We start from the raw sequence: 55,297 nt of genomic DNA, 5'->3' as shown, positions 1-55,297 counted from the left end.
TGCCGATATGCATGTCGATGCCGGTGACTTCGATGCCCGGCAGTTTGGCGGCATGGGCATAGATGGCGCGGGCACGCTCCCAGGAGATGCCGAACTTGTTTTCTTTCTTGCCGGTCGAGATCTTCGAATGGGTCTTCGCATCGACATCGGGATTGATGCGGAAGGAGACCGGCGCTTTCGCGCCGGCCTTGACGGCGCGCTGGTTGAGGATTTCAAGCTCGGGCTCGGATTCGACGTTGAAGCAGTAAATGCCTGCCTCGAGAGCGAAATCCATCTCTTGCGGCGTCTTACCGACACCTGAAAACATGATGCGGCTGGCCGGAATGCCGGCGGCGAGCGCGCGGCGCAGCTCGCCTTCGGAGACGACGTCGATGCCGGCGCCGAGGCGGCCGAGCGTCTTCAGCACCGCCTGGTTCGAATTCGCCTTCATCGCGTAGCAGACCATGGAGTCCATCTCGGCGAAGGCTTCGGAGAAGACCCGGTAATGGCGCTCCAGCGTCGCAGTGGAATAGACGTAGAAGGGCGTTCCGACCGCCCTGGCGATCTCGGGAACGGGGACGTTTTCGGCATGCAGGACGCCGTCGCGGTACTCGAAATGGTTCACGGGCTTATGCCTTAAAGAAGGGGATCGAGAAGGAAGGGCTTGTCGACGGTTCCCGGCTGTTTCGTCGGCTTGGAAACGTCACCTTCCTTGGATGCCGCAGCACTCGGCGGATCGAGTTCGCCTTTGCGCCCGCATCCGGCAACGGCAAGGCCGATGACGGCGAGAACCGCCGTCAGGCGGATGAGGTGCGGCAAGCTCTTCTGCATGGATATCCTCTTCGGCGGCATTTTGATGGACTTTGTCATAGCGAAGTTTATCCGCCTTGTGCACCCTGATTGTTGGACGGTCTTTGCCGCCTATGCGGCAAGGCCCCGGCGGCTTGTGCCGCCTGATATCTCTCAGTTGCGGGCACGCCAGAAGGCGATCTGCCTGCGGACTTCGGAGGGCGCCGTGCCGCCGAAGCTCTTGCGGCTGGCGACCGAGGCTTCGACGGTGAGCACGTCATAGACCTTGTCGGTGATATCAGGATGGATCGCCTGCAGATCGGCGAGCGGCAGTTCGGCAAGATCGCAGCCTTTGCTTTCGGCAAGCGCCACGGCCCGGCCGGTGACGTGATGGGCATCGCGGAAGGGCAGGCCCGCTTCGCGCACCAGCCAGTCGGCAAGATCGGTCGCCGTCGAAAAGCCGGAGCCGGCCGCCGCCTTCATGCGCGCGGTGTTGACGGTCAGGTCGCGCACCATGCCGGTCATGGCGGCGATTGCCAGTTCCAGGCTCTCGGCCGCGTCGAAGACCTGTTCCTTGTCTTCCTGCATGTCCTTGGAATAGGCGAGCGGCAGGCCCTTCATGATCGTCAGAAGGGCGACCAGCGAGCCGTTGATGCGGCCGGTCTTGGCGCGCACCAGTTCGGCGGCGTCCGGGTTCTTCTTCTGCGGCATGATCGACGAGCCTGTGGAGAAGGCGTCGGAGAGACGCACGAAACCGAATTGCGGGGTCGACCAGATGACGATCTCTTCGGCCAGGCGCGACAGGTGCATGCCTGCGATCGCGGCGATCGACAGGAATTCGATGGCGAAGTCGCGGTCGGAGACGGTGTCGATGGAGTTGCGGGTCGGCTCGCGGAAACCGAGCGCCTTGGCGGTCATATGGCGGTCGATCGGATAACCGGTGCCGGCAAGGGCCGCCGCACCGATCGGGCTTTCGTCCAGATGCTCGATGGCGTGGCGCACGCGCGAGCGGTCGCGGCCGAACATTTCGACATAGGCCATGCAATGATGGCCGAAGGTCACGGGTTGAGCGGTCTGCAGATGGGTGAAGCCCGGCATGACGCTTTCGGCATGCTCTTCGGCGCGGTCCAGGAAGGCGGCGATCAGGCCGGTCAGCATCTTCTCGGTCTTCTCAAGCTCTTCCTTCACCCAGAGGCGGAAGTCGAGCGCCACCTGGTCGTTGCGTGAGCGGGCGGTGTGCAGCCGGCCGGCGGCCGGTCCGATCAGCGTCGCCAGGCGCGCTTCGATATTCATATGGATATCTTCGAGCCGGCGCGAGAATTCGAAATTGCCGCTTTCGATTTCTGACAGGATCGTGTTTAGCCCGTGAACGATCTTGTCCTTATCGTCGGCCGATATGATCCCCTGATGGGCGAGCATGGTCGCGTGGGCGATCGAACCGCGGATATCCTGCGCGAAAAGCTTCTTGTCGAAACCGATCGAGGCATTTATCTCCTCCATGATCGCGTCCGGGCCGGAGGCGAAACGTCCGCCCCACATCTGGTTTGAAGATTTGGTATCCGTAGTGTCGGCCATGAAGGTGCCCGCCTTGAATGCATGTCCTGGAGAATGAAATGACGACAAAGAAATCCCTCGGGCTGCCATCCGTGAAATGGATCGCGATAGCCGCCGTTGCGGGCGTCGTTGCCGGTGCGGCAGCGGTATACGTGAAGGAGACGGGGATTGGCAATGGCGGCGGCGAAACGGCTTCGGCCGAATGCAAGCTTACCCGGGATCGCATCGCCAGCGTCACGCCGCTGATGAAGGGGCAGGTGGCCGCCATGGTCGCCGCCTATGAACCACGCAAGCTGACCGCGGTCTCCTTCAACGGGCCGGACGGCAAACCGCTGACGCTCGATCATTTCGCCGGCAAGACCGTGCTCCTCAATCTCTGGGCGACATGGTGCGTGCCCTGCCGCGAGGAGATGCCGGCGCTGAACGCGCTGGAAAAGGAGATGGGCAGCGACAAGTTCCAGGTCGTGCCGGTCAATATCGACAGCGGCGACGACGAGAAGCCGAAGACCTTCCTCGCCGAGACCGGCGTCGATGCGCTGCAGCTCTATCGCGACAATACGATTGCGGTGTTCAACAGCCTGAAGAAGGAGGGCCTCGCCATGGGGCTGCCGGTGACGCTGTTGCTCGACGACAAGGGATGCCTGATTTCGGCAATGAACGGCCCGGCTGCCTGGGACAGCGACGATGCCAAGGCGCTGATCAAGGGTGCGATCGGATCGTAAGGCTATCGGTCAGGAGTCGCCATCGCCTTTTATGAGAAAGACGCCCGCAAGCCCGATAAGCACGCAGCATTGCAGCAGGAACATTGGTGTTTCAGTCGACATGGCGTTTCCTCCCATTCACGGCAAGGAAAGCATTTCGCGGGCGTTCGGTCCATTCGCCCTTTCTGATGATGTCTGATTACCGCGTCGGAACCGGCACTTCACCGCGATAGTCGTAGAAGCCGCGGCCGGATTTGCGTCCGAGCCAGCCGGCTTCGACATATTTCACCAGCAGCGGGCAGGGGCGATATTTCGAGTCCGCCAGGCCGTCATGCAGCACCTGCATGATCGAGAGGCATGTGTCGAGGCCGATGAAATCGGCAAGCTGCAGCGGCCCCATCGGGTGGTTGGCGCCAAGCTTCATCGCCGTGTCGATGGCGTCGACCGTGCCGACGCCTTCATAGAGCGTGTAGATCGCCTCGTTGATCATCGGCAGCAGAATGCGGTTGACGATGAAGGCAGGGAAGTCTTCGGCGACGGTAATGGTCTTTTCCAGCGTGCCGACGAATTCCTTGGCGGCGGAGAAGGTCTTCTCATCGGTGGCGATGCCGCGCACCAGTTCGACCAGCTTCATCACCGGCACCGGATTCATGAAATGAATGCCCATGAAGCGTTCGGGGCGGTCGGTGGCGGCAGCAAGCCGGGTGATGGAAAGAGAAGAGGTGTTGGTGGCAAGCAGCGCTTCCGGCTTCAGGACCGGACAGACCTGCGCATAGATCTTGCGCTTGACCGTCTCATCCTCGGTGGCGGCCTCGATGACGAGATCGGACGGGGCGAGATCATTGACATCGGACGAGCCTGTGATGAGCGACAAGGTCGACTTGCGTTCCTCTTCGGTCATCTTGCCGTTCGTCACCAGACGGGCCAGGTTGCCGTTGATGGTGGCAAGGCCGGACTCGATGCGATCCTGCGAGAGATCGTAGATGTGAACCCTGTAACCTGCGGCGGCCGAAACATGCGCGATGCCGCAGCCCATCTGGCCGGCACCGATAATCCCAATATTCTTCAACACCGCATTCATCTCCAAACCCCCGCACGGCATTCGCCCCCGCGCTGCCGCATTTTTTAGCATACTGCCGGACGAAAGGATCGCCCGGCAGCAGTAGTAGACCGATAAAAGATAATTTTCCAGTCATTCGCAAGTGCGAAAGAAAGGCATTTGACGCGTTTGAAGCGCGCCGCGATCTTTTAGATTCGCTTCTCGCGCTTTCGGTCTTTGCGCGAGGTGCTTAGAGCGCCTTTTCCAGTTCCGGCAGAGCCTCGAACAGATCGGCGACCAGACCGTAGTCGGCAACCTGGAAGATCGGCGCCTCCTCGTCCTTGTTGATGGCGACGATCACCTTGCTGTCCTTCATGCCGGCCAGATGCTGGATCGCCCCGGAGATGCCGGCGGCGATATAAAGCTGCGGCGCCACCACCTTGCCGGTCTGGCCGACCTGCCAGTCGTTCGGCGCATAACCGGCATCGACGGCCGCACGCGAGGCGCCGACGGCAGCGCCGAGCTTGTCGGCAAGCGGCAGGATGACTTCCCTGAACTTCTCGGCAGAGCCGAGCGCCCGGCCGCCGGAGAGGATGATCTTCGCAGACGTCAGTTCCGGACGGTCGGAGGCCGACAGCGCATCGCCGACGAAACGCGACAGACCGGGATTTTGTATTGCCGGGATCGCCTCCACCGTTGCCGAGCCGCCTTCAGATGCCGAGGCAAACGAGGCGGTGCGCACGGTGATGACCTTCCTGGCATCGCTTGCCTGCACCGTCTGGATGGCATTGCCGGCATAGATCGGCCGCTTGAAGGTGTCGGATGAGATCACCTCGATGATTTCCGAGACCTGGGCGACATCGAGCAGGGCGGCGACGCGCGGCAGCACGTTCTTGCCGGTCGAGGTGGCGGCCGAGAGGATGGTGTCATAGGAACCGGCCAGTGAGACGATCAGGTCGGCAAGCGGTTCGGCGAGATTGTTGGCGAGTTCGTCGCTTTCGGCCAGCAGCACCTTCGCCACACCGGCGAGCTTGGCCGCGGCATCGGCCGCAGCCTTGGCGCCCTTGCCGGCGACGAGGATGTGAACGTCGCTTGCCTGTCCCTTGGCGATCTGGGTCGCTGCCGTCAGCGCCTTGGCGGTCTGGTCGGAAAGGCTGACATTGTCGTGGTCGGCCAGAAGAAGAATGGTCATGATGGTGTTCTCTCTTTCCTGCCTTAAAGCACGCCGGCTTCGTTCTTGAGCTTGTCGACCAGTTCGGCCACCGACTTGACCTTGACGCCGGCCTTGCGGCCACTCGGCTCCTCGGTCTTCAGCACCTTCAGCCGCGGCGTGGTGGAGACGCCGAAATCGGCCGGGCTCTTCTTGTCGAGCGGCTTCTTCTTCGCCTTCATGATGTTCGGCAGCGAGGCATAACGCGGTTCGTTCAGTCTGAGGTCCGAGGTGATCACCGCCGGCAGCTTGATCTCGATCGTCTGCAGCCCGCCATCGACCTCGCGGGTCACTTGAGCCTTGCCGTCACCAATCTCGATCTTCGAGGCGAAGGTCGCCTGGGCGGAGCCCAGCAATGCCGCCAGCATCTGGCCGGTCTGGTTGCTGTCGTCGTCGATCGCCTGTTTGCCGACGATGATCAGGCCCGGCTGTTCGGCATCGGCCACCGCTTTCAGAATCTTGGCCACAGTGAGCGGCTCGACCGCATCATCGGTCTCGACCAGGATCGCCCGGTCGGCACCCATGGCGAGCGCGGTGCGCAGCGTCTCCTCGGCCTTGGCAGGGCCGATCGAGACCACCACCACTTCCTCACACCTACCGGCTTCCTTCAGCCTGAGCGCCTCTTCCACCGAGATCTCGTCGAACGGGTTCATCGACATCTTCACATTGGCAAGCTCGACACCCGTTCCATCCGGCTTCACCCGGATCTTCACGTTGTAGTCGACGACGCGCTTGACGGGCACGAGAATCTTCATGGTGGTCCTTCCTTCAGGAGAAACTGGCTTCAGCGAAAATGCGCGTTCGCGCGCCATTTCATTTGTCGAATGGCGACATGGATACGCGCTTTTCCTCCAAATTCAACGCTTCCCTGTCGCCGGCGGGCGATTTGCCGGCAATATATTGACGTTTACGTTCACGTCAATATTCCTCTCGCCGCCGACCCCAGGGAAGGCGTTGAATCCTCCGCCCGGCGGCATCGACAGTGATGGCCGGACCGGCGCCGGGATCGTCTTTCACAGCCCGGGGCGTGACGATCTCCCGGTCGAAGAGCGGCACACCTTGTCGGCGCAGCACCAGGATCAGAAGAGCCCCGGCAAGGATGCCGCCGACATGAGCGCCCCAGGACACGTCGCCGTCGGGTGCGATCGCCAGCATGAAGAATTGCTGGCCGATCCACAAAAGCAGCGGCACGAAGGCCGGCAGGGGCAGCGGCAGACGGAAGAATACCAGAACCCAGACCCTGACGCGCGGATGCAACATGACATAGGCGGCAACCACACCGGAGATCGCCCCCGAGGCGCCGACAAGCGGCGCTTGCGACGTCATCGTCAGCAGGCCGTGGCAGAGCGCGCCGGCGGCCGCGCAGAGCAGATAGAAAATCAGGAAGCGCATGTGTCCCATCGCGTCCTCGACATTATCGCCGAAGACCCAGAGGAAGATCATGTTGGAAGCCAGGTGCCAGAAGCCGGAATGGACGAAGGCATAGGTGAGGTAAGTCAGCGGCTCCGGCACGATTTCCAGCCCCGGTGCCAGCACCGCATCGCCAAAGGCGATCGCCGGGATATAGCCGAGGCCGACGGTCGTGGCCTGGGCTGCCTGCTCGCTCTCCAGGCTGGTCAAGAGCCAGACCGCGACATTCAATGCGATCAGCGAGAGCGTCACCCACTGGACCTTGATATGTTTCAGCGTATTGGCGTCGTGAAATGGTATGAACATCAAGCCCCCCGGCGATCGTGATCGGGGCAAGCCTATCTGTTTTTTCCCGGAACCCAAAGCACATCCGCATGGCCTCGGTCATTTGCATGACGTGCGGCGACGAAGAGGAAATCGGAGAGCCGATTGACATATTTTCTCGCCGGCTCGCTGACGATCTCGCCATCGGTGCGGGCAAGCGCCACCATCAAACGTTCGGCGCGCCGGGCAATCGTGCGGGCCAGATGCAGCTGCGCGGCGGCCGGGCTGCCGCCCGGCAGGATGAAGGATTTCAGCGGCTCCAGGCCGGCGTTCAGCTGGTCGATATCGCGCTCCACCCGGTCGACCTGCGTCTCGACGATCCGCAGCGGTTCATAGGCCGGCGGCTCGCCGGTATCGGGGGTGGCAAGATCGGCGCCGAGATCGAAGAGATCGTTCTGGATCGACATCAGCATGGCATCGAGTTCGGGCAGGCCTGATGTGTGCAGTCGTGCCAGGCCGATCGCGGAATTGGCCTCGTCGATCGTGCCATAAGCCTCGACGCGCAGATCGTCCTTTGTCCGGCGCGGGCCGGCAACCAGCCCGGTCGTGCCGTCGTCGCCGGTTTTGGTGTAGATCTTGTTGAGTTTCACCATGCTGCACCGCCTGATAGAGGGAGGGCGGTCGAGGAGATCGGCGAGGCCGGCCCCTCATCCGGCTGCCGCCACCTTCTCCCCGTTTTGACGGGGAGAAGGGAATATGCCGCACCCTCTCCGCTCCTCACCCACGTCTCGCAGGGCACGTCCCCTCTCCCCGTCAGAACGGGGAGAGGGTTAGGGTGAGGGGCAGCCGTTGGCGTGAACCGGACAGCCTCGGGCTTGACCCGAGCATCCACACCGCATTCACCAGCGGCTACGGGGATGGATCCTCGGGTCAAGCCCGAGGATGACGGAGGTTGGGGTTGGCCTTTTCGCCAAACTCGCCCCGGCATACTGATGCACACCGTTTCGAGGTGCTTCCTCAAACCGGCGCTCGCCTCTCCTCCGTTATTTCTGTCCGTGTCCGTCATTAAAAAATGCCCCTCTCATGGCCTTCTCACGTCGGCCGACCGCCGCCGGTGATCCAGAGTGTCAGCATGATCAGGATGACGGCGATGGCCTGCAACAGGACGCGAAGCTGCATCAGCTTGTTGGAACGGTTGGCGTCGCCGCCCTTCATCATGTTGAAGAGGCCGCGGATCAGCACGAGGGCGACGAGGCCCATGACAATGATCGCAAGAATATAGGTGACCGTGGACATGGCATTCAGCTTTCTCAGTCCGTCCAGCGCATCAGGCGGTAGAAGAGGTCTGCCGGAAGCAGCCGCTTCAGGAACATGCCCTGTTTAGCCGGTGTCGTTACAGGATAATGTGGCCTTGGATTTTTCGAGTTCAATGCGTGTTTCAATACGGAATAAACCGCTTCCGGGCCAAGCTTGTGGCGGCTGACCGGGCCGGATCCATCGAGTCTTGCCAGTTGCCTGACATAGTCGGCCGCGTGCGGTGAATTCTCAAGGTCGATATGCTCCTTGATCTTTGCGAGCGCGTTGGCGGTGAAACGTGTGGCGATCGGTCCCGGCTCGATCAGGCTCACATGGATGTCGCTGCCCTGCAGCTCCATGCGCAAGGTGATGCTGAGGCCCTCGAGCGCGAATTTGGAAGCGGTGTAGGCGCCGCGATAGCGATAGGGCACGACGCCGAGAATCGACGAACATTGCACGATCCGGCCCCGGCCGTGCCTGCGCATCGCCGGGATCACCTGCCGCGTCAATTCATGCCAGCCAAAGAAATTCGCCTCGAACTGGGCGCGCAGCGCGGTCGTCGAAAGATCCTCGACGGCGCCCGGCTGGCCATAGGCGCCATTGTTGAAGAGCGCATCGATGCGGCCGCCGCTGCGTTCCAGCACCGCGCCGACCATGTCGGAAATCGTCTCGCTCCTGGCATAATCCATCAGGAAGGCTTCGATGCCGTCCGCTTCCAAGCCCGGCAGGTCTTCCGGTTTGCGCACCGTTGCGAAGACGCGCCAGCCATCGGCTTTCAGCGCCCGCGCGCAATGAGCGCCGATACCGGACGAGCATCCGGTCACGACGATGCTGCGCTCTCCTGCCATGGAATGATTCCTGTACAAAATGGGACTCGTTTCCCATATTCGGCCAGATGATACAATCTGGAAAGCCGGGGACGGATGCCGAAGGCACTGCGCACGATCTACGACGTGGTCTATGACGCGATCTGTCACATGGTCGAGGATGACGGCTTTGCCATGGCGAGCCATGTGGCGCTGTCGAGCCTGCTTGCGGTTTTCCCCTTCCTGATCTTCGGCACGGCGCTCGCAAGCTTCCTCGGCGCCGATCAGTTTTCCTCGACCGCCATCCATCTGATCTTCGACACCTGGCCCGAGGCGATCGCCAAGCCGCTTGCCGACCAGGTGCTGCAGGTGCTGACCATTCAGCGCGGCGGACTGCTGACGATCTCGGTGCTGGCGGCCGCCTATTTCGCCTCGAACGGCGTCGAGGCGCTGCGCATCTCGCTCAACCGCGCCTACCGGGTGCAGGAAACGCGGCCGTGGTATTTCACCCGCCTCGCCAGCCTCGGCTATGTGCTGATCGCGGTGATCATCTTTGCGGCGATCAGCATCCTGCTGGTCGCCGTGCCGCTGGCGCTCGACTATGCCAGGAAGTGGCTTCCGCTGTTTGCCGATACGCTCGACGTCGTCTTCAGCTGGCGCATCTACGGCACGCTTGTGGTGCTGACCGTCGGTCTGCTGGTCATGCATTTGTGGCTGCCGGCCGGCAAGCGGCGGGTCTTCGACGTCATTCCGGGCGTGCTGCTGACGCTGCTGCTTTGGCTGGCCGGGGCGCTGATCTTTGCCTATTATCTGGCGACCTTCGCCAATTATACCGCAACCTATGCCGGTCTCGCCTCGGTCATGATCGTGCTGATCTTCCTCTATATGGTCGGCGTCATCTTCATCATCGGCGCCGAGATCAACGCGGCGCTGATCAAATTTCGCGTCTTCCGGATGTTTTCCCACACGCTTTCGATTGTCGGCAGAGAGCGTGCCGAACGGGCATCAGAGCCCGACAAGGCGGCGAATATCGGCCCCTGACATGCCGCGGGCGCGCAGGTCGCCAAGCCCGCTGTCGCCGTCGCTTTTCGAAAGCTTGCGGCCGGACACGTCGAGAATGAGACGGTGATGGTGATAGACCGGCTGCGGCAGCCCGAGCAGCACCTGCAGCAGCCGGTGTACCGATGTCGCGTGGAACAGGTCGAGCCCGCGCACCACGTGGCTGACGCCCTGGAGCGCATCGTCGACGACAACCGAAAGATGATAGCTGGACGGGGCGTCCGAACGCGACAGGATGACGTCGCCCCAGACTTCGGGCTCGGCGGCGATCTCGCCCGATCTGCCGTCGCCGGTTTCCGTCCAGAACAGCAGCTCGCCGATCAGGTCGAGCGCCTTGCGCATATCGAGCCGCCAGGCATGTTTTTTCCCCGAGGCCAGCATCTCTCGCCATTCGTCTTCCGGCCGCTCGCGATCGTTTGCTGGATAATGCGGCGTGCCGTCGGGATCGCGTGGCCAGGATTTGCCGGCCGCCTCATAGGTGGTGACGCGCGTCTTCACCTCGCCGCGCGTCAGGAAGGCCGGATAGACCAGCCCGCGCTCGATCAGCGCGTGCAGTGCCGCCTGATATTCGGGGAAATGTTCCGACTGGCGCCGCGCCGGGCTTTCCCAGCCAATCCCCAGCCAGTCGAGATCGCTGAGGATGCCGGCTTCGAATTCCGGCGTGCAGCGGGCCTGGTCGATATCCTCGATGCGCAGCAGCAGGCGGCCATGTTCGGCCTCCGCCATGTCGCGGTTCAAAAGGGCCGAGAGGGCATGGCCGAGATGCAGCTCACCGTTGGGGCTCGGCGCAAAACGAAAGACAGGTTTTTGACGCTCGCTCGTGGTCATGCTTTCTTCTGCCATGGATTTGGGTTTCGAACCACTGCGAGGCGATGTGCAGATCATCCGCAACGAAGACGACGTCAGGTTGGGGCTCGAAGCGCTGCTCCGTCTCGATCCGCGCCTTGTGCCGATCGCGGCGCAGGCCGGCCCTGTTCCGCTGCGGCTGCGCGAACCGGGTTTTGCCGGCCTTGCCCACATCATCGTTTCGCAGATGGTGTCGCGCGCCAGCGCCGAGGCGATCTGGCGGCGCATGCTGCCGGCCGACGGGCTGTTGACCGCCGAAGGCTACGCGCTGCTTCACGCCGAAGCCTGGCGCGACTTCGGTCTGTCGCGCGCCAAGGCCGAGACCCTGTCGCGGATCGCCGAAACCGTTGTCTCCGGCCACCTCGATCTTGCCGGGCTCTGCCTGAGGCCGCCTGAAGAAGCGCTTGGTGAGCTCACGGCGCTGAAGGGCGTCGGTCCGTGGACGGCGGAGGTCTATCTGATGTTCTGCGGCGGCCATGCCGATGTCTTCCCGGCCGGCGACGTCGCGCTGCAGAGTGCCGTCGGTGCGGCATTCGGTCTTGCTGCACGGCCTGAAGCAAAGGCGCTGACTGCGCTCGCGGAAGCCTGGTCGCCATGGCGCTCGGTGGCGGCACGGCTTTTCTGGGCCTATTACGCTACGAAAACGCGCCGCGACATGGTGCCGACCGGTTGATCGGCAATACTCTTCAAATTGCCTTTATCCTCTGAATTTATTGGACTTCACAATCCTGTAACAACCGGCCTAATATACAGGTGCAGATGCCGAATCGATCAGGAGAGTCCCTTGACGATTGCAGTCTCCCCACAGGCCCTGCCAGCGCTCGTTCTGAACGCTGACTACCGGCCGCTGAGTTATTACCCCTTGTCGCTGTGGTCCTGGCAGGACGCGATCAAGGCGGTATTTCTCGACCGTGTGAACATCATCGCAGAGTATGAACATTCGGTTTCCTCGCCGAGTTTTTCGATGCGGCTTCCGAGTGTCGTGTGCCTCAAGACCTACGTTCAGCCGTCCCGCAATCCCGCATTCACCCGGTTCAACGTCTTCCTGCGCGACCGGTTCGAATGCCAGTATTGCGGCGCCCATGACGATCTGACCTTCGATCACGTCATTCCGCGCGCCCATGGCGGCGAGACGACCTGGGAGAATGTCGTGGCAGCCTGTTCGCCCTGCAATCTGCGCAAGGGCAGCAAGCTTCCCAAGCAGGCCAGCATGTTCCCGGCGCAGAAGCCCTATCAGCCGACGGTGCAGGATCTGCACAATAACGGCCGGCTGTTTCCGCCGAACTATCTGCACGACAGCTGGCTCGACTATCTCTACTGGGATACCGAACTGCAGCCGTAATCGAACGGCCTTAGGCGGCCTTGCGAACGCCAACGAAAGCGAAGGCGGCAAGCAGGATTCCGGCAATCACGTTCCAGCCCGCAAAAGACAGGCCGAGCACCCGCAGCGCCGCATCGGTGCAGGACGGCCCCTTGATGGTGTTGAGCTCGCCGAGCAGGTCGCCGGCATTGGTCGTCATGCTGCTTGCCGTCGTCGAGCAGGTGGCCGGGCCGGCCCAGAAATGCCATTCGACGCCGGCGTGATAGACGCCCATGCCGGCTGTCACCAGCATCAGGATTCCGGCCGCCAGAATGAGCGCCCGGGTGATCCAGTTCGGCAGGCCGACAAGTTCAGAAATTGCCGCCAGGATGGCGATCGGGATGGCATAGTAATAGGGCTGGCGCTGCAGCAGGCAAAGCGCGCAGGGAATATAGCCGCCGATATATTGGAAACCAAGCGCCGTGCCGACCGCCGCCGCCATGCCGATGGCGAGCAATATGGAATAGACGAAGCCGGGGCGGGCGAGCGGCGAGGCGGTGGCAGTCATGGCGGAACTCCGCGAGAGTTTGGTTTAGAGCAATTCCAGCAAAAGTGCGAAGCGGTTTTGCGTCCGGAATTGCGTAAAATTAAAGAGACAGAGCATTTCGTTATTCGAAGAAAAACGAAATGCTTTAGTGAGCGAAAGAGCGGTAGCCGACATAGAGCACGATCACCGCACCGGCACCGATGCCGACGATCTGGCCGAGGCGCTTCTCGATGAAATCCCGGATCGGCTCGCCGTAGCGGCGCAGCAGCCAGGCGAGAAAGAGGAAACGCGCGCCGCGTGCAATAATCGCCGAAACGATGAAAAGCCCCAGATTGACGTGAATGACGCCGGAGAGGATCGTGACGATCTTGATCGGCGGCAGATGCGCGAGACCTGATGTGACAAGCAGCAGCAGGATCCACTCATAGGTGACGTAGGCCTTCATCTCTTCGAAGGCATCGAGCTTGCCGTAGAATTCGAGAACCGGCCGCGCCACCGTCTCAAAGGCGTAAAAGCCGAGCGCCCAGCCGGCGATGCCGCCAAGCACGGAAGCAGCTGTGGCAATCAGCGCGTAGCGATAGGCGCGTTCCGGCTTGGCAAGCGCCATCGGCAGGAACAGCACATCGGCGGGGACGAGAAAGATGGAGCTTTCGACGAAGGCGATGACGGCGAGCCAGACTTCGGCCGATTTGCGCGCGGCCAGAGACATGGTCCAGTCGTAAAGTCTGCGGAGCATTCCGTTCCCTTCCTGTTGCGGTGCAAAAAGCTTTAGGGGCCGTGGGCGGCGCTGTAAATGCTCGCCCGTGTCCTTCGTGCCACCCGCCGCCTAAAAATTTCGTGATGCGGGGTCCCGCCGCCTTTCCCAAGATTTCACGGGATGGCGAATCGGCCATTCTGCCGCAAGCTGTGTCAGAGCATGATGCCGAAAATGTGGGCGGACGACATCATGCTCCAGCTGATGTGAGGTGGCATGGGAATGTTCAAAGTGATCGAAGGCGGCCGCGGGCAAGCCGCGCAGATGATCGAGCGGCCCGAAGAGGGCGGCAGGCCGAGCCGGGACGATGTACGCCGCGAGGCGGCGCGGCGGCTGAACGAAAGCGGCTATCATCCGTCACGCATCCGGGAATTTGCGACCGGCGTGCCGATGCTGGCCTCGCTTAAATATCTGTCGCTGCAGATCGATTTCGCAGCCGAGAGCCTGTCGCGGCTCGATCCGATCCCGGAGGATTTCCGCGCCGACGGCTATTGGCCGGCGGGCTGAGGCGATCGCGCTAAAGCGCGTCGCGTCAAACTTGATTCATGCGACGCGCTTTAGGTCTTTGTTTTCAAGCATGTCGTTGCGACAAAAGCGCTTCGCGCTTTGCCTGGGAAAACCGCGGCACACTTTTGCGCGACATGCTTTATCGCAATTCCGAGCCATGCATCGGTGTTGCGTCAGGAGAGGTCCATCGACTTTTCCCACTGCTGGCGCAGGACGTTCATCTCAGTGCGCTTCTGCGCCATCTCGCTGACGGCGGCGCGCAGATTGGGATGACGCGACATGAACATGTTGAAGTCGCGCCGTTCGAGCACTTCGAACTGGCAGAAGTCGACGGCGATGACGTCGGCGGTGCGCCGTCCGCCGCTTAAGAGCGCCATCTCGCCGAAGAAGGCGCCGGGCTCCAGGCGGATCGCGCCGTTGGCGAGCCGGACTTCCACCGCCCCCGAAGAAATAAAATACATGCCGTCGCCGCGGTCGCCGCGGCGGATAACGCGTTCGCCGGGCGGCGCGGGTTTTGCCTTGAAGAGCAGCAGCAGTTCCTCCTGCGCGTCTTCGTTGACCTCGGAAAACAACGGAAAAGTCTCGATCAGCTGCTGCATTTTCAGCTGATGCTCGCGTTCGCGCTCTTCGCCGAGCGCCCTGATCTTCTCCAGTTCCTTGCCGAGCGTCTTCTGCCTCTTCCTGCCGTAGCTTTCCCAAAGGGAGGGCCAATTTGCATGGGCAAATTTCTTCAACCCGTCGGTCGCCAGGATCACGATGGGGTTGAGCGTGATCGACAGGATTGCGGCAGCAAGGATCAGATCCTGGCCCTCATGCGGCAGCAGTCCGAGCGAGACGCCGAGGCCGGCGAGGATGAAGGAGAATTCGCCGATCTGGGCAAGGCCGCCGGCCAATGTCAGCCCCAGGCCGATCGGATAGCGCAGCAATATGACGATGAGGAAGGTGATGATGGCCTTGCCGAGGATGACAAGCGCCAGCGCGCCGATCACCGCCAGCGGCTGGCGCACCAGGATCGAGGGGTCGAAGAGCATGCCGACGGAGACGAAGAACAGCACGGAGAAGGCGTTCTGCAGCGGCAGCGAGTCGGCCGCCGCCCTGTGGCTGAGCTGGGATTCGCTCATGACGACGCCAGCAAAAAAGGCGCCGAGCGCAAAGGAGACGCCGAAGATCGCCGCCGAGCCGAAGGCGATGCCGAGCGCGATCGCCAGCACCGTCAGCGTGAACAATTCGCGTGAGCCGGTGCGGGCGATCATCGTCAGCAGCCAAGGCACGATGCGCGGGCCGAGGAAGATCGCCATGGCGGCGAAACCCACCACCTTCAGCAGCGTCAGGCCGATCGTCAGCGCCAGGGAAAGTTCGCCGAGGCCATGATTGGTGGTCGCGGCGGCATTGCCGCCGAGAAGCTCGGCGAGCGCCGGCAGCAGCACCAGCGCCAGCACCATCACCAGATCCTCGACGATCAGCCAGCCGACGGCGACGCGCCCGCTCGGCGCGTTGACGAGATTGCGCTCCTCCAGCGCCTTCAGCAGAACGACGGTGCTGGCCACCGACAGGCTGAGGCCGAGGACGATGCCGGCGCCGAGGCTCCAGCCCCAGAGTTTGCAAAGGCCGATGCCCAGCAGCGTGGCGAGGAGGATGCGCCCGATCGCGCCCGGGACGGCGATCCCGCGTACGGCGAGCAGGTCGGACGCGGAAAAATGCAGGCCGACGCCGAACATCAGCAGGATGACGCCCATTTCGGCAAGCTGGCCGGCAAGGGCAGTATCGGCGACGAAGCCAGGCGTGAACGGCCCCATCAGGATGCCGGCCATCAAGTAACCGACGAGCGGCGGCAGCCGCAGCCGGTCGGCGCCATAACCCAGGATCGCCGCGAAAACGAAACTGACGGCAACCGTCGCGATGAGCCCTACTTCCTGATGCACGTCCGACCCTTCCTGTGATAGCGGCGGCCACTCTGTACGAAGTGCAAGCAAAATTAAACAGTCGATTTGGCGGATGGCGCTGCCTTGTTCTCAATCCTGGCGATGAGGCGCAGAACTCGTCTGCTGTCGTCTGCTGCACGGCCGGGCGGCCGGCGATGTTGGAACCAGTTGCGTCTTGTCTCGTTGCCCTTTCATCCAGAAAGGAGAAACGACATGCGGAAGATCATCCTGAATTGTACTGTGGCGGCCCTTGCCGCCTGCTCGTTTGCAGCGCCTGTTCTCGCCGACAGCGTCTATGTCAGGGAACGTTCCTATGACGACGGTTATCGTCATGAGCGGGTCAGACCCGGCATTACCATCAGCGAGCGTGGCGTCACTTTTGGTGCGGTGCGCGAACGCGAACACCGCCGCTATCGCGACAATGGCTGCGAAACCAGAAGCGTCACCCGCCAGACCGACGAGGGCGAAGTGACCAAAACGATCCGGCGTTGCAACTAACCAAAAGTCCGAACAAAGACGAAGCCCGGTTCAAAGAGCCGGGTTTTCGCCTTTCATCGCGCCTATACTCTCAATGCAGTGGTGAAACGCGTCCGTCGGTGTTATGAGCACGCCTTTGGTAGAAGCGCATTCCCAGCGCAAACACCGCCCGCACAGGATTTTCGAGTATGATTGAACTTACGCCGTCCCAGATCGCCGCACTGAAACTCGCCAGGGATGGAGACCTTTACCCTCAGCCAGCCAATAAATGGACGCATCAGAACGCGACGGTGACCTACGCGAAAAACGACCGTTGGAAAGAGCGGCCTCAGAAAATCAAATCGGTCACCGCCAAGACGCTGGGCGAGCTGAAGGAACCTGGTTTTCTCGAGCGGCGGCACCTCGATGACGATGTCACGAAAGACGTCTACGGGATCACCATGGCCGGCAAGATGTGGCTGCTGAAGAACAAGTAGTTTGAGTTGGATACGAATTCGTTGCGTGCTTCCGCGTCGGTTTGTTGATGCGGAGGCGCAGCACGATGTCGAGATGATGGTGTTGCTAACTGGAGCAGATCGAACCAGTCCGCCTTCGTTCCTGACGGAACTGCGGCCCGCCGAGCCGAAGCTCACAGAGCGTAGGCTGGTGCCCCATGCCGGAGTCGAACCAGCACTTCTTTCGAAACTCGATTTTGAGTCGAGCGCGTCTACCAATTCCGCCAATGGGGCAACGGATACGAACGGGCGGCTGTCTAACATGCGAGCGCCCGCACGCGCAAGACGGGCAAGCGAAGTTATCCAACTGATCCGGTAGAGAGATCCGGCCTCGTTTCGAGGCCGGAGGCTTTTGATATCAATGGGCGGCGGCCGTTGCCGGAGCGGTGAGACCGGACTTCTTCAGCGTGATCGCCAGGATCGAGGCCAGCAGGCAGAAGGCGCCGGCGACGAAGAAGGCGGGCAGATAGCTCGACAGCTCCGTGCGCGACAGGCCGGCGCCATAGGCGGCGGTGGCAGCACCCAGCTGATGGCCGGCGAAGACCCAGCCGAAGACGAGGCCGGCCTTTTCGCGGCCGAAGCGGTCGGCGGCGATCTTGACGGTCGGCGGCACGGTGGCGATCCAGTCGAGGCCGTAGAAGACGGCGAAGATGGAGAGGCCGTAAAAGCTGAAATCGCTGAAAGGCAGGTAGAGCAGCGAGAGGCCGCGAAAGCCGTAGTAGAAGAACAGCAGCCAGCGATTGTCGAAGCGGTCGGAGAGCCAGCCGGAGCCGATGGTGCCGAAGAAATCGAAGATGCCCATGACGGCGAGCACACTGGCGGCTGCCACCGGCACGATGCCGAAATCGCCGCAGAGGGTGACGAAATGGGTCTGGATCAGACCATTGGTGCTGAGCCCGCAGATGAAGAAGGTGGCAAACAGGATCCAGAAGGTCGAGGTCTTGGAGATTTCCCTGAGCACGGTGATCGGCGTCATCAGCGCGACGCCGAGAGAGGTGCCGGCCGGCGGCGGCGTTACCTGCGTTTCGCCGAGGGCCGGCAGGTTGAGGTCGGCGGGCCGGTCGCGCATGAAGGCCAGCACGGCGAGGGCTGCGACCATGATCATGGCGCAGACGAAAAACACCGTGGAGCGCCAGCCGTAGCGTTGCGTCAGCTCCGCCATCAGCGGCAGAAAGACGAGCTGGCCGGTGGCCGAACTCGCCGAAAGCATGCCGACGACGAGGCCGCGATGCCTGGTGAACCAGCGGGTGGAGATCGTCGCGGCGAGCACCATGGCCGTCAGACCCGTGCCGAAGCCGACGACGATGCCCCAGAGCAGCAGCAACTGCCACAGCGTGGTCATGAACAGCGAACCGATAAAGCCGGCGCCGATCAGCGCCAAGGCGAAGACGATGACCTTGCGCACGCCGAAATAATTCATGAAGGCGGCGGCGAACGGGCCCATGAAACCGAAAAGGATCAGGCGGATCGCAAGGGCCGAGGAAATCTGCGAGGTCTCCCAGCCGAACTCGTCCTGCAGCGGCTTGATGAGAACGCCGGGTGCGCCCATGGCGCCGGCTGTGACCAGCATGGTGAGGAAGGTTGCCGCAACGACGACCCAGCCATAGTGGATGTTGCGCCGGGCAAGAGTGGAGGCAAGCGCTGTGGAAACCATGGGCAAGATTCCGTTCGGATTCGGCTTGGGGAAGATGGAGGCGGATTTACATGATGGTCATCATATTTCTTGCGTATTCATGATGGACGTCATATATTTTGTCAAGCGACTATTTCTGGAGATGAAAATGCGGGTCAGCCGCGAGAAATTTGCCGAAAACCGAGAGAAAATCCTGAGCGTTGCCGGCGTGCTTTTTCGCGAGAACGGTTTCGACGGGGTTGGAGTCGCCGACATCATGAAGGCGGCGGGGCTGACGCATGGCGGTTTTTACGGGCATTTCGCATCGAAGGACGACCTGGCGTTGGAGGTCAGCCGCAAGCTGATCGACAAGGTCGAAACGCGCTGGAAGGAGCATATCGCCAATTCTCCCGACCGGCCGCTGGAATCGCTTCTCGACCATTATATCCACTGGCGCACGGTCGACGACCCTGGCGGCAGCTGCGTCTTCGCGACGCTGATCCAGGAGGTGAGCCGTAGCCGCGGTGCGGTGCGCGCGGTCTTCAGCGACGGGCTCGCCGTGCTGGTCGACACGCTCGCCGAGATCGTTCCCGGCGCAAGCCAAGAGGAACGCCGCGCCAATGCCGCCACCACGCTGTCATCGATGATGGGCGCCGTCATCCTGGCCCGCGCGGTCGAGGACCGGGCGCTTGCCGAGCAGTTTCTGGTGACGATGCGTCGGCAGCTCGATCCCGGCAGCCGGGTATAATTTCGGGAAGTTGCGGTTTCGATATCCCTCTCCGTGTCGACGGAGGGAACTGATTTGGCAAATGCCGGAACCCGCCGGCGGCTATTTGAAACCGGCGACGGCGTGCGGGATATAGGGTGCTTCCAGTGCGGCCACTTCTTCGGTGGTGAGCTTGACCGAGAGCGCGGCAACCGCGTCGCTGAGGTGGTTCGGTTTGGAAGCGCCGATGATCGGGGCGGTCACGGCACTCTTCTGCAGGATCCAGGCGGTTGCGACCTGGGCGCGGGAGACGCCGCGGGCCCTGGCGATCTCGGCCACCGCCTCGACGATCCTGCGGTCGGCGTCGACGGACTGCGTGTAAAGCGTCTTGCCGAATTCATCGGTTTCGCTGCGCGCCGTCGCCTCGTCCCAGTCGCGGGTCAGGCGGCCGCGGGCAAGCGGGCTCCAGGGGATGACGGCGATCTTCTGATCCTCGCAGAGCGGCAGCATTTCACGCTCCTCCTCACGGTAAAGCAGGTTCAGATGGTCCTGCATGCTGACGAATTCGGTCCAGCCGTTCAGCCGGGAGACGTAGAGCGCCTTGGCAAATTGCCAGGCATACATGGAGGAGGCGCCGATATAACGCGCCTTGCCCGATTTGACGACATCGTGCAGCGCCTCCAGCGTTTCCTCGATCGGCGTCGTATGATCGAAGCGGTGGATCTGGTAGAGGTCGACATAGTCGGTGCCGAGGCGGCGCAGGCTGTTGTCGATTTCGTCGAAGATCGCCTTGCGCGACAGGCCGGCGCCATTCGGGCCCGGCCGCATGCGGTTGAACACTTTGGTCGCCAGCACGATGTCTTCGCGCTTGGCGAAATCTTTGATGGCGCGGCCGACGATCTCCTCGGAGGAGCCGTTGGAATAGGTGTTGGCGGTGTCGAGGAAATTGATGCCGAGGTCGATCGCCTGGCGGATCATCACCCGGCTTTCTTCTTCGCGCAGGCTCCAGGCATGATTGCCGCGGCCGGGATCGCCGAAGGTCATGCAGCCCAGGCAGATTTTCGAGACTTCGAGGCCGGTCTTACCAAATTTTGCATAGTCCATGAAACGGCTCCGTGATGAATCTGATGACCCAATTCGATGCCCCCAATTCGATACCCCAGGGGCGGCTTTCCATGATCTAGCGCGGAAACCGGCAAAGTCGCAGGGCGCCCAGCGAAGAATCGGTCCTGCGATGCGCACAACAATGCGTGATGGGCTTTGAAGCCGGGTCTGTCATCGCCTTCAGGACCGGTCGCTTGCGCATTTGCAGCACAAGGTGTTAGCTGGTGCAGCATTTCATTGGATTTCGACTATGATACTGCCGTCCCATGATCGCTACGACGATCTCTATCGCGATTTCTCCTGGCGGATTCCCGAGGATTTTAATATCGGCCGCGCCGTCAGCGACGACTGGGCGGCGAGGGCGCCCGAGCAGGTCTGCCTCGAACATTTCAGCCCGGACGGCGATCACCGCAGTCTGACCTATCGCGCGCTCGCCGACCGGTCCTCGGCCTTTGCCAATGCGCTGGTTTCGCTGGGGATAAAACGCGGCGATCGGGTCGCGCTGCTCTTGCCGCAATCCTTCGAGACGGTGATTGCGCATGTGGCGATCTACAAGACCGGCGCGATCGCGCTGCCGCTGGCGCTGCTCTTCGGCGTCGAGGCGCTGGAATACCGGCTGAAGGCGGCAGGGGTGGCTGTTGTCGTCACCAATGGCTTCGGTCTCGAACGCATCCGCCGGATCCGTGAGCGCCTGCCGATGCTGAAACATATCGTCAGCATTGATGGGGCGAGCACCGATGCGGCCGGCTTCGGCGAACTGGTGGACGACCATTCCCCCACCTTCGACACCGTCGAGACCGGCCCGGACGATCCGGCGCTGATGATTTTCACCTCGGGAACGACGGGGCCGCCGAAAGGCGCGCTGCACGGCCACCGCGTGCTGCCCGGCCATATTCCCGGCATGCAGTTTGCCCATGAGGGCTTTCCGAAAGCGGGCGACAAGGTCTGGACGCCGTCCGACTGGGCCTGGGCGGGCGGGCTGCTCAACGCGCTGCTGCCGGCTCTTCTGCTCGGCGTTCCCGTCGTCTCGTCGCCGGCGCAGAAATTCGATGCCGACATGGCCTACCGCATCATGGCGGAGATGAAGGTGCGCAACGCTTTCATTCCCCCGACGGCATTGAGGCTGATGCGATCGGTCGCCGATCCGCGCTCGAAATACGATCTGGTGCTGCGCACCATCGGCTCGGCCGGAGAGGCGCTCGGCCGCGAGACCTATGAATGGGCACAGCGCACACTCGGCATCACCGTCAATGAATTCTACGGCCAGACGGAGTGCAATTTCGTGCTCTCGTCGAGCGCTGCCTATGGCGTGACCAGGGCCGGCGCCATCGGACGGGCGGTGCCGGGGCATCGTGTTGCGATCGTCAATGAGGCCGGTGTCGAATTGCCCGTCGGCGAACCGGGCCAGATCGCCATCGCCAGTCCCGATCCCGTCATGTTCCTCGGCTATTGGGATGATGCGGCGGCGACGGCGCGAAAATTCGTCAAAGGCTGGCTGCTCACCGGCGATATCGGCCGGCAGGATGCCGATGGTTACGTCACCTTCGAAGGCCGCGACGACGACGTCATCACCTCGTCGGGATATCGCATCGGCCCGGCCGAAATCGAGGATTGCCTGATCGGCCATCCCGCCGTGCAGCTTGCCGCCGCCGTCGGCAAACCCGATGCCGTGCGCACCGAGATCGTCAAGGCCTATATCGTGCTGTCGCCGGGCCATCATCCAAGCGAGGCGCTGGCCGCCGATATCAGGGAATGGGTGAAGACGCGGCTTTCCATGCACGAATATCCGCGCGAGGTGGAATTCATCGATGCCTTGCCGCTGACGACCACCGGCAAGGTGATCCGCCGGCTGCTGCGCGAAAGGGCGGCTGGCGAAGTCTAGTGCTATCGCTCTATGGATAAAACAAAGGGCGTCAGCTTCTGCCGGCGAGCGACATGATTTTCTCGCGCAGCATCTTCGCCATGTTGCGGGTGCTGCGGTACATGTGGAGCTGGGCTGAGACTTGGCGCATGTCGCGGTCGCTGTTCTGCGTCAGGCCGATCACCAGCGTTCCCATCTCCTCGCGCTCCTGCCAGAAGCGGCTCATGATCGGATGGTCCGAGACGGCGCAGGAATCGGAGCGGACGATATTGGCGTCGTCGAGATGCCATTCGGTGAGTTCGCTCATCAGCAGCTTGCCCGGCGAATAGCGGGCATAGTTCTCGTCATACGCGGTCTTCCAGGTATAGGCCTCGCCACCCATCATCAGCACGACGATGGCGGCGATCGCCTTGCCGTTGAGATCGATCGTGTGGATGCGCACGGCGTCGACGGCGGCAAGGTTGGACACCGCCTCGCGGGCGAAGGCGGTATGATAGCGATCGGTGACGAGGGCGCTGCGCCGCTTGCCCTTCCATCCGCCGGCTTCCATCGCCAGGAATTCCTCGAAGCGGATATGGATTTCGCGTGGCTGGCGGGCGACGGCATAAACCGCCGTTCCCTGTTCCTCCAGCAGACGCCACTGGCGGCGCATTTCGCGCATGTGCGAGGAAGAGATGGTGCGGCCGAGATAGGCCGGCGCCTCATCGTCGCTCTGCAGCATCGGCCGCAAATAGGGATTGGCGACCGTGACGGGGAGATTGCGGCTGAGCGCCACCGCCTTGACCATGCGCACGAAAATACCGTTCAGCCGGAGATCCGGCAGAACCACGATGCCGGGCAGATTGAGATCGCGCGCCGTCAGGCCCTCGAAAAGATTGTCGAGGGTCTCGGCGGCATCCTCGCTGTCGACCAGCGGCGTGCCGAGCGGGCCGAAGCTGTTCGACCAGCCGCGGATGATCGACGGGCCGACGGCAAAACCCGGCTTGTCCACCGAAAACGGCAGCAGAAAACGCATGCGGCTGCGGCCGGCATTGTGGTCGCGGATCAGGGCGAAGTTCACCTGCCGGTCTTCGAGCCGCGGCATGGCGGGCGCGAGGAAGCGGCCGGAGAAAAAGACGTTCGGCTCCATCGCCCGGTTGGAGAGGAAGTCGAGCTCTTCCTGAAGATCATAGCCGAGCTTGCCGGGATAGACGCAGAGTTCGCGTCCCGGCCGGCCGATCTCGGCGCGCGCCTCGGCCCGCGGCGCTTCGAAATGCAGCGCGGCGAGATCATGCACCATGCGGTTGGCAATGCTGTCGGTGCTTTCGGTAAGGGGAGGAATACGCACCATCTATCGAACTCTCATTTCTGGCGTTGCGGCGGAGGGGCTGGCGAAGGCGAAAAGGACGATGCCGAGCGTGCGGCGCACGGCAAGGTGCAGCAGGATCGCCTCGACCGCCATGGCCGAAGCCGTGGCGATCGCAGTGCCTTCGATGCCGTAATGCGGGATCAAAGCAAGGTTGAGGCCGACATTGGCTGCCAGCGCGCCGGCATAAAGCGCGACGCAGAGGTTCTGCTTGCCGGCCATCATCAGCAGCGTTTCGGCCGGGCCGACCAAAGACTTGGCGAGGATGCCGGCGAGCAGGATCGCCATGACCAGATAACCCGATGTAAAGGCGCCGCCGAAGAGCGACAGCAGAAGATGGCCGGCGGCAAGCACCACAAGGCCGACGCCGAGTGCGGGCCAGAAGGTCCAGCGGGCGGCGTCGATCGCGGCAGTCGCCAGCTGTGCATGGTCGCCTTCGGCGATGATCGAGGAAAAGCGCGGGCCGGAGGCGGCCTTGACCGAGAAATTGATGAAATGCACCAGCGCCATCGTCTTGGCGGCGGCGAAGTAGATGGCGACGTCGTGCGGCTCGAGGAAAATGCCGACGACGACGACATCGGAATTGGTGAGCAGGAAGCTGACGCCTTCGATCAGGAAAATCGGAAAGGCGACGCTGAACCAGGCGAGGAAATCGACCTTATGCGGGCCTTTGTCATAATGCCGGCGAAGGCGATAGAGCGTAGCGGCATACTGGCCGAGCGCGGTGACGAAGGTCGCGACGAGCGCTGCCTGCATGGCGGTGACGGCCGTATGCTCGGCGCCGATGGCGATGGCGATCAGCATGAAGAGGATGATCAGGATCGGCCGGACGATATAGACCGGGCCAAGCGCCATGACCGGCCAGTGGTTTGCCCGTGACGTGCCTTCGAGAATGTCGCCGAGCGCGATCATCGGCATGGCGAGCAGGCCGAGGAAGATCGGGACGAGATAATAGACCTGGATCATATGACCGAAGAAATGCAGCCCCAGCATGCCGGCGGCGAGCACCACCGTGCCCGAAAGCAGCGCGAAGATGCGCGCCGTGCCGGTGAGGCCGCGGATCTCCTCGAAGGCGCCGGCTGCCCTGTATTGCGGCAGGAAGCGGATGATCGCCGTGTGGAAACCAAGGCATGAGAGATCGCCGAAGACAACGACCAGCACCCAGACGAAAACGAAGATGCCGTATTCATATTCGCCCATCAGCCGGGCAAGGACGATCTGGGAGATGAAGGCGAGGGCTGCGCTGAGGATGCGGATCGAAAAGGCCGTCAGCGCCATGCGCTGAGCGGCCGCCTTCTCACCACGCTCGGTGAGCACGGCCGCAAGCATGCGCAGCGCGCGGCCGCCGATCGGGCGCAGGCCCGCTGGCAGCATCTTTTCCGCTGTTTCTATGACCGCCATGATGAACACGCAAAACTCTGAAGGTCAGGCAAATCGTCCCGAAGTCTTGACAGAACAGGGTTAAGAAACGGTTCCGGATCGGGCTTGTCAGCGGCGCTGAAATTACGGTTTTCCACCGCTGCCGCGGAAAAGAAAATGCCGCCCGAAGGCGGCATTTTCACAATCTTTGCGGCTTGCCTCAGACCTGCTCGAAGGCGCCGTGGCAATGCTTGTATTTCTTGCCGGAACCGCAGGGGCAGGTCTCGTTGCGGCCGACTTTGCCCCAGGTGGCCGGGTCATCCGGATTACGGTTCTCAGGCGAAACGATGACTTCCGATGCCTGGTAGATCGCCGGGGCGAAATCGTCCTCGCCGGTGGTCGGATCGAGGTGATGGGCCTGCATCAGCGGCGGTTCCGGTTCGGCAGGGGCCTGCTGCACCAGTTCGACGCGCATCAGCTGGGCGGTGACGGCCTCGCGCAGATTGTTGAGGAGGCCCGTGAACAGCTCGAAGGCTTCCGACTTGTATTCCTGCAGCGGATCACGCTGGGCATAGCCGCGGAAGCCGATGACGGAGCGCAGATGGTCGAGATTGACGATGTGCTCGCGCCAGAGATGATCGAGCGTCTGCATGACGATCGAGCGTTCGACATAATGCATGATGTCGTCGCCGAAACGCTCGGCCTTTTCCGTGAAGGCGGCGTTGGTGGCTTGTGTCAGGCGTTCGCGGATATCGTCTTCGCCGATGCCTTCTTCTTTCACCCAGTCCTCGATCGGCAGATCGAGATTGAGGATGTTCAAGGCACCGGTCTTCAGGCCGGCGGCATCCCATTGCTCGGCGTAGGCGCGCTCCGGGATGTGCTTGTCGACCATGTCCTCGATCACCTCACGGCGCATGTCGGAAACGGTCTCGGAAATATTGGTCGATTCCATCAGTTCAAGGCGCTGCTCGAAGATCACCTTGCGCTGATCATTGAGAACGTCGTCATACTTCAGGAGGTTCTTGCGGATATCGAAGTTGCGGGCTTCGACCTTCTTCTGGGCGCGCTCCAGGGCCTTGTTGATCCAGGGATGGACGATCGCCTCGCCCTCCTTGAGACCGAGCTTCGTCAGCATGCTGTCCATGCGGTCGGAGCCGAAGATGCGCATCAGGTCGTCCTGAAGCGAGAGGTAGAATTTCGAGCGGCCGGGGTCGCCCTGACGGCCGGAGCGGCCGCGCAGCTGGTTGTCGATGCGGCGGCTTTCATGGCGTTCGGTGGCGATGACGTAGAGACCGCCGGCGGCGAGCGCCTTCTGCTTGAGTTCCTTGATCTCCTCGACGATCGCCTGGATTCGGGCTTCCCGTTCCGGACCGGCTTCGACTTCGCCGAGTTCGCGCTCGATGCGCATGTCGAGGTTGCCGCCGAGCTGGATGTCGGTACCGCGGCCGGCCATATTGGTGGCGATCGTGATGGCCCCCGGCACACCGGCCTGGGCGACGATATAGGCTTCCTGCTCGTGATAGCGGGCGTTCAGCACCTGGAAGTCGTCGAAGCCCTGCTTGCGTAGACGCTCGGCGAGCAGTTCCGATTTCTCGATCGAGGTGGTGCCGACCAGTACCGGCTGGCCGCGTTTATGGGCGTCGAGGATCTCCTCGATGATCGCCTTGAACTTTTCGTCGAAGGTCCGGTAAACCTCGTCGTCCTCGTCGAGGCGCTTGATCGGCAGGTTGGTCGGGACCTCGATGACGTCGAGATTGTAGATGTTGGCGAATTCTTCCGCTTCCGTCTGCGCCGTGCCGGTCATGCCGGCGAGTTTGGCGTACATGCGGAAATAGTTCTGGAAGGTGATCGACGCCAGCGTCTGGTTTTCCGGCTGGATCTGCACCCTTTCCTTGGCTTCGAGCGCCTGGTGCTGACCTTCGGAATAACGGCGGCCCGGCATCATGCGGCCGGTAAACTCGTCGATGATAACGACTTCGTCGTTGCGGACGATATAGTCCTTATCGCGCTGGAACAGCTTGTGGGCCTTCAGCGCGTTGTTGACGTGATGGACGATCGCGACGTTCTCGATGTCGTAGAGTGCGTTGCCCTTCAGGAGGCCAGCCTGGCGGAGCAGATCTTCCAGCTTCTCGGTGCCCTCTTCGGAGAAATTGGCCGAGCGCTGTTTTTCGTCGATCTCGTAATCGCTGGGTACGAGCATCGGAATGAAGGCGTCGATCGTATTGTAGAGTTCGGAGCGGTCGTCGAGCGGACCGGAGATGATCAGCGGTGTGCGCGCCTCGTCGACGAGGATCGAGTCCACTTCGTCGACGATCGCGAAGTTGTGGCCGCGCTGGACCATCTGGTTCTTCTCGTACTTCATGTTATCGCGTAGATAATCGAAGCCGAGTTCGTTGTTGGTGGCATAAGTGATGTCGCAGGCATAGGCCGCGTGGCGTTCCTCGTCGGAGAGGCCGTGGACGATCACGCCGGTGGTCATGCCGAGAAAGCCGTAGATGCGGCCCATGGTCGCGGCATCGCGCTGGGCGAGGTAATCGTTGACGGTGACGACGTGCACGCCCTTACCAGACAGCGCGTTCAGATAGACCGGCAGGGTGGCGACCAGGGTCTTGCCTTCACCGGTCTTCATCTCGGCGATCGCATTGGAATGCAGGATCATGCCGCCGACCAGCTGTACGTCAAAAGGCCGCAGGCCGAGAACGCGGCGCGAGGCTTCGCGCACGACGGCAAAGGCCGGGATCAGAATGTCGTCGAGCGTCTTGCCCTCGGCAAGCAGAGCGCGAAACTCCACGGTCTTTGCCGCGAGCTGCTCGTCCGTCAGGGCCTTGGTCTTCTCTTCGATAGAGTTGATGGCAGCGACGTTCGGCTGGAAAGACCGCACGCGGCGGTCATTGGAGGACCCAAATAACTTGCGGGCTAGACCGCCAAAGCTGACCATATGACTGGTCCTTTCTCAATATTCATCCCCGGCGTTTGTTGTTCGCGGCCCAGCCGAAAATCAGGCGCGCGCCTTAAAACGCCCGGAAACTGTTCTGGACGCGAGGTTGCGTGACAGATAAGAGGGGGGTCGAATGATGTCAACGGATTTGGCGGATACAGAAAGGCCACAATCCGGTGTTGATGGCTATTTTGGGCCGATTCAGGCGATGCTGAAAGCGGCGATGTAACTGTGAAGGGTATTTCATGTTGACCACCAACAAACTTGCCGTTCTGGCGTTTGCAACTTTTGTTGCGCTCCAGGCCCCGGCCCATGCCGATGACGCCGTCATCGCCAAGGTCGGCAATCTGGAGATTCACCAGTCGGAACTCGACCTTGCCGTCGCCAATCTCGACCCGCAGCTGGCGCAGCTTCCCGATGACCAGAAGAAGGTCGCAGCCCTTTCCGCCGCCATCGACGTGAAGCTGCTTGCCGCCGACGCTGCGGCCGAGAAGCTCGATCAGACCGACGAATTCAAGAAGCGCATGCAGTATCTCACCGACCGCGAGCTGCACAACGCCTACTTCAAGAAGCATGTCGTCGACATCGTGACGCCTGAAGAAGTCAAGGCCCGCTACGACAAGGAAGTCGCCGCCCTGCCGAAGCAGGAGGAAGTCCACGCCCGTCATATCCTCGTCAAGACCGAAGACGAAGCCAAGGACATCATCAAGCAGCTCGACGCCGGCAAGGATTTCGCCGAACTCGCCAAGGAAAAGTCCACCGATCCGAACAAGTCGGAAGGCGGCGACCTCGGCTATTTCTCGCGCGGCCGCATGGTCAAGGAATTCGAGGACGCGGCCTTCGCGCTTGAAAAGGGCACCTATTCCAAGACGCCTGTTAAAACCGATTTCGGCTATCACGTCATCAAGGTCGAGGATAAGCGCGACGCCCCGCCGCCGCCCTTCGAGCAGGTGCAGGATCAGGTTCGTCAGCTCGTCATGCGCGACAAGTATCTTGAGCTTCTGAACAAGGCGAAGGCCTCGGCCAAGATCGAAATCAGCGACGAGACGCTGCGCAAGGGTTACGAACAGGCCAACAAGCAGCCGGAGCCGGGCAGTGAGCCCGTCGCGCCGGCGCCGAAGCAGTAATAATCGCATCAGGGCCCGGTTTTTCCGGGCCCTTTACTGCATAATTCCTTAAATCGGAATCGATTAACGGCGAAATTATGCAGTAATTTTAAAGTGTTACAGCGTCCTTCGCGCGTCTGAAAAGACGCGCGGCGCTGTAATATCGTTGTTGTTGTCGCATTTCCGGACGGCGAACCGCTGCCGATTTTGCCCGGAAATGCCCATTGGCAGGTTTCATCATGTCCGGTTCCGTCTCTCCGCTTGCCCCGAAATCCTTCGTCTCCATGCCGCCGCTGCGCGGCGTGCGCATGGCAACGGCTTCCGCCGGCATCAAGTACAAGAACCGCACCGACGTGCTGATGATGGTTTTCGACAAGCCGGCGGCCGTTGCGGGCGTCTTCACCCGCTCGAAATGCCCATCGGCGCCGGTCGATTTCTGCCGGGCCAACCTGCCGCATGGCAGTGCGCGTGCGGTGGTCGTCAACTCAGGCAATGCCAACGCTTTCACCGGCCTGAAGGGCCGCCAGGCGACCGCATTGACGGCGAAGTCGGCAGCATCAGCTGTCGGCTGCGGCGAAAACGAGGTCTACCTGGCCTCGACCGGCGTCATCGGCGAGCCGCTCGACGCCACCAAATTCGCCGGCGTGCTCGACCGGATGCACACCGAAGCCACCGGCGATTTCTGGTTCGAGGCCGCCAAGGCGATCATGACGACCGACACCTATCCGAAGGTTTCGACCCGCAGCGCCGAGATCGGCGGCGTTGCCGTGACGATCAACGGCATTGCCAAAGGCGCCGGCATGATCGCGCCCGATATGGCGACGATGCTGTCCTTCGTCGTCACCGATGCCGACATCGCGCCCGCCGCGCTGCAGGTGCTGCTGTCCGATGGCGTCGGCCCGACGTTCAATTCCATGACCGTCGACAGCGACACCTCTACATCCGACACGCTGATGCTGTTTGCGACTGGGGCTGCGGCCGAGGACGGCCAGGCCCGTATCGAACGCGCCGACGACCCGCGCCTTGCCGCCTTCCGCGCCGCGCTCAACGCGGTGCTGAAGGATCTGTCGCTGCAGGTGGTGCGCGACGGCGAGGGCGCCACCAAGATGCTCGAAATCACCGTGACGGGCGCCGAGAGCGATGCCGCCGCCAAGCGTATCGGGCTGTCGATCGCCAATTCGCCGCTGGTCAAGACGGCGGCCGCCGGCGAAGACGCCAATTGGGGCCGCATCGTCATGGCCGTCGGCAAATCCGGCGAGATGGCCGACCGCGACCGGCTCGCCATCTGGTTCGGCGACGTCAGGGTCGCCGTCAACGGCGAGCGTGATCCCGATTATTCGGAGGAAGCGGCCTCGAATGTCATGAAAGCCCAGGATATCCCCGTCAAAGTCGATATCGGCCTTGGCACCGGCACGGCAACCGTCTGGACCTGCGACCTCACCAAGGAATATGTTGCGATCAATGGCGACTATCGGAGCTGATCGTTCTTTGGTGCAGGCATCCATCTCTTCACAGAATCTGCCGCTGGTGCGCAGGCTGGAGGCCGTCGGCTTCCGTGCCTGGCCGGCGGCGTCGGTGCAATATGACGGCAGCTGGCAGGTGCGGCTGACGGCCGGCCACCCGTCCAACCGGCTGAATTCGATCGTGCCGCTCGATCCCTCGGATTATCGCGACGTCGAAATCCGCCTGGAAAAGGCGAGCCGGAAATTCGAGGCCTATGGCCGCGCCGCCGTGGTCCGCCAGACGCCGCTTGCCTCGCCGGTGTTGATCGATCTTCTCCGTGCGCAGAACTGGAAGCAATTCGACGAGACGGTGGTAATGACCTGCGATCTTGCCGAGGCCGAGCTGCCGGATACGCTCGACCATCTGCCGACCCATGATGTCGGCCGTTTCGTCGACGCCAATCTCGCCGTCGAGCGGGCGCCGCTCAGCTTGAAGCCGGCGCTTGCCGAAATCATTTCGGCGATCAAACCGCCGTCGGGTCTGTTCATGATCGAGAATGCGGCGGACGGGCCGCTGGCGACCGTGCTCTGCGTCCAGGACAATGACCTTGCCGGCATCATGTCGCTTTCGGTTTCCGAAACGCGGCGGCGCGAGGGGCTCGGCACCGAGATCCTGACCTCGGCGCTGCGCTGGGCGCGCATGCGCAGCGCCCGCTCGGCCTGGCTGCAGGTAAAGCTGTCCAACCGTCCGGCCATCGCACTCTATCAACGGCTCGGTTTTCGCGACGCCTATCACTATTGCTATTGGCAGCAGGAGCCGCGATGAGCGAGCCTCTCATACAGTGCAATGGCCGGAAGATATTGCTGGTGGCCGCCTGTGCGCTGATCGATGCCGACGGGCGTATCCTCCTGGCACAGCGTCCCGAGGGAAAGTCGCTGGCCGGATTGTGGGAATTTCCCGGCGGCAAGGTCGAGCCCGGCGAGACGCCTGAAGAAACGCTGGTGCGTGAACTCGAGGAAGAACTCGGCATCAAGACGAAGATCGCCTGCCTGGCGCCGCTGACCTTCGCCAGCCATTCCTACGAGACCTTCCACCTTTTGATGCCGCTTTATATCTGCCGGCGCTACGAGGGCATTCCGCAGGGCCGCGAGGGACAGGCGTTGAAATGGGTGCGTCCGCAGGCGCTGCGCGATTACCCGATGCCACCCGCCGACGAGCCGCTGATCCCGATGCTGCAGGATTTGCTTTAACAGGCTGGCGAAATCTGAATCCTGTTCTAAATTAAAGAGTTAGAGCATGATGTCATGAGAAAACCACCTACACTTTTCGGCATCATGCTTGGAACTCGCGGCCTGGATAGCCGCGAGTTTTGCCGCTCTTCTCACTGACCCCAGGTCATTTCGCCCTTGGCGACTTTCGCGCCCAGTGCCAGGGAAATCGGCATAGCGGCCTTGGGGTAGAGTTTCTTCATGGCTGCGATCAATGCCTTGGAGTCCGCGGCCTTGGCTGCTTCGGCGTCAAATGCGATCAGGTAATCGCGGGTGAAGCTGACGCTGGAAACATCCGTCGGCCACGTGGTCGTGCCGTGACCCGGTACGACGATCTTGGGCTTGCGGGCGAGGATGTCGTCAAGCGCCGCGCGCCAAGCCTTTCGTTCCTCGATTGTCGGAAGATCGGCTACCCAGGGATACATGCCGCCGAAGACCGCCACGCCGCCGAACACGGCATTGAGGGACGGAACCCAGATATAGCGACCGCGATCCTTGACACCCGGCGCGGTGACGATTTCGAGTTTCTCGCCATCGACGGACAGCGTGTCAATGTCGCTCGCTTCCGGGAAAATGAGATCGGAGACCGACTTCGGACCGTTGTCGCCCAGAACAGGCGACCATGCCTTGATCTTGCCTTCGGCCTTCTTCCGCATCAGCGCAACGGTGTCAGGAGCAGCGAGGATGCGAGCATCCGGAAAGGCCTGATGCACGGGCGCGAGGCCGAAATAGTAGTCGGGATCGTTGGTGGTGATATAGATCGTGGTCAGGTGCTTGCCGCTGGCCTTGATGGCATCGGCGACGACCTTGCCGTCCGAAAAACTGAAGCTCGAGTCAATGAGTACGGCTTCCGTCTTGCCGGTTACAAGGACCGGAGCGCGCAGGAAGCCCGCTTCGCCGGCCTTGAACGCCGTCCATGACAGGGTTGGCTTTTCCTGCTGCGCGACACCTGATGTAGCGAGGGGAAGCATGACAGCAACTGCTGCGGCGATCGTCTTGAGGGTGGTGCGTCTGTTGATCATTTTCTAATTCACGTGGTTGGGGGAGTCGATCCTACCCTGAAGGCGGAAGGGGCCGGCGGCAGCCGACACCCGAAGGGTGTCGACCACGCTGCAGTGAAGGATTCAGATTTGGAAGATCGGATTAATAGCCGACGGTGAAACGCTGCCTGACATGGGCCGGGGCTTCGATCTCGTCAACGAGGGCGACGGCGAAGTCCTCGAAGGAAATGCTGCTGCCGTTTTCGTTCGTCAGGAGTGCGTCCTTGCCGAGGCGGAAAGTGCCGGTCCGCTCGCCGGGTACGAATGCGGCCGACGGCGACAAGAAGGTCCAGTCGAGGTCGTTTTCAGCCTTCAGCTTATTCAGGTAGTCGACGCCGCCCTGCGCTTCAGATTTGTAGATCGCCGGGAATTCGGGCGTGTTCACGAGGAGGACGCCCGGAGCGATTTCGAGGCTGCCCGCCCCGCCCACCACATAGTAGCGACGAACGCCGGAGGCCTTGACGGCGCCAAGCAGCTTGTCCGGATCGCTGGCGGAGAAATGCACCGAGCTGATGACTGCATCATGCCCTTCCAGAATCCCCGCCAGAGCTTCCGGTGCCTCGATGTCGCCTGAGGCGGCGGTGATGTGCGGGAGAGATGCGACCTTGGAGGGATCTCGGGCAATCGCGGTGACGGTATGGCCGCGCGCTGACAATTCGGACAGGATGCGGGAGCCGGCCTGACCGGAAGCTCCGATAAGAGCGATTTTCATGCTATTACTCCTAGTGTTGGGATTGATGTTTCATGCGTCTGCACAGAGCTCGTCGAGCGCTGCGATGAGGTGAGCCGGACCGTGATACAGGGCCTCGCCGCTGAGGACGCGGGCCTCGCCTTCGATGAGGGCGACGAGCTGTGGGACCCCGCGAATGCCGAGGATGTTCATCTGACGTTGCGTATCTTCCATCCGCTCCAGCGTGCGCTCCTGAAGAGCGGAGTCGTTCCGGAGCCTTTCAGCGAAGGTCTCTGCAGTCAGTTCGATGTCATGCTCGGCAGCGACCTGGACGGCGATCGTCGCCACCTCCTGAATGTCGGACGTGTCGCGCCCCTTGAGATAGCGGGCGATTTGGATGACGTGCAAGAAACGAGGCTCGAGCATCGCATCATGTTCCCCAAGTGCGGTGAGCGCGCGCGTCGCAGGTCCCGAGTCGAAAACGCCGTTCGGTGCCAGTAGGACGTTCTGGAGATACTCTTCAGAGAAACGCTGCCCCGTGAGAGCCTGAATTCTCTGATCGTTGCGCCAGGCATGGTCTGATATCGAGGAGATCGGCCTGCCTCCGACGAACAAGCCGGAGGGAAACATCTTGAGTTGACCCGAGAAATTCTCGGCAAGACCGGCCAGCGCGGGGGCGCTTGCGTAGCACCAGCCGCAGAGGGGGTCGAAATAGTACTGAAGCTCGATGTCGGTTTTCATGTCACGTCCTTTTGTTAAGGCGAATATAATGTTGCAAAAATCGAAGATAAAGGCCAATATACGCCACAGAATGTTGCATGGATCGAGCAAATAAATGGATCGGGTGGTCGCGGCACAAGTCCTCCTAAAGACAGTCGAGCGAGGGAGCGCCTCCGCCGCGGCTGAAGAACTGGGCATGTCCAGGGCAATGGCATCGCGCTACATCGCCTCTATGGAAGACTGGTCCGGCACGCGGCTGCTTCACCGAACGACGCGGCAGCTCAGCTTGACGTCCGCCGGAGAACGCGTTCTCGAATTATGCCGGGAAATAGTGCGTGTCGCCGACGCAGTGACGGAAGTCGCAAGCCGCGCCGATACCCCTCACGGACTGCTCCGGGTGACGGCGCCAAGCATCCTGGCAGAGGCACAGCTTATCCCGCTCCTTTCAAAGTTTGCGGAGCTCTATCCGCGCATCAGGATCGATCTGCAGATTTCAGATCGCACCGTCGACCTCGTGCAAGACCGCATCGATGTGGCGATCCGGATCGCCAACCACCTGGACCCGTCGTTGATCGCAAAACGCCTGGGACAGTGCCCGTCGCGGCTCTATGCTTCGCCGCGCTATCTGACGGAGTATGGAATACCAACCAGACCAGAGGATCTGAACGCCCATAGGTGTCTCACCTACACACACCTTGGAGGGACAGAATGGACTCTGAAAAATCACGATGCACAGGTTGTCGTTCCCGTGCTGGGAGGCTTCCAAACCAATGACGCTCTTGCCCTGAAGTGCGCGGCGCTGTCCCATCTCGGCATCGCAATGCTGCCGCGGTTTGCCGCCGATCCGGAGGTTCAGACGAACAGGCTCGTGGTGGTCTTGCCCGATTGGGAGCCGAACACGCTCGGCATCCATGCACTCTATGTGTCCCGAAGGCACCTTCCAATGGCCGCTCGGGCGCTCATCGACTTCCTGGCGACGCGGCTACGGGACAAGTAGCAGAAATTCCGCCCGGGGCCATGAACCCCGGGCGCATGGTCAGCTATTTCGCCGCTTCGGCTGGCGCCTCAGTGTTGTCGAGGAGTGGGACAGGAGTGAAGCGTGTCTCCGGTGAGACATTCAGCTCGGTCATTACCCGGCGTCTCTCGCGGTTTACGACGAGGCGCACCGCATCGGCTCGGGAATAGTGCCCAGCAGGATCGGCCGCGGCCTTCGCAATGGCAATCATCGCCGGATCGAGATCGGCATAGAGGATCCCTTCCTCGTCGTCCCGCAGCGGATCGCACAGAGCCCTTCCGTCCGGACCGTAGATCATTGAATAACCGCCACCCGGCTTCGACGTGTGCGGATTGAGCAGATAGGCCTTCTGTTCCGTATCAGCCAGCACGTCAAACATTTCCTGGCTGATGACCGCGCAGGAAGCGAGCACGTAGGCACTTCCTTCCACGGCATAGAGCCGCATGGCAGCGGAATTCACTTCCGGGCCCAATGCATAGGCTAGATCGCGATAGAGGCAGAAGCTCGGCCAAGCGGCGACATGCACTTCTTCATGTTGCGCATACATGGCCATCTTGACGAGGGGCTGGATATGCTCCCAGCAGTTCAAAGCGCCGAGCCGTCCGAATGCGGCGTCGACGACTGCGAGATCGGAGCCATCGCCTTCGCCAAAGACGGTGCGTTCGACGTGAGTGGGCTTGAGCTTGCGACGGACGAGTAGAAGATCTCCGTTTTCGCCGATGATTGCTTGGGACATGTAGCGACTTCCGCCGTCGCGCTCGGAAAAGCCCATGACCATGGTGATCTCGTGCTTCTGGGCGATCCTTTGCAGCCTGCGCATCTGCGGCGAATCAACCGCCATGCTATTCTCATGATAACGCGGTATAAACGGGATGGCCTCGATCGGAGCACCGAGCCAGATGAACAGAGGATAGCCCGGCAGCCAGGTTTCCGGGAATGCGATCAGCTTCGCGCCGTTGGCCGCAGCCTCGGCAACCAGTCTTTCCGCCTTGTCGATTGATGCCTCGAGATCGAGGAATACTGGCGCGGCCTGCACCGCCGCCGCTTTGATGGGTTTCATGTCGTAACCTCCAGAGTGCTCAGTCCAAACTATCGAACACCGCGACCCGACCGGTTCAGCCGGTTTTCGCGCGTGACTTTTCGAGGCGCCCGTGGCTGCCAGCTATTCGTGCAAGGCATGATTTCGTTGCCGGATGCCTCCGACAGCCAAGTGTCCCCTCCGGCTCTCCCCCTTTCTTATCGAGGAGGCTTTAGAGACGGACGTGGAAGCGACAATGACCCTCCGGCCGTTGCGCGGCTAGGACTGACGCGCCATAGTGTGCAGACTGGGGCGACAGAGTTTAGAGAAACGACGGTGGGAACTGGATCCGCGGAAATGCTTGGCACGTGGCGCGACCAACTCTGGTCGAACTATGTGCGACTGGAAAGCCGTTCGGACTCATCTGAATTTTACGGTTCGGTGGCGCAGATCGTTCCCGGGTCGCCACGCTTCACGCTTGTAAATTCGACGGCGCAGATCACGGAGCGAACGCCGGCCTTGGTTCGAAGTGACCGTAGCGAATATTTGCTTTTGTCTTTCATGCGCGTTGGGCGTTGGTATCTGGAGCAGGACGATCGCAGGACGGAGCTCCTTCCCGGCCAGTTCACGGTTTATGATTCGACCCGCCCATATCGCCTTCATGCCGATGGCCCGTTCGAACAAATGGTCTTCCGCATGCCCCGCGCGCTGATGGAATGCAGGATGCCGCGGCTATCGCAAATGACGGCGCGAGCATACGATTCAGGCAGCGGACCCGGCGCGCTCGTGGCCGGCTTTGTAAACCTGCTGGCCGGGCACGCTCAATCTCTTTCGTCTGATGCCGTGGAGAGCTTCGAGATGGCAGGCGCCGATTTGATCGCAACTGCATTGGCCCTTCTTGGCGAGGGTAACGACGCTCGGTCTTCGCCTACATTCGAGCGCATCGTGGCCAATCTGGCAAATCAGGTATTGGACGATGGCTTCGACTTCGCGGCATACGCACGGCAGCAAGGCATGTCGCTCAGGACCCTGCAGCGCTTGTTCCACGAGAATGGCACGACGCCGCGAGCTTGGTTGCTGCAGAGGCGCCTGGATCACATAGCCTCACAGCTGCGTTCCCCGGCCTTTGCTCGGCGATCCATTACCGAAATCGCGCTCACTTCGGGATTTAACGATCTAACCTATTTCAACCGCATGTTTCGTGTCAGATTTTCGGCCACCCCGAGTGAATGGCGGCGCAGTACGGGACGCGACAAGTCATAAGCAGGCACCAATACGGTCTACCGCTTTTGCAAAGGAGTAAGTGCGAACTTGTGCAGTCTAAAGCGCTTTGCGATCATCCAGATTCGCTACTCGCGCTATGGGTCTTTATTTTTGCGTATGCCGTTCAACGGAAACCATTGCATCCGATGATATGTATTAGCATTACCTGATTATTATCACGCCGCAGCGTTTTCGGCTGTGGATATTAATGGATCGTTTAACACCTTCTGCCAAAGATCGGCCTCAATCAAGCATCTGGCGTGCGTGTATTAAAAGGCTTGACGTCATGGACGATGATTTCTGGAAAGCTGTCCGGGAAAAGGAACGGGTTTCGTCTGCCTCGCGCAGGACGGGTGCGCTCAATATCGCCCTTCTGTTCGGCACAGCAGTGGTCGCCCTGACGCTTATCCTGACGCCGATGCTTGCGGATTCCTCGAAGAAGAGCGTCTTTGCCAGCGCGCCGGCGGAATTCGATACGATGACGACGGGATCGATCCCGAAGAGCGAAAGCGGCAAGCGTTATACGATCCGCCGCAGCGTCCTCCAGGATACGCCCGGCTCGGTCTGCGTCGTCCAGGGCTACGGCGTCGGCGCCGGTTGCTGAAAAATGCCGGCCATCGCCCGATGGCCGTGGAATGCTCGTTTGCTGTCGGTTCGCGCTAAGGGTTGGGGTAATGCGTCTTTTGAAAGCATTTCTTGCAGATAACACAGGTGCGACGGCCATCGAGTATGGCCTGATCGCTGCTCTGATCGGTGGCGCAATCGTCTCCGCTCTCGGAATTTTCAGCGGCAAATTGCAGGAAATCTTCAACGTGGTCGGCAACAATATGACCGTGAATTGACGAAGCAGCCGGCCATTACTGCCTGAGCTTGTGCTCGTCCACCTTCAGCGCATCGGCAAGGCGTGCCTTGGCCGAACCCGGCCTGAGCGGCTTTTGCTGGCTCTCGTGCGGTGCCCATCCCGAGACATAGACGATCGAGAAAGTCGCGCGGATGCGGCCATCGGGATCAGAATAGCGCTCGGCATAGATCTCTGCTGCGCGCAGGAAGAAGGCGCGCGTCAGCGGCACCCGGCCGCGGGCGGCAAGCGGATTGCTCATGCCCATGGCTCTCAGATCCCGCATCAGCGGAAAGAGCGAATCATAGCGTACCGTGTAGTTTTCCGCGTCGATCACCGGCAGCGTGAAGCCGGCGCGCTGCATCAGACTGCCGATATCGCGCACGTCGGCAAAGGGAATGACGCGCGGGCTTGCGCCGCCGGTCATCTCGACCTCGGCGGCCAGCAGCACGTCGCGCAGTTCCTGTAGGGTTCCGGCGCCGGGGATCGCGGCCAGGAACAGGCCGTCCGGCTTCAGAGCGCGGCGGATCTGGATGAAAACACCCGGCGTGTCGTTGGTCAGATGCAGGCTGAGCGGCGCAAGGATGAGATTGGCCGATTGCGGTTCGAGCGGCACGTCCTCGAGCGGCGCCTCGATCACTGTTTCGCCTGGGCCGGCATAGGCTTTTTCGCTCTCGACGCGGATCATCGTGCCGACCTTGCCCGTTGCCAGCGCGGCACGGCCGGCGGCCCCAGTCGCGCCATGCAGTTCGACGGCGGTCTCGAAGATCCGCTCGACCACAGCAAGCCTCTCGGCCATTTCCTCGGCGGCGATGTCGAGCAGGAAGGCGGCTTTCGGGTCGTTATTGGCAAGCGCGCGATGGCGATGCGCGGCGATCAGGGTTTTGTCGAAGATCGTTTCCATGACGATGTCCTTAGTCCCGCGCCGTAATAGCAGCAAGGCGATTTTCCTTTGGAGGAGAACAGGCTAGTCTCCACGCCATGGGGCCGATCGATGGCGAAACACGAGTGGAGTTCTTGCGGGCGCAGCTCTTGCGGCCATTTTCGGCGCTCGCCGATTTCCTTTATCCGCCCACCTGTTCCGTCTGCGGCATTTCCACCGGCGGTCATCGCGGGCTCTGCGCAAAATGCTGGTCCGGCATCCGTTTCATCGAACGGCCCTATTGCGAAGTGCTCGGCAGTCCCTTCTCGCACGATCTCGGCGCCGGCATCCTCAGCGCCGAGGCGATCGCCAACCCGCCGCCCTTCGACCGGCTGCGCTCGGCTGCGACCCATGATCACGCAGTTCGCGATCTCGTGCATGGGCTGAAATATCGCGATCGCACCGATCTGGCACCGATGATGGCTGCCTGGATGCTGCGCGCTGCCGACGGGACGGTCGAAAGCTGCGATGCGCTGATCCCGGTGCCGCTGCACCGCACCCGCATGCTGACGCGCAAATTCAACCAGGCAGCAGAGCTCGCGCGGCACACGGCAAAGCTCTCCGGCAAACCGCTGCTTGCCGCCACGCTTGTGCGCGTCAAGCACACCAGCCAGCAGGTCGGCCTTGGCGCGAAGGCGCGCGAGGACAATGTCAGGGGCGCATTCGCGATTGCCAAGGGTTGCGAAAACGACATTTTCGGCAAGCGCATCGTCCTTATCGACGACGTCTATACGACAGGGGCGACGGTCGCCGCGGCAAGCCGAACGCTGCGCAAGGCAGGTGCGGCCGAGATAACGGTTTTGACCTTTGCAAGGGCTCTCTCCGAGCCTATATGACAGAAATACCCCGGCATCGGTCTGGAGAGATTATGGTACCCGTCACCATCTATACACGGCAGTTCTGCGGCTATTGCACCCGCGCCAAGTCCCTTCTCGAAGAAAAGGGTGTCGACTACGTCGAGCATGATGCGACATATTCACCGGACCTTCGCCAGGAAATGATCGGCAAGTCGAAGGGCCGTACCACCTTCCCGCAGATCTTCATCGGTGCCGATCATGTCGGCGGCTGCGACGATCTCTTCGCGCTCGATCGGGCCGGCAAGCTCGATCCGATGCTGGCGGCCTGAGGACGAACCGATGAGCTTCAAGGCCGCCGCCGTCCAGATGTGCTCCGGGGTCGATCCGGTGAAGAATGCCGCCGCCATGGCGCGGCTGGTGCGCGAGGCCGCCGCCCAGGGTGCCACCTATGTGCAGACGCCCGAGATGACCGGCATGCTGCAGCGCGACCGGGCCGCGGCGCGCGCCGTGCTTGCGGACGAGGCGCATGACATCATCGTCAGGACCGGCTCCGAGCTTGCCAGGGAATTCGCCATCCACATGCATGTCGGCTCGACGGCGATCGCGCTTTCCGACGGCAAGATCGCCAATCGCGGTTTCCTGTTCGGGCCCGACGGCAAGATCCTCAACCGCTACGACAAGATCCATATGTTCGACGTCGACCTCGACAATGGCGAGAGCTGGCGTGAAAGTGCCGCCTATACGGCCGGCTCGGAGGCGCGCGTCCTGTCGCTGCCCTTTGCCGAAATGGGCTTTGCGATCTGCTACGATGTGCGTTTTCCGGCGCTCTTCCGCGCCCAGGCGATTGCCGGCGCCGAGGTGATGACGGTCCCCGCCGCCTTCACCAAACAGACCGGCGAGGCGCATTGGGAGATATTGCTCAGGGCGCGCGCGATCGAGAACGGCGTCTTCGTCATCGCCGCCGCGCAGGCCGGCCGGCATGAGGACGGGCGGCACGAGGACGGCCGGGAGACCTTCGGCCATTCGATGATCGTCGATCCCTGGGGCACGGTGCTGGCATCGGCCGGCGCCACTGGCGAGGCGGTCATCGTTGCCGAGATCGATCCCGCCGCCGTCAAGGCCGCGCATGACAAGATCCCGAACCTCAGGAACGGCCGGGAATTCTCGGTCGAGAAGATTGCGGGGGCAGTCGCAGGAGGCGTCGCCGCTTGATCCGCTATTCCCTCACTTGCGACAATGCCCATGAATTCGAAGGCTGGTTTTCCGAAAGCGCCGATTTCGATCGCCAGGTCGCGACCGGTTTCCTGACCTGTCCGGTCTGTCATTCCGCTGCTGTCTCCAAGCTCCTGATGGCGCCTTCGGTATCGACGGCGCGCAAGAAAGACGAGAGGCAGACCCTGGCGATGGATGCCATGCGCCAGGAGGCACTGCAAAAGCTCAAGCAAGCGGTCGCCGCGGTCAAGGCCAATTCCGAGGATGTCGGCGCGCAGTTTCCCGAGGAAGCCCGCAAGATCCATTATGGCGAGGCGGATGCCCGCGGCATTATCGGCCAGGCGACGGTCGACGAGGCGCAGGCGCTGCTCGAAGAGGGCATCGAAATCGCCGCCATTCCGGTGCTGCCCGAGGATGTGAATTAAGATTTCAACTCATCCGTCGCAGGATGCGGGCGTAATCGCGCGCACCATGGAGGATCACCTGCACGGTCGAATCCTCAATTCGATCCAAGATTAGATAGTTTCCGAAAAGACGCCTGCGAACCCCTGTCAGTCGTGGCAACCGAAGTTCGACAAAGGCATGCGGCATGTCTGCAATCTCCACACATGCGGAGTGCAACTCGTCCATGAATGCCAAAGCGCGTGCGGATTTTGTTCAAGAATGTACCGACGATTGTGAGCAGATCGGCGCGGGCAGCTCGGGAAAAGCAACCTTCATCGAGCGCGGAGCTTGTCCAGACCAAGTTCCGCGTAGACACTATCGAACGCCTCGTCGAGGGACATGAGTTGTCCCGCTTCCAGATCGTCGATGCCCTTTTGTAACTCGTCTTCCAGTTCGTGAACGCGTCGATCATTATCGTAGCGCTCGCGGAGCACACTCTCGATATAGTCGCTGCTCGATTTATAGGCGCCGCGGGCGACCTCGTCGCGCACATATTCTTCGAGACGAGGCTCGAGGGTAACGGTAACTTTTGCGGCTTCGCCCATCGGTTTTCCCTTCGGATGACCGGATCACCTTATCACAATTTTCCAGGCGCAAGGACGTTGCTCTACACCCCGCGCTTGGCCAGCAGCATATAGTTGACGTCCATATCCTTGGACAGGTTCCACTGGTTCGACAGTGGATTGAAGAAGACGCCGGTGCGGTCGGTGATCTCGAGGCCGCTTGCCGCCAATGGCTTTTCCAACTCTTCCGGGCGCACCAGTTTTTCATACTGGTGGGTGCCGCGCGGCAGCCAGCGTAAGATGTTCTCGGCGGCAAAGATGGCAAGCGCTGCCGCCTTCATCGTGCGGTTGATGGTGGCGACGAAAATCAGGCCGCCGGGGCGGACCATTTTTGCGCAGGTGGTCATGAAGAACTCGACATCGGCGACGTGTTCGACCACTTCCATGTTCAGGACGATGTCGAAGGTTTCGCCGGAGTCCGCCAGCTCCTCGGCGGTGACGGCGCGGTAGTCGACCGAAACGCCGGAGGCCTTGGCGTGGGTCGAGGCGATGCCGATATTCTTTTCGGACGGATCGGCGCCGGTGACGGAAGCGCCCATGCGGGCGACGGGTTCGGACAACAGACCGCCGCCGCAGCCGATATCGAGGACGCGCAGACCTTCCAGCGGGCGCGCGCTCTTCGGATCGCGGCCGAAATTCTCGCAGGCCTTGTCTCTTATATAGGCGAGGCGGACGGGATTGAACTTGTGCAGCGGCCGGAATTTGCCGGTCGGGCTCCACCATTCCGCCGCCATCGCCGAGAAGCGGTCCACTTCGCCCTGGTCGATCGTGCTTCTGGCGCCTTCCGTCATCGTCCACTCCTTGCGTTCCTGACACGTGAAGTCGGATGATCGGGGGCATAAGTCAAGGGGCGCAGACCAGAGGACCGATGAGGGCGGAGCCGCTCGCCAATCGCTTTTATCGCGCGCGCTTGCCTCCCCCCGCCAAACTCGCTAAGAGACGCCGCAACTTGGGGCCTTGGGGACCCGGGCTTTTAGAGCGGTTCCAGAAATCGGGAGCCGGCTCTTCGGCCAAGCGCTCCGCTCCAGAGCTTTCGTGATGCCGGGTCCGGTTTTCCGCTTTCCCGGCGCCAGTCGTGGTAGAGGCATATGGCACGCATCGTAATGAAATTCGGCGGCACGTCCGTCGCTGACCTGGACCGCATCAAGAATGTCGCCCGCCATGTGAAACGCGAAGTCGATGCCGGCCACGAGGTGGCGGTCGTCGTCTCGGCCATGTCCGGCAAGACCAATGAACTGGTCGGCTGGGTGCAGGGCATGCCGAAGGTGATAGGCGCCAATTCGCCGTTTTACGATGCGCGGGAATATGACGCGGTGGTCGCCTCCGGCGAGCAGGTCACCTCGGGGCTGTTGGCGATCGCCTTGCAGGCGATGGATATCAATGCGCGCTCCTGGCAGGGTTGGCAGATCCCGATCCGCACCGACAATGCGCACGGCGCGGCGCGGATATTGGAGATCGACGGTTCCGACATCGTCAAGCGGATGGGCGAGGGCCAGGTTGCCGTCATCGCCGGCTTCCAGGGACTGGGACCGGACAACCGTCTCGCGACGCTCGGACGCGGCGGATCGGATACTTCGGCCGTCGCGATCGCGGCAGCTGTCAAGGCGGATCGCTGCGATATCTATACCGATGTCGACGGCGTCTACACGACCGATCCGCGCATCGTGCCGAAGGCGCGCAGATTGAAAAAGATCGCCTTTGAGGAAATGCTCGAAATGGCCTCGCTCGGCGCCAAGGTGCTGCAGGTGCGCTCGGTCGAGCTGGCCATGGTGCACAAGGTGCGCACCTTCGTGCGCTCGTCTTTCGAAGATCCCGATGCTCCGGGCATGGGCGATCTGCTAAACCCGCCCGGAACGCTGATTTGTGACGAGGATGAAATCGTGGAACAGGAAGTAGTCACCGGCATCGCCTATGCCAAGGATGAGGCTCAGATCTCGCTTCGCCGTCTTGCCGACCGGCCGGGCGTTTCCGCGGCGATCTTCGGACCGCTCGCCGAATCCCATATCAATGTCGACATGATCGTCCAGAATATCTCCGAGGACGGGTCGAAGACCGACATGACCTTCACCGTGCCGTCGGGCGACGTCGAGAAGGCGATCAAGGTGCTCGGCGACCATAAGGAGAAGATCGGCTACGACGTCGTGCAAAACGAATCGGGGCTGGTGAAAGTCTCGGTCATCGGCATCGGCATGCGCAGCCACGCCGGCGTTGCCGCTACCGCATTTCGTGCACTTGCCGAAAAAGGCATCAACATCAAGGCGATCACCACCTCCGAGATCAAGATTTCCATCCTGATCGACGGTCCTTATGCAGAACTCGCTGTCAGGACTTTGCATTCCTGCTACGGTCTGGATAAGAATTGATTCCCAGTGGGCGGCCTGCCCCTTCAGGTTGAGGAGACGAGGGCCGGCCCGCCGGGACTGAGTGCGTTGTTTCGGGAGCTTGAGACGCCATGAGAGACCTTTCCGGCGGTCCGCGCGTGCTGCTCAGGCGGCTGCGCGAGTTGATGGCGGAGCCGCTGGAGCCGCAGGATCGTCTTGACCGGATCGTCCGCCAGATCGCCGGCAACATGGTGGCCGAGGTCTGCTCCGTTTACGTGCTGCGCGCCGACGGCGTGCTCGAACTCTTTGCGACCGAAGGCCTCAACCGCGAGGCCGTGCATCTGGCGCAACTGAAGATGGGGCAGGGCCTGGTCGGCACGATCGCCGCTTCGGCCCAGCCGCTGAACCTTTCCGATGCGCAGTCGCATCCTGCCTTCCGCTACCTGCCGGAAACGGGTGAAGAAATCTACCATTCCTTCCTCGGCGTGCCGATCCTCCGGACCGGGCGTTCGCTTGGCGTTCTCGTCGTGCAGAACAAGGCGAGCCGCAACTATCGCGAAGAAGAGGTGGAAGCGCTCGAGACGACGGCGATGGTGCTGGCCGAGATGATCGCCACCGGCGAGCTGAAGAAGATCACCAAGCCGGGCCTCGAACTCGACCTGACGCGGTCGGTGACCGTCGACGGCGACACCTATAATGACGGCATCGGCCTCGGTTACGTCGTGCTGCACGAGCCGCGCATCGTCGTCACCAATCTGCTCAACGAAGATGCCGAGAAGGAAATCCGGCGGCTCGCCGAAGCCATGGGCTCGCTGAGGATCTCGATTGACGACATGCTGTCGCGCCGCGACGTGTCGATGGAGGGCGAACACCGCGAGGTGCTCGAAACCTATCGCATGTTTGCGCATGACCAGGGCTGGGTGCGCAAGCTCGAGGAGGCGATCCGCAACGGCCTGACGGCGGAAGCGGCGGTCGAGAAGGTGCAGAGCGACACCAAGGCGCGGATGATGCGGTTGACCGACCCTTATCTGCGCGAACGCATGCATGATTTCGAGGATCTGGCGAACCGGCTGCTCAGACAATTGACCGGGTATACCGGGCGGACGACCGCCGAAGGTTTCCCCAACGACGCGGTCATCCTGGCGCGCGCCATGGGGGCTGCCGAGCTGCTCGACTATCCGCGTGCCAATGTGCGCGGGCTGGTGCTGGAAGAAGGCGCGGTGACGAGCCATGTGGTGATCGTCGCGCGCGCCATGGGTATTCCTGTTATCGGCCAGGCAGCCGGTGTGGTGGCGCTCGCCGAGAACGGCGATGCCGTGATCATCGATGCCGACGAGGGGCATGTGCATCTCAGGCCGATGGCCGATCATCGGCGTTCCTACGAGGAAAAGGTTCGCTTCCGCGCCAGGCGGCAGGAACAGTTCCGGGCGCTGCGCGCCGTCGAGCCGGTGACCAAGGATGGGCAGCGGATCGCGCTGATGATGAATGCGGGCTTGCTGGTCGACCTGCCGCAGCTTTCGGAATCGGGTGCCGAGGGTATCGGCCTGTTCCGCACCGAACTGCAGTTCATGATCGCCTCCACCATGCCGAAGGCGGAAGAGCAGGAGCAGTTCTATCGCAATGTGATAAAACAGGCGGCGGGCCGTACCGTCACCTTCCGCACACTCGATATCGGCGGCGACAAGGTCGTGCCGTATTTCCGCGGCCATGAGGAAGAAAATCCCGCACTCGGCTGGCGCGCCATCCGGCTGTCGCTCGACCGGCCGGGACTGCTGCGCACCCAGCTGCGCGCCCTCTTGAAGGCATCGGCCGATACCGAGCTGAAGCTGATGGTGCCGATGGTGACCGAGGTTTCCGAGCTGAAGATCGTGCGCGAGCTGCTGCAGAAGGAAGTGCAGCATCTCTCGCGCTTCGGCCACGGGCTGCCGCGCAAGCTGCAATTCGGCGCCATGCTGGAGGTGCCTGCACTGCTCTGGCAGCTCGATGAACTGATGGAGGCGGTCGATTTCGTTTCGGTCGGTTCGAACGACCTCTTCCAGTTCTCGATGGCGGTCGATCGCGGCAATGCGCGGGTCTCAGACCGCTTCGACCCGCTCGGCAAACCGTTTTTGCGCATCCTGCGCGATATCGTGCGCGGGGCGGACCGAAACAAGACGCCGGTGACGCTTTGCGGCGAACTCGCCAGCAAACCCATCTCGGCGATGGCGCTGCTCGGTATCGGTTTCCGTTCGATCTCGATGTCGCCGGCCTCGATCGGACCGGTGAAGGCGATGCTGCTCGGGCTCGATGTCGGGGCGCTGGCAACGGCGATGAACGAGGTGCTGGACGATGTCCACGCCATGGTGCCGATGCGCGAGGTGCTTGCCCGCTTCGCCGAGAGCCACAATATTCCCCTTTAGGCAGACGTTAAGAAGAATCGGAGTGAAGGGTGGCGAAGCTTCCCGTTGAAAAGATGCGCGAGCTGGAACGCCGTTTCGGCGAGATCGAGGCGCGCATGTCGGCCGGCCCGGCCGCCGACGTCTATGTGAAGCTCGCGTCCGAATATTCCGAGCTGCAGCCTGTCGTGACCAAGATCCGCGCCTATGAGAAGGCGAACGCCGAGCTTGCCGATCTCGAAACGCTGCTCGAGGACAAGTCGGTCGACCGCGAGATGCGCGACCTCGCCGAGCTGGAACTGCCCGAGGTGAAAGAACAGATCGAGGCGCTCGAGCAGGAGATGCAGATCCTGCTTCTGCCGAAGGACGCAGCGGATGAAAAGAGCGCGATCCTCGAAATTCGCGCCGGCACGGGCGGATCGGAAGCTGCCCTTTTTGCCGGCGACCTCTTTCGCATGTATGAGCGTTTCGCGGCGGAGAAAGGCTGGAAGGTGGAGGTGCTCTCGGCAAGCGAGGGCGAAGCCGGCGGCTACAAGGAAATTATCGCGACGATCACCGGCAGGGGGGTCTTTGCCAAGCTGAAGTTCGAATCCGGCGTGCATCGCGTGCAGCGTGTGCCTGAGACCGAGGCGGGCGGGCGCATCCATACGTCGGCCGCGACGGTGGCTGTGCTGCCGGAGGCCGAGGAGATCGACATCGAGATCCGGCCGGAGGATATCCGCATCGATACGATGCGCTCTTCGGGTGCCGGCGGCCAGCACGTCAATACGACGGACTCGGCGGTGCGTATCACGCATCTGCCGAGCGGCATCGTCGTCACCAGCTCGGAAAAATCGCAGCACCAGAACCGCGCCAAGGCGATGCAGGTGCTGCGCTCCAGGCTCTACGACGCCGAGCGGCAGAGGGCCGACAGCGAGCGCTCGGCCGACCGCAAGAGCCAGGTCGGTTCCGGCGACCGCTCGGAACGCATCCGCACCTATAATTTCCCGCAGGGGCGCATCACCGATCATCGCATCAATCTGACGCTCTACAAGCTCGACCGGATGATGGAAGGCGAGATCGAGGAAGTGGTGGATGCGCTGATGGCCGATTATCAGGCAAGCCAGCTGGCGCAGCTCGGCGAACAGCAATGAGCCCGACGGTCGCCGATACGCTTGCCGAAGCGCGCCGCCGCTTCACCGAAGCTGGTATCGTCGATCCGGCGACCGATGCGCGGCTGCTTGTCGCGGGCCTGCTCAAGTTATCGCCGACCGAGCTGTTGACACGATCGGCCGAGAGGCTTTCGCCTGAGCAGGCCGAGATGGTGTCCAAGGCGCTCGAGCGGCGGCTTGGCCATGAGCCGGTGCATCGCATTCTCGGCGAGCGGGAGTTCTACGGTCTGCCGCTTCGGCTGTCGACGGAAACGCTGGAGCCGCGGCCGGATACGGAAATCCTGGTCGATACGGTGCTTGCGTGTCTCAAGGACCTTGCAAAGGCGCAAGGCCATCTCCATATCCTTGACATGGGAACCGGGACCGGGGCGATATGCCTTGCGCTTTTGAGCGAATGTCCTGATGCGTCGGGTGTCGGCAGTGACATATCGGCGGATGCACTTCACACGGCAAGATCGAATGCAGAAAGCAACGGGTTGCAGGATCGTTTTCAGGCTGTACAGTCGAGATGGTTCGAGAGCATCCAGGGTTCGTTTCACGCGATTGTCTCAAATCCGCCCTATATTGCTTCCAATGTCATTCACGATCTCGCTCCCGAAGTGACGAAATTTGATCCGGTCGCGGCACTGGATGGCGGTCCGGATGGGCTTGACGCCTACCGCGCCATCGCCAAGGATGCGGCAAGGTTCATGAGGCCCGATGGGGTCGTCGGGCTGGAAATCGGTTACGATCAGCGGAACGATGTGACGGCGATCTTTGAAGCGAAAGGCTTCAAGTGCCTCAAATCCGTAAAAGATTATGGTCAGAACGATAGGGTGCTCGTGTTCGCGCTCGCGTGACAGGCGATAATTGCTGCATTGAACGGGACATTATTGTTATTGCGAAGAAAAGGCTTGGATTTCCCAGGGAAGCAATATAGGTTGCGGACACGTGTTGGGCAGATAGGAATGAACGAGATTCGTTCGGTACTTGGTTTGCCTCGGGGGTCCGCTCTTTTAAACGAGAGTTTCAACGGTTGAACACGACCCAACGCGTGAATCAGTCAAACTGACTTGAGAACCAAGCGGCAGGTCGGCGCACAGGCGCAGTATGCTCGCGGCACAAAGGTCCTGACCCGGTTTTCCGGTCATGGCGGTTGGTGCCATGTATCCATCACAAACAGAGAATTCAGGTGAACGATCTATGAGGCCAGGACAGCAGAACAAGCGCGGTCGAGGGCGTGGTAACAACAATAATAACAACGGCGGCGGTGGAAATAACAATAACAACAATTTCAACCGCAAGGGCGGCAATCCGCTGACCCGGACCTATGACAGCTCCGGCCCCGATGTGAAGATTCGCGGGACTGCCCAGCATATCGCCGAAAAATACGCGCAACTCGCCCGCGACGCCCAGAGCTCCGGCGACCGCGTGATTGCCGAGAACTATCTCCAGCACGCCGAACATTACAATCGTATCATCGCCAGCGCCCAGGCGCAGATGCAGGAACGCTTCCAGCGCGACGATCGCGGCGAATACAATGACGCCGCAGACCGCGACGGCGACGAGATCGATAACAACGACAATGACGGTGATGATGTCGTCGTCGTCCAGCCGCCGCAGAACAGGCAGCATCAGCCGCGGCCGCGACCTGAGTCGCAGCCCCAGCCTCAGCCGGCTCCTGCCCCGGCGCCGGTGGCGCCCCAGGCCGAGGTCATCGATGGAACCGGCCCGCAGCCGGAGATCGAAGGCATTCCGGCCGAGGTCGCCATGGACGAGGAAGGCTCCGCCGGCCAGCCGCGCGAGCGCCAGCCCCGCCGCCGCAGCACCGGCAGCCGTCCCCGCCGCCCGCGTCGCGGCGCCGAGGGCGAAGCCGCAGCTGATGGCGAGGGTGCCTCCGGCGAGGCGCCGGTGCTGGCCGACGCCGCATCGGAATGAGGATTTCGCGTCTCCTTTCGGGGGAAGCGTGAGGCTCATGCCATCTGTTAGAATTGCAATGAAAATCCCCGGCCTCGCGCCGGGGATTTTCGTTTTATCGGCTCTTTAAACTCGCAGAACAGGCTACCATATTCTCCTCGAATGCTTCGCCCAAATCAGAGATGGGCCAGGCGCGGCCTGCCTTTTCAGGGGGTCGATCTCAATCATCGGTCTGCGCCTCGTCAGGGCAGGGCGATCCATGGAGGTAGAATATGAATATCGAGAAATATTCCGAGCGGGTGCGCGGCTTCATCCAGTCGGCGCAGACCTATGCGCTGGCGCAGGGTCACCAGCAATTTTCGCCCGAACATGTGCTGAAAGTCCTGCTCGACGACGACCAGGGCATGGCGGCGTCGTTGATCGAGCGCGCCGGCGGCGATGCCAAGGCTGCGCGCCTCGCCAATGATGCGGCGCTGGCCAAACTGCCGAAAATATCCGGCGGCAACGGCAACATCTATCTGGCGCAACCGCTCGCCAAGGTGCTTTCAACAGCCGAAGAGGCGGCGAAGAAGGCCGGCGACAGCTTCGTCACCGTCGAGCGCCTGCTGCAGGCGCTGGCAATCGAATCCTCGGCCTCGACCTTTTCGACGCTGAAGAATTCAGGTGTGACGGCTCAGGGCCTGAACCAGGTGATCAATGACATCCGCAAGGGCCGGACGGCGGATTCGTCCAATGCCGAGCAGGGTTTCGATTCGCTGAAGAAGTTCGCCCGCGATCTCACCGCCGAAGCCCGCGAGGGCAAGCTCGACCCGGTGATCGGCCGCGACGACGAGATCCGCCGCACCATTCAAGTGCTTTCGCGCCGCACCAAGAACAATCCGGTGCTGATCGGCGAGCCGGGCGTCGGCAAGACGGCAATCGTCGAGGGCCTGGCGCTGCGCATCGTCAATGGTGATGTGCCGGAATCGCTGAAGGACAAGAAGCTGATGGCGCTCGACATGGGCGCGCTGATTGCCGGTGCGAAATACCGCGGCGAATTCGAGGAGCGGCTGAAGGCCGTGCTCAACGAGGTCCAGGCCGAAAACGGCGAGATCATCCTGTTCATCGATGAGATGCACACGCTGGTCGGCGCCGGCAAGGCCGACGGGGCGATGGACGCCTCCAATCTGTTGAAGCCCGCCCTTGCCCGCGGCGAGCTGCATTGCGTCGGCGCGACCACGCTCGACGAATATCGCAAACACGTCGAGAAGGATCCGGCGCTTGCCCGTCGATTCCAGCCTGTCGTCGTCGACGAGCCGACGGTCGAAGACACCATTTCGATCCTGCGCGGCCTCAAGGAAAAATACGAGCAGCATCACAAGGTGCGCATCGCCGATGCGGCGCTGGTGGCGGCGGCGACGCTTTCCAACCGCTATATCACCGACCGTTTCCTTCCCGACAAGGCGATCGACCTGATGGACGAGGCGGCTGCGCGGCTGCGCATGCAGGTGGATTCCAAGCCTGAGGAACTCGACGAACTCGATCGCCGCATCATCCAGCTGAAAATCGAGCGCGAGGCGCTGAAGAAGGAAACCGACGTCGCTTCGGCCGACCGGCTGAAGCGACTGGAAACCGAACTCACCGGCCTCGAAGAGGAGGCCGATGCGCTGACGGCCCGCTGGCAGGCGGAAAAGCAGAAGCTCGGCCTTGCCGCCGATCTCAAGAAGCAGCTCGACGATGCCCGCAACGAACTGGCGATCGCCCAGCGAAAGGGTGAATTCCAGCGCGCCGGCGAGCTGACCTATGGCGTCATCCCGGATCTGGAAAAGCAACTGGTCGACGCCGAAAAGCAGGATGGCGAACGCGGCGCGATGGTGCAGGAGGTGGTGATCCCCGACAACATTGCCCATGTCGTTTCCCGCTGGACCGGTATTCCGGTCGACAGGATGCTGGAGGGCGAGCGCGACAAGCTGCTGCGGATGGAAGACGAGCTGGCGAAATCGGTGATCGGCCAGGGTGATGCGGTTCAGGCCGTGTCGCGGGCGGTGCGGCGCGCGCGCGCCGGCCTGCAGGATCCGAACCGGCCGATCGGCTCGTTCATCTTCCTCGGCCCGACCGGCGTCGGCAAGACGGAGCTCACCAAGGCGCTCGCCCGCTTCCTCTTCGACGATGAAACGGCGATGGTGCGCATGGACATGTCGGAATATATGGAGAAACACTCCGTTGCCCGGCTGATCGGCGCGCCTCCCGGCTATGTCGGTTATGATGAAGGCGGAGCGCTGACGGAAGCCGTGCGCCGCCGGCCTTATCAGGTCGTGCTGTTCGACGAGATCGAAAAGGCACATCCCGACGTCTTCAACATCCTGCTGCAGGTGCTGGACGACGGACGCCTGACTGATGGTCAGGGCCGGACGGTCGATTTCCGCAACACCATGATCATCATGACCTCGAACCTCGGCGCCGAATATCTGACGCAGCTCAAGGACGGCGACGACAGCGATACGGTTCGCGATCAGGTGATGGAGGTCGTGCGCGGGCATTTCCGGCCGGAATTCCTGAACCGCATCGATGAGATCATCCTCTTCCATCGCCTGAAGCGCGAGGAGATGGGCGCGATCGTCGATATCCAGCTTAAGCGGCTGGTGGCGCTGCTCTCCGAGCGCAAGATCGTCATCGATCTCGACGAGGAAGCCCGCCATTGGCTGGCGAACAAGGGTTACGATCCGGTCTATGGCGCAAGGCCGCTGAAGCGGGTGATCCAGAAATTCGTGCAGGATCCACTCGCCGAGCAGATCCTGTCCGGCCAGGTGCCGGACGGATCGACAGTGAAGGTGACGAGCGGTTCGGACCGGCTGCAGTTCAGGACGCGGCAGACGGTGAACGAGGCGGCATAGCCTGACTTGCCGGAAGAATGAGAAATGGCGGTTTCGGCCGCCATTTTTTGTCGACCGGCGAGACGACGCGAGGCTTGATGATTACTTGCTCGCGACCTGATCCGAGGCCTGGTTGTTCAGCAGCGTATCGATGCGCTTGCGCTCGTCCTCGAATTTCGCCAGCGCCTCGCCCTGCAGCGACTTGCCGCCTGGCAGGCGGATGCGCAAGGGATCGACCTTGGTGCCGTTGACGATCAGCTCGTAATGCAGATGCGGTCCGGTGGACTCGCCCGTCGTGCCGACCCAGCCGATCACCTGGCCCTGGCGGATCTTGGCGCCGGGGACGACGCCCTTGGCGATGGCGCTCTGGTGATTATAGGAGGATTCATAGCCGTTGGCATGGCGGACGATCGTCTGGTTGCCGTAACCGCCGGAATCCCAGCCGGCTTTTTCCACAGTGCCGTTGCCGGCGGCAATAATTGCGGTGCCGCGGGGTGCTGCCCAATCGACACCGGTGTGCATGCGGGCGAAACCGAGGATCGGGTGACGGCGCATGCCGAAGCCCGATTTAAAGATGCCGTTCGGGACGGGGTTGCGCAGCAGGAACTGGCGAATGCTCTTGCCGTTCTCGTCGAAATAATCGACCGTGCCGTCGTCCGGATCCTGGAAGCGGTAGAAGCGCGTCTGCGTGTCGCCGAAGCGGGCGTTGACGTAGAGCAGTTCGGAATCCTCGGTCGCCTGACCGGCGCTGTCGGCGACGGAGAAGAAGGCTTCGAGATTGTCGGTCGGTCGCAACTGCGCCTGGAAATCGACATTGCTGGCAAGCAGCTTGATGATCAGCGCCGTCATATCCTTGGTCATGCCGTAGGAAAGGGCGGCGCGATAGATGCCGTCATAGACGCGCGGCAGGTTCTGGCCGGGCGGCGGCGCGAAGGAATTGTCATCGAAGGCGGTGGCGATGGCATCCAGCATCGGTGGCTCGCTGCCGGGCACGTATCTGCCCTTGTCGTCGACGGCCACGGTGACGAGATGGCGCGTGCCGCGATAGACGCTGGCCCGGATGATTTTTGCCTGTTCGCCCTTCTGGATGATGCCGATGCGCAGCACGTCGCCCTTGTCGAGATCGGTGGAACCCAGTTGCTGCGAGATAAAGCCGGCAATGCCATCGGCATATTGCTGCGGATAGCCTGAATCCGTCAGTGCCTTGGCGATCGGCGTATCGGCGCGGACGGGCAGGATATCGTCGGCGAATTCCTCGGTCTGCGGCGTGATCGATTCCGATGCGGAGACAGTCATGTTCTGTTCGAGCACGCGGGCGGAGAGGCCGGCTGTCAGGTCGACATCGGCATCCTCGTTGGAGAAACGGCGCGGATCGACGTAATAGAGAGCTGCAAGCTGGGTGTTGCCGTCCGTCAGCACCGAGCCGTTGGAGCGTACGTTCTCTTCGACTTCCTCGAGCGACAGGCCGGACGCCATCTTCATGCTGGTCTTGCCGGTCGGGAAGGAAATAGTCTTCAGGCTGACTTCGGATTCGACATCGGAGCCGTAGAGCGCGCCGGTGCGGCTTTGCGGGGCGGGCTGCGGCTCGTCGGCGGAAAAGATCGCCAGGGGATCGAAGTCGGGATAGTCTTCGGTGGCCACATGGTTGGCGGCCAGCGTCATCTTCACATGCGCGAAGGGCTGGCGGCGCACAACTTCCTTTTCGCCGTCGTGGACGACGGTCGAAACTTCCATGATGGCCCGGTCGGACGGTTTTGCGGCGATGGCGGGTGCAATCAGCCTTCCGCCGCGCACCACAGTCGTATCCTCGTGCGCGTCTGCGGCAGCACTCGCATAGGCCTCGGCCGGAATTGCCAGTTGCTGGCGGCCGTCAAGGGCGGCAAACAGCGCGACGCCCATCAGAACCGAGGATGTAATGCCGGTGAGGAACGTACCCGAGAGCCAGCGCAGAGACACTTCGCGGCGGTCGGGCGCACGCCTGCCGTCGGCCAGAAGCGGAGGCTCGTTGCCCAACGAGCGGATCATCATTTTCTCCGTCATCATGGCAGTCGGGTCCGCGTCCTTACATCAGGCGTCTCTGGAAGCATTGCTCGGCCATCCTGGCTGGGGCGAAAGATGTGCATATTTTGGGCATGGAAGTCAAATCGCTCAGGGAAAGGCCGTCTGCCTGCATCTGCCTGTATGAATCATGTGTCCCTTAAGACCAGCAGATTGTGATGATGTCGGGGCGTGGAGAGACGAAAGAGCGTTCTTCCCCCGAAAAGTCGAAAGAGGTTCATTTTCCGGGCCATGACAGGCGGGTCGGAATCCGGGAAACGAACCCATTTCGACGCCATCTAAAAATTATCATGTAAAAACAATAACATGTAAGAAAGATCAGTTTTTTCGAAATGGCCTGTTGACTGCTCGGGAGGGTTAGTTCTATAAGCCCACTCACTGAACGAGGGCGGCGGCGCTGCTGGCGACGAAGTCTTTCGTTCTCAAGAAACTCAAGCGGATTGGCG

Annotated in this window: 55 protein-coding genes and 1 tRNA gene (1 of these 56 cut by a window edge); 27 read left to right on the top strand and 29 right to left on the bottom strand. The window is 61.7% G+C overall.

Annotation, left to right across the window (positions count from 1 at the left end):
- The 3 genes from lysA to argH all read right to left on the bottom strand — a co-directional run.
- A protein-coding gene (gene lysA, locus BBJ66_RS31720; RefSeq protein WP_049732450.1) for a diaminopimelate decarboxylase crosses the window boundary here: on the bottom strand, positions 1-604 show its start. The gene continues 665 nt to the left of window position 1, outside the view; the window shows 604 of its 1,269 coding nt (coding positions 1-604); its start codon is at positions 602-604; its stop codon lies beyond the left edge, outside the window.
- Between the two features lie 11 nt (positions 605-615).
- Positions 616-810: an LPS translocon maturation chaperone LptM gene (gene lptM, locus BBJ66_RS31715; protein WP_049732457.1), complete on the bottom strand. Its 195-nt coding sequence runs from the start codon at positions 808-810 to the stop codon at positions 616-618.
- A gap of 132 nt (positions 811-942) precedes the next feature.
- The gene (gene argH / locus BBJ66_RS31710) at positions 943-2,343 is read right to left on the bottom strand and encodes an argininosuccinate lyase (RefSeq protein ID WP_071093174.1); all 1,401 of its coding nucleotides are present in this window, start codon (positions 2,341-2,343) and stop codon (positions 943-945) included.
- 38 nt (positions 2,344-2,381) lie between these two features.
- Here argH and tlpA point away from each other — a divergent pair, with 38 nt between their 5' ends.
- The gene (tlpA, locus tag BBJ66_RS31705) at positions 2,382-3,044 is read left to right on the top strand and encodes a thiol:disulfide interchange protein TlpA (RefSeq protein WP_049732452.1); all 663 of its coding nucleotides are present in this window, start codon (positions 2,382-2,384) and stop codon (positions 3,042-3,044) included.
- 178 nt (positions 3,045-3,222) lie between these two features.
- Here tlpA and BBJ66_RS31700 read toward each other — a convergent pair whose 3' ends face one another.
- The 7 genes from BBJ66_RS31700 to BBJ66_RS31670 form a co-directional block, all read right to left on the bottom strand.
- Positions 3,223-4,104, bottom strand: a complete 882-nt coding sequence (locus BBJ66_RS31700; RefSeq protein ID WP_018069239.1) for a 3-hydroxybutyryl-CoA dehydrogenase — start codon at positions 4,102-4,104, stop codon at positions 3,223-3,225.
- 208 nt (positions 4,105-4,312) lie between these two features.
- Positions 4,313-5,254, bottom strand: a complete 942-nt coding sequence (locus BBJ66_RS31695; protein WP_071093172.1) for an electron transfer flavoprotein subunit alpha/FixB family protein — start codon at positions 5,252-5,254, stop codon at positions 4,313-4,315.
- 23 nt (positions 5,255-5,277) lie between these two features.
- On the bottom strand, positions 5,278-6,027 hold the full coding sequence (locus BBJ66_RS31690; protein ID WP_071093170.1) for an electron transfer flavoprotein subunit beta/FixA family protein: 750 nt from the start codon (positions 6,025-6,027) through the stop codon (positions 5,278-5,280).
- A 163-nt stretch (positions 6,028-6,190) separates the two neighbouring features.
- On the bottom strand, positions 6,191-6,988 hold the full coding sequence (locus BBJ66_RS31685; RefSeq protein WP_071093168.1) for a rhomboid family intramembrane serine protease: 798 nt from the start codon (positions 6,986-6,988) through the stop codon (positions 6,191-6,193).
- 32 nt (positions 6,989-7,020) lie between these two features.
- Positions 7,021-7,599: a cob(I)yrinic acid a,c-diamide adenosyltransferase gene (locus BBJ66_RS31680; protein ID WP_071093166.1), complete on the bottom strand. Its 579-nt coding sequence runs from the start codon at positions 7,597-7,599 to the stop codon at positions 7,021-7,023.
- 439 nt (positions 7,600-8,038) lie between these two features.
- A complete protein-coding gene (locus BBJ66_RS31675) occupies positions 8,039-8,242 on the bottom strand; it encodes a twin transmembrane helix small protein (protein ID WP_064840887.1) in 204 nt (67 codons plus the stop codon).
- Positions 8,243-8,256: 14 nt separating this feature from the next.
- Positions 8,257-9,090, bottom strand: a complete 834-nt coding sequence (locus BBJ66_RS31670) for an SDR family oxidoreductase (RefSeq protein ID WP_071093164.1) — start codon at positions 9,088-9,090, stop codon at positions 8,257-8,259.
- A gap of 75 nt (positions 9,091-9,165) precedes the next feature.
- On the opposite strand from BBJ66_RS31670, the gene BBJ66_RS31665 reads away from it, so the two are divergent.
- Entirely contained in the window at positions 9,166-10,089 is a 924-nt protein-coding gene (locus tag BBJ66_RS31665; protein ID WP_071093162.1) for a YihY/virulence factor BrkB family protein, read from the top strand.
- Here the strand turns inward: BBJ66_RS31665 and gluQRS are convergent.
- On the bottom strand, positions 10,054-10,935 hold the full coding sequence (gluQRS, locus tag BBJ66_RS31660; RefSeq protein WP_071093160.1) for a tRNA glutamyl-Q(34) synthetase GluQRS: 882 nt from the start codon (positions 10,933-10,935) through the stop codon (positions 10,054-10,056). The two genes, BBJ66_RS31665 and gluQRS, sit on opposite strands and share 36 nt — an antisense overlap.
- On the opposite strand from gluQRS, the gene BBJ66_RS31655 reads away from it, so the two are divergent.
- Both BBJ66_RS31655 and BBJ66_RS31650 read left to right on the top strand, forming a co-directional pair.
- Positions 10,934-11,626 (top strand): DNA-3-methyladenine glycosylase family protein, encoded by a 693-nt coding sequence (locus BBJ66_RS31655; protein ID WP_071093159.1) that lies wholly within the window; start codon positions 10,934-10,936, stop codon positions 11,624-11,626. The genes gluQRS and BBJ66_RS31655 overlap by 2 nt on opposite strands.
- Before the next feature lie 111 nt (positions 11,627-11,737).
- A complete protein-coding gene (locus BBJ66_RS31650) occupies positions 11,738-12,295 on the top strand; it encodes an HNH endonuclease (protein ID WP_003567029.1) in 558 nt (185 codons plus the stop codon).
- A gap of 10 nt (positions 12,296-12,305) precedes the next feature.
- Here BBJ66_RS31650 and BBJ66_RS31645 read toward each other — a convergent pair whose 3' ends face one another.
- Positions 12,306-12,821 carry a disulfide bond formation protein B gene (locus tag BBJ66_RS31645; RefSeq protein WP_071093157.1) on the bottom strand — a complete coding sequence of 172 codons (516 nt, stop codon included), beginning with the start codon at positions 12,819-12,821 and terminating at the stop codon, positions 12,306-12,308.
- Between the two features lie 124 nt (positions 12,822-12,945).
- Positions 12,946-13,536 carry a YqaA family protein gene (locus BBJ66_RS31640; RefSeq protein WP_071093155.1) on the bottom strand — a complete coding sequence of 197 codons (591 nt, stop codon included), beginning with the start codon at positions 13,534-13,536 and terminating at the stop codon, positions 12,946-12,948.
- 234 nt (positions 13,537-13,770) lie between these two features.
- Here BBJ66_RS31640 and BBJ66_RS31635 point away from each other — a divergent pair, with 234 nt between their 5' ends.
- Positions 13,771-14,061 (top strand): hypothetical protein, encoded by a 291-nt coding sequence (locus BBJ66_RS31635; protein ID WP_172599246.1) that lies wholly within the window; start codon positions 13,771-13,773, stop codon positions 14,059-14,061.
- A gap of 173 nt (positions 14,062-14,234) precedes the next feature.
- Here the strand turns inward: BBJ66_RS31635 and BBJ66_RS31630 are convergent, their stop codons facing one another.
- Positions 14,235-15,983 carry a cation:proton antiporter domain-containing protein gene (locus tag BBJ66_RS31630; RefSeq protein ID WP_071093150.1) on the bottom strand — a complete coding sequence of 583 codons (1,749 nt, stop codon included), beginning with the start codon at positions 15,981-15,983 and terminating at the stop codon, positions 14,235-14,237.
- A gap of 213 nt (positions 15,984-16,196) precedes the next feature.
- Between BBJ66_RS31630 and BBJ66_RS31625 the strand changes: the two genes are divergently transcribed.
- Entirely contained in the window at positions 16,197-16,481 is a 285-nt protein-coding gene (locus tag BBJ66_RS31625; protein ID WP_071093147.1) for a hypothetical protein, read from the top strand.
- 167 nt (positions 16,482-16,648) lie between these two features.
- Entirely contained in the window at positions 16,649-16,936 is a 288-nt protein-coding gene (locus BBJ66_RS31620; protein WP_049732769.1) for a hypothetical protein, read from the top strand.
- A gap of 167 nt (positions 16,937-17,103) precedes the next feature.
- Here BBJ66_RS31620 and BBJ66_RS31615 read toward each other — a convergent pair.
- Together BBJ66_RS31615 and BBJ66_RS31610 are read right to left on the bottom strand one after the other, a co-directional pair.
- Positions 17,104-17,188, bottom strand: a tRNA-Leu gene (locus BBJ66_RS31615).
- Positions 17,189-17,312: 124 nt separating this feature from the next.
- Positions 17,313-18,608, bottom strand: a complete 1,296-nt coding sequence (locus BBJ66_RS31610; protein WP_071093145.1) for an MFS transporter — start codon at positions 18,606-18,608, stop codon at positions 17,313-17,315.
- A 127-nt stretch (positions 18,609-18,735) separates the two neighbouring features.
- Here BBJ66_RS31610 and BBJ66_RS31605 point away from each other — a divergent pair, with 127 nt between their 5' ends.
- Complete coding sequence (locus BBJ66_RS31605) at positions 18,736-19,314, top strand: TetR/AcrR family transcriptional regulator (RefSeq protein ID WP_049732798.1); 579 nt, start codon at positions 18,736-18,738, stop codon at positions 19,312-19,314.
- A gap of 81 nt (positions 19,315-19,395) precedes the next feature.
- On the opposite strand, the gene BBJ66_RS31600 is transcribed toward BBJ66_RS31605, so the two are convergent.
- On the bottom strand, positions 19,396-20,376 hold the full coding sequence (locus tag BBJ66_RS31600) for an aldo/keto reductase (RefSeq protein ID WP_071093143.1): 981 nt from the start codon (positions 20,374-20,376) through the stop codon (positions 19,396-19,398).
- A 250-nt stretch (positions 20,377-20,626) separates the two neighbouring features.
- Between BBJ66_RS31600 and BBJ66_RS31595 the strand changes: the two genes are divergently transcribed.
- Positions 20,627-22,258, top strand: coding sequence for an AMP-binding protein (locus tag BBJ66_RS31595; protein ID WP_071093141.1), 1,632 nt, complete (start codon positions 20,627-20,629; stop codon positions 22,256-22,258).
- A 31-nt stretch (positions 22,259-22,289) separates the two neighbouring features.
- On the opposite strand, the gene BBJ66_RS31590 is transcribed toward BBJ66_RS31595, so the two are convergent.
- From BBJ66_RS31590 to secA, 3 genes are all read right to left on the bottom strand, one after another.
- Positions 22,290-23,567 (bottom strand): GNAT family N-acetyltransferase, encoded by a 1,278-nt coding sequence (locus BBJ66_RS31590; protein WP_049732773.1) that lies wholly within the window; start codon positions 23,565-23,567, stop codon positions 22,290-22,292.
- Positions 23,568-24,983, bottom strand: a complete 1,416-nt coding sequence (locus BBJ66_RS31585; protein WP_071093406.1) for an oligosaccharide flippase family protein — start codon at positions 24,981-24,983, stop codon at positions 23,568-23,570.
- Positions 24,984-25,161: 178 nt separating this feature from the next.
- Positions 25,162-27,879 carry a preprotein translocase subunit SecA gene (gene secA / locus BBJ66_RS31580; RefSeq protein WP_071093139.1) on the bottom strand — a complete coding sequence of 906 codons (2,718 nt, stop codon included), beginning with the start codon at positions 27,877-27,879 and terminating at the stop codon, positions 25,162-25,164.
- Positions 27,880-28,124: 245 nt separating this feature from the next.
- On the opposite strand from secA, the gene BBJ66_RS31575 reads away from it, so the two are divergent.
- From BBJ66_RS31575 to mutT, 4 genes are all read left to right on the top strand, one after another.
- Positions 28,125-29,006 (top strand): peptidylprolyl isomerase, encoded by an 882-nt coding sequence (locus BBJ66_RS31575; RefSeq protein ID WP_049732775.1) that lies wholly within the window; start codon positions 28,125-28,127, stop codon positions 29,004-29,006.
- Positions 29,007-29,224: 218 nt separating this feature from the next.
- The gene (gene argJ, locus BBJ66_RS31570) at positions 29,225-30,466 is read left to right on the top strand and encodes a bifunctional glutamate N-acetyltransferase/amino-acid acetyltransferase ArgJ (RefSeq protein ID WP_049732800.1); all 1,242 of its coding nucleotides are present in this window, start codon (positions 29,225-29,227) and stop codon (positions 30,464-30,466) included.
- Positions 30,447-31,253 (top strand): GNAT family N-acetyltransferase, encoded by an 807-nt coding sequence (locus tag BBJ66_RS31565; protein WP_071093137.1) that lies wholly within the window; start codon positions 30,447-30,449, stop codon positions 31,251-31,253. Before argJ ends, BBJ66_RS31565 begins: the two co-directional genes overlap by 20 nt.
- Positions 31,250-31,678 (top strand): 8-oxo-dGTP diphosphatase MutT, encoded by a 429-nt coding sequence (gene mutT / locus BBJ66_RS31560; protein WP_003590017.1) that lies wholly within the window; start codon positions 31,250-31,252, stop codon positions 31,676-31,678. Before BBJ66_RS31565 ends, mutT begins: the two co-directional genes overlap by 4 nt.
- A gap of 131 nt (positions 31,679-31,809) precedes the next feature.
- On the opposite strand, the gene BBJ66_RS31555 is transcribed toward mutT, so the two are convergent.
- The 3 genes from BBJ66_RS31555 to BBJ66_RS31545 form a co-directional block, all read right to left on the bottom strand.
- Positions 31,810-32,718, bottom strand: coding sequence for an MBL fold metallo-hydrolase (locus tag BBJ66_RS31555; protein WP_071093136.1), 909 nt, complete (start codon positions 32,716-32,718; stop codon positions 31,810-31,812).
- A gap of 121 nt (positions 32,719-32,839) precedes the next feature.
- Positions 32,840-33,448, bottom strand: coding sequence for an NAD(P)-dependent oxidoreductase (locus BBJ66_RS31550; RefSeq protein ID WP_071093134.1), 609 nt, complete (start codon positions 33,446-33,448; stop codon positions 32,840-32,842).
- 30 nt (positions 33,449-33,478) lie between these two features.
- Complete coding sequence (locus tag BBJ66_RS31545) at positions 33,479-34,147, bottom strand: DsbA family protein (protein WP_071093403.1); 669 nt, start codon at positions 34,145-34,147, stop codon at positions 33,479-33,481.
- Positions 34,148-34,322: 175 nt separating this feature from the next.
- Here BBJ66_RS31545 and BBJ66_RS31540 point away from each other — a divergent pair, with 175 nt between their 5' ends.
- A complete protein-coding gene (locus BBJ66_RS31540) occupies positions 34,323-35,123 on the top strand; it encodes a LysR family transcriptional regulator (protein ID WP_244511795.1) in 801 nt (266 codons plus the stop codon).
- A 43-nt stretch (positions 35,124-35,166) separates the two neighbouring features.
- Here BBJ66_RS31540 and BBJ66_RS31535 read toward each other — a convergent pair whose 3' ends face one another.
- Positions 35,167-36,201, bottom strand: a complete 1,035-nt coding sequence (locus BBJ66_RS31535; RefSeq protein WP_083335676.1) for a carbon-nitrogen hydrolase family protein — start codon at positions 36,199-36,201, stop codon at positions 35,167-35,169.
- Positions 36,202-36,516: 315 nt separating this feature from the next.
- Between BBJ66_RS31535 and BBJ66_RS31530 the strand changes: the two genes are divergently transcribed.
- The 3 genes from BBJ66_RS31530 to BBJ66_RS31520 all read left to right on the top strand — a co-directional run bounded on the left by BBJ66_RS31530 (position 36,517) and on the right by BBJ66_RS31520 (position 38,264).
- Entirely contained in the window at positions 36,517-37,422 is a 906-nt protein-coding gene (locus BBJ66_RS31530; protein ID WP_161492687.1) for a helix-turn-helix domain-containing protein, read from the top strand.
- A gap of 286 nt (positions 37,423-37,708) precedes the next feature.
- Positions 37,709-38,026 (top strand): hypothetical protein, encoded by a 318-nt coding sequence (locus BBJ66_RS31525; protein WP_003582564.1) that lies wholly within the window; start codon positions 37,709-37,711, stop codon positions 38,024-38,026.
- A 70-nt stretch (positions 38,027-38,096) separates the two neighbouring features.
- Complete coding sequence (locus BBJ66_RS31520) at positions 38,097-38,264, top strand: Flp family type IVb pilin (protein WP_049732782.1); 168 nt, start codon at positions 38,097-38,099, stop codon at positions 38,262-38,264.
- A gap of 15 nt (positions 38,265-38,279) precedes the next feature.
- Here BBJ66_RS31520 and BBJ66_RS31515 read toward each other — a convergent pair whose 3' ends face one another.
- Entirely contained in the window at positions 38,280-39,164 is an 885-nt protein-coding gene (locus tag BBJ66_RS31515; RefSeq protein ID WP_071093130.1) for a methyltransferase domain-containing protein, read from the bottom strand.
- A 77-nt stretch (positions 39,165-39,241) separates the two neighbouring features.
- Between BBJ66_RS31515 and BBJ66_RS31510 the strand changes: the two genes are divergently transcribed.
- The 4 genes from BBJ66_RS31510 to BBJ66_RS31495 are packed head-to-tail and all read left to right on the top strand — an operon-like array spanning position 39,242 to position 41,616.
- Positions 39,242-40,018, top strand: a complete 777-nt coding sequence (locus BBJ66_RS31510) for a ComF family protein (RefSeq protein WP_071093127.1) — start codon at positions 39,242-39,244, stop codon at positions 40,016-40,018.
- 32 nt (positions 40,019-40,050) lie between these two features.
- Positions 40,051-40,308: a glutaredoxin 3 gene (gene grxC, locus BBJ66_RS31505; RefSeq protein ID WP_049732785.1), complete on the top strand. Its 258-nt coding sequence runs from the start codon at positions 40,051-40,053 to the stop codon at positions 40,306-40,308.
- A gap of 10 nt (positions 40,309-40,318) precedes the next feature.
- Positions 40,319-41,191 (top strand): carbon-nitrogen hydrolase family protein, encoded by an 873-nt coding sequence (locus tag BBJ66_RS31500; protein WP_071093125.1) that lies wholly within the window; start codon positions 40,319-40,321, stop codon positions 41,189-41,191.
- A complete protein-coding gene (locus BBJ66_RS31495; RefSeq protein ID WP_049732787.1) occupies positions 41,188-41,616 on the top strand; it encodes a DUF1178 family protein in 429 nt (142 codons plus the stop codon). The genes BBJ66_RS31500 and BBJ66_RS31495 overlap by 4 nt, the downstream gene beginning before the upstream one ends.
- A 4-nt stretch (positions 41,617-41,620) precedes the next feature.
- Here the strand turns inward: BBJ66_RS31495 and BBJ66_RS35580 are convergent, their stop codons facing one another.
- From BBJ66_RS35580 to ubiG, 3 genes are all read right to left on the bottom strand, one after another.
- Positions 41,621-41,782 (bottom strand): hypothetical protein, encoded by a 162-nt coding sequence (locus tag BBJ66_RS35580; protein WP_244511793.1) that lies wholly within the window; start codon positions 41,780-41,782, stop codon positions 41,621-41,623.
- A 125-nt stretch (positions 41,783-41,907) separates the two neighbouring features.
- Positions 41,908-42,180 carry a type II toxin-antitoxin system ParD family antitoxin gene (locus BBJ66_RS31490; protein ID WP_049732788.1) on the bottom strand — a complete coding sequence of 91 codons (273 nt, stop codon included), beginning with the start codon at positions 42,178-42,180 and terminating at the stop codon, positions 41,908-41,910.
- Positions 42,181-42,242: 62 nt separating this feature from the next.
- Entirely contained in the window at positions 42,243-42,989 is a 747-nt protein-coding gene (gene ubiG / locus BBJ66_RS31485) for a bifunctional 2-polyprenyl-6-hydroxyphenol methylase/3-demethylubiquinol 3-O-methyltransferase UbiG (RefSeq protein WP_071093123.1), read from the bottom strand.
- 297 nt (positions 42,990-43,286) lie between these two features.
- Here ubiG and BBJ66_RS31480 point away from each other — a divergent pair, with 297 nt between their 5' ends.
- The 6 genes from BBJ66_RS31480 (at position 43,287) to clpB (ending at position 52,814) form a co-directional block, all read left to right on the top strand.
- Positions 43,287-44,561: an aspartate kinase gene (locus tag BBJ66_RS31480; protein ID WP_049732790.1), complete on the top strand. Its 1,275-nt coding sequence runs from the start codon at positions 43,287-43,289 to the stop codon at positions 44,559-44,561.
- A gap of 89 nt (positions 44,562-44,650) precedes the next feature.
- A complete protein-coding gene (gene ptsP / locus BBJ66_RS31475; protein WP_071093121.1) occupies positions 44,651-46,918 on the top strand; it encodes a phosphoenolpyruvate--protein phosphotransferase in 2,268 nt (755 codons plus the stop codon).
- A 29-nt stretch (positions 46,919-46,947) separates the two neighbouring features.
- Positions 46,948-48,027: a peptide chain release factor 1 gene (prfA, locus tag BBJ66_RS31470; RefSeq protein ID WP_049732792.1), complete on the top strand. Its 1,080-nt coding sequence runs from the start codon at positions 46,948-46,950 to the stop codon at positions 48,025-48,027.
- Positions 48,024-48,884: a peptide chain release factor N(5)-glutamine methyltransferase gene (gene prmC / locus BBJ66_RS31465; RefSeq protein WP_049732793.1), complete on the top strand. Its 861-nt coding sequence runs from the start codon at positions 48,024-48,026 to the stop codon at positions 48,882-48,884. Before prfA ends, prmC begins: the two co-directional genes overlap by 4 nt.
- Before the next feature lie 343 nt (positions 48,885-49,227).
- Complete coding sequence (locus BBJ66_RS31460) at positions 49,228-49,962, top strand: DUF4167 domain-containing protein (protein WP_049732794.1); 735 nt, start codon at positions 49,228-49,230, stop codon at positions 49,960-49,962.
- 251 nt (positions 49,963-50,213) lie between these two features.
- Entirely contained in the window at positions 50,214-52,814 is a 2,601-nt protein-coding gene (gene clpB, locus BBJ66_RS31455) for an ATP-dependent chaperone ClpB (protein ID WP_071093119.1), read from the top strand.
- A gap of 81 nt (positions 52,815-52,895) precedes the next feature.
- Here clpB and BBJ66_RS31450 read toward each other — a convergent pair whose 3' ends face one another.
- A complete protein-coding gene (locus tag BBJ66_RS31450; protein WP_049732796.1) occupies positions 52,896-54,836 on the bottom strand; it encodes a M23 family metallopeptidase in 1,941 nt (646 codons plus the stop codon).
- Positions 54,837-55,297 lie beyond the last annotated feature (461 nt).

Source organism: Rhizobium sp. RSm-3 (assembly GCF_001854685.1).
Classification (GTDB): Bacteria; Pseudomonadota; Alphaproteobacteria; order Rhizobiales; family Rhizobiaceae; genus Rhizobium; species Rhizobium ecuadorense.
This window is presented reverse-complemented; position numbering and strand designations above follow the sequence as displayed.

Bases quoted from the DNA above. Each gene is read 5' to 3' on its own strand.
- BBJ66_RS31555 (WP_071093136.1), bottom strand. From the start codon at position 32,718: ATGATCAACAGACGCACCACCCTCAAGACGATCGCCGCAGCAGTTGCT.
- BBJ66_RS31595 (WP_071093141.1), top strand. From the start codon at position 20,627: ATGATACTGCCGTCCCATGATCGCTACGACGATCTCTATCGCGATTTC.
- BBJ66_RS31500 (WP_071093125.1), top strand. From the start codon at position 40,319: ATGAGCTTCAAGGCCGCCGCCGTCCAGATGTGCTCCGGGGTCGATCCG.
- BBJ66_RS31540 (WP_244511795.1), top strand. From the start codon at position 34,323: ATGTCCAGGGCAATGGCATCGCGCTACATCGCCTCTATGGAAGACTGG.
- BBJ66_RS31655 (WP_071093159.1), top strand. From the start codon at position 10,934: ATGCTTTCTTCTGCCATGGATTTGGGTTTCGAACCACTGCGAGGCGAT.
- BBJ66_RS31605 (WP_049732798.1), top strand. From the start codon at position 18,736: ATGCGGGTCAGCCGCGAGAAATTTGCCGAAAACCGAGAGAAAATCCTG.
- BBJ66_RS31585 (WP_071093406.1), bottom strand. From the start codon at position 24,983: ATGGCGGTCATAGAAACAGCGGAAAAGATGCTGCCAGCGGGCCTGCGC.
- BBJ66_RS31695 (WP_071093172.1), bottom strand. From the start codon at position 5,254: ATGACCATTCTTCTTCTGGCCGACCACGACAATGTCAGCCTTTCCGAC.
- BBJ66_RS31525 (WP_003582564.1), top strand. From the start codon at position 37,709: ATGGACGATGATTTCTGGAAAGCTGTCCGGGAAAAGGAACGGGTTTCG.
- prmC (WP_049732793.1), top strand. From the start codon at position 48,024: ATGAGCCCGACGGTCGCCGATACGCTTGCCGAAGCGCGCCGCCGCTTC.
- grxC (WP_049732785.1), top strand. From the start codon at position 40,051: ATGGTACCCGTCACCATCTATACACGGCAGTTCTGCGGCTATTGCACC.
- BBJ66_RS31545 (WP_071093403.1), bottom strand. From the start codon at position 34,147: ATGAAAACCGACATCGAGCTTCAGTACTATTTCGACCCCCTCTGCGGC.
- BBJ66_RS35580 (WP_244511793.1), bottom strand. From the start codon at position 41,782: ATGCCGCATGCCTTTGTCGAACTTCGGTTGCCACGACTGACAGGGGTT.
- BBJ66_RS31635 (WP_172599246.1), top strand. From the start codon at position 13,771: ATGGGAATGTTCAAAGTGATCGAAGGCGGCCGCGGGCAAGCCGCGCAG.
- gluQRS (WP_071093160.1), bottom strand. From the start codon at position 10,935: ATGACCACGAGCGAGCGTCAAAAACCTGTCTTTCGTTTTGCGCCGAGC.
- mutT (WP_003590017.1), top strand. From the start codon at position 31,250: ATGAGCGAGCCTCTCATACAGTGCAATGGCCGGAAGATATTGCTGGTG.
- BBJ66_RS31515 (WP_071093130.1), bottom strand. From the start codon at position 39,164: ATGGAAACGATCTTCGACAAAACCCTGATCGCCGCGCATCGCCATCGC.
- BBJ66_RS31510 (WP_071093127.1), top strand. From the start codon at position 39,242: ATGGGGCCGATCGATGGCGAAACACGAGTGGAGTTCTTGCGGGCGCAG.
- BBJ66_RS31530 (WP_161492687.1), top strand. From the start codon at position 36,517: ATGCTTGGCACGTGGCGCGACCAACTCTGGTCGAACTATGTGCGACTG.
- BBJ66_RS31610 (WP_071093145.1), bottom strand. From the start codon at position 18,608: ATGGTTTCCACAGCGCTTGCCTCCACTCTTGCCCGGCGCAACATCCAC.
- BBJ66_RS31625 (WP_071093147.1), top strand. From the start codon at position 16,197: ATGCGGAAGATCATCCTGAATTGTACTGTGGCGGCCCTTGCCGCCTGC.
- BBJ66_RS31565 (WP_071093137.1), top strand. From the start codon at position 30,447: ATGGCGACTATCGGAGCTGATCGTTCTTTGGTGCAGGCATCCATCTCT.
- clpB (WP_071093119.1), top strand. From the start codon at position 50,214: ATGAATATCGAGAAATATTCCGAGCGGGTGCGCGGCTTCATCCAGTCG.
- secA (WP_071093139.1), bottom strand. From the start codon at position 27,879: ATGGTCAGCTTTGGCGGTCTAGCCCGCAAGTTATTTGGGTCCTCCAAT.
- ptsP (WP_071093121.1), top strand. From the start codon at position 44,651: ATGAGAGACCTTTCCGGCGGTCCGCGCGTGCTGCTCAGGCGGCTGCGC.
- BBJ66_RS31520 (WP_049732782.1), top strand. From the start codon at position 38,097: ATGCGTCTTTTGAAAGCATTTCTTGCAGATAACACAGGTGCGACGGCC.
- BBJ66_RS31590 (WP_049732773.1), bottom strand. From the start codon at position 23,567: ATGGTGCGTATTCCTCCCCTTACCGAAAGCACCGACAGCATTGCCAAC.
- BBJ66_RS31685 (WP_071093168.1), bottom strand. From the start codon at position 6,988: ATGTTCATACCATTTCACGACGCCAATACGCTGAAACATATCAAGGTC.
- BBJ66_RS31535 (WP_083335676.1), bottom strand. From the start codon at position 36,201: ATGAAACCCATCAAAGCGGCGGCGGTGCAGGCCGCGCCAGTATTCCTC.
- BBJ66_RS31575 (WP_049732775.1), top strand. From the start codon at position 28,125: ATGTTGACCACCAACAAACTTGCCGTTCTGGCGTTTGCAACTTTTGTT.
- BBJ66_RS31460 (WP_049732794.1), top strand. From the start codon at position 49,228: ATGAGGCCAGGACAGCAGAACAAGCGCGGTCGAGGGCGTGGTAACAAC.
- BBJ66_RS31550 (WP_071093134.1), bottom strand. From the start codon at position 33,448: ATGAAAATCGCTCTTATCGGAGCTTCCGGTCAGGCCGGCTCCCGCATC.
- BBJ66_RS31690 (WP_071093170.1), bottom strand. From the start codon at position 6,027: ATGAAGATTCTCGTGCCCGTCAAGCGCGTCGTCGACTACAACGTGAAG.
- argJ (WP_049732800.1), top strand. From the start codon at position 29,225: ATGTCCGGTTCCGTCTCTCCGCTTGCCCCGAAATCCTTCGTCTCCATG.
- BBJ66_RS31670 (WP_071093164.1), bottom strand. From the start codon at position 9,090: ATGGCAGGAGAGCGCAGCATCGTCGTGACCGGATGCTCGTCCGGTATC.
- lptM (WP_049732457.1), bottom strand. From the start codon at position 810: ATGCAGAAGAGCTTGCCGCACCTCATCCGCCTGACGGCGGTTCTCGCC.
- BBJ66_RS31645 (WP_071093157.1), bottom strand. From the start codon at position 12,821: ATGACTGCCACCGCCTCGCCGCTCGCCCGCCCCGGCTTCGTCTATTCC.
- BBJ66_RS31490 (WP_049732788.1), bottom strand. From the start codon at position 42,180: ATGGGCGAAGCCGCAAAAGTTACCGTTACCCTCGAGCCTCGTCTCGAA.
- tlpA (WP_049732452.1), top strand. From the start codon at position 2,382: ATGACGACAAAGAAATCCCTCGGGCTGCCATCCGTGAAATGGATCGCG.
- BBJ66_RS31675 (WP_064840887.1), bottom strand. From the start codon at position 8,242: ATGTCCACGGTCACCTATATTCTTGCGATCATTGTCATGGGCCTCGTC.
- BBJ66_RS31700 (WP_018069239.1), bottom strand. From the start codon at position 4,104: ATGAATGCGGTGTTGAAGAATATTGGGATTATCGGTGCCGGCCAGATG.
- BBJ66_RS31640 (WP_071093155.1), bottom strand. From the start codon at position 13,536: ATGCTCCGCAGACTTTACGACTGGACCATGTCTCTGGCCGCGCGCAAA.
- ubiG (WP_071093123.1), bottom strand. From the start codon at position 42,989: ATGACGGAAGGCGCCAGAAGCACGATCGACCAGGGCGAAGTGGACCGC.
- BBJ66_RS31620 (WP_049732769.1), top strand. From the start codon at position 16,649: ATGATTGAACTTACGCCGTCCCAGATCGCCGCACTGAAACTCGCCAGG.
- BBJ66_RS31450 (WP_049732796.1), bottom strand. From the start codon at position 54,836: ATGATGACGGAGAAAATGATGATCCGCTCGTTGGGCAACGAGCCTCCG.
- BBJ66_RS31600 (WP_071093143.1), bottom strand. From the start codon at position 20,376: ATGGACTATGCAAAATTTGGTAAGACCGGCCTCGAAGTCTCGAAAATC.
- BBJ66_RS31480 (WP_049732790.1), top strand. From the start codon at position 43,287: ATGGCACGCATCGTAATGAAATTCGGCGGCACGTCCGTCGCTGACCTG.
- BBJ66_RS31680 (WP_071093166.1), bottom strand. From the start codon at position 7,599: ATGGTGAAACTCAACAAGATCTACACCAAAACCGGCGACGACGGCACG.
- argH (WP_071093174.1), bottom strand. From the start codon at position 2,343: ATGGCCGACACTACGGATACCAAATCTTCAAACCAGATGTGGGGCGGA.
- BBJ66_RS31665 (WP_071093162.1), top strand. From the start codon at position 9,166: ATGCCGAAGGCACTGCGCACGATCTACGACGTGGTCTATGACGCGATC.